This window comes from Streptomyces sp. ATCC 21386, from assembly GCF_018728545.1.
In the GTDB taxonomy this organism is placed as follows: Bacteria; Actinomycetota; Actinomycetes; order Streptomycetales; family Streptomycetaceae; genus Streptomyces.
On the sequence record NZ_JAAVVL010000001.1, the window covers coordinates 1 to 56932 of the forward strand.

Genomic DNA, 56932 nt, shown 5'->3' on the forward strand with positions numbered 1-56932 from the left:
GGGTACGGGCACCGGCCCGGATGCGCTCGCCGGCCCGGATGCGGACGCCGCTTCGGATGCGGGCGCAGACGTCTGCGCGGATCCGGGCGCGCTGTCGAGCCGTCGTGCCCAATGGTGTTCGCGTTGGAAGGGGTACGGGGGCACGGGGACCCGGCGTCGTGTCGTGTCCCGGGCCGGGGACGTCGGGGAGAGCGGGGTTCCCAGGGTCCAGAGTCGACCGACCGTTTCGAGCAGGGCACCCGCTCCCCTCGCCCCCGTCGGCCCTTCGCCGGTCGCCAGGGCGGGCAGGACCGTCACCTCGGCTCTGGCGGCGGCCGGGTGGGCGGCGGTGACCGCCTGGATCGGGGCGGAGAGCGTGGCGCCGGGGCCGAGTTCGACGAACGTGTCGTAGCCCTCGTCGAGGAGCCGGGCGACAGCGGGGCCGAAGCGGACGGGGCGGATCGCGTGGTCGCGCCAGTAGCCGGAGTCGGGGGTCAGGTCGGGGGCCCAGTGACCGGTGACCGTGCTCAGCATCGGAACGGCGGCCGGGTGCACGGTCAGGGCCTTCGCCGCGCTGTGGAGGGGGTCGAGCACGGGACCGAGCAGCGGGGAGTGGAACGCGTGGGAGACGCGGAGCCGCCGGGCGGCCACGCCCCGCGCGGTGAGCGTCGCCACCGCCCGGTCGACGGCCTCGGACGCACCCGACAGCACGATCTGCGTGGGTGAGTTGACGGCGGCCACGGTGAGGGCGCCGTCGGAGTCGGAGACCAGGGCGGCGACGGTCTCCTCGTCCCCCCTGACGGCCGCCATGGCGCCCGGCGTGGTGAGTCCGCCCATCAGGCGGCCGCGTTCGGCGGCGAAACCGACCGCCTCGGCCGGCGGCAGGGCGCCGGCGACACACGCGGCGGTGATCTCGCCGACGCTGTGCCCCACGACGGCGTCCGGCGCCACGCCCCACGCGGCCAGCTGCCCTGCCAGGGCCACCCCGAACGCGACGAGCAGGGGCTGTGCCACCTCCGTCCGGGCCAGGGCCTCGGGATCGGCGTCCTCGTCCAGACACCAGGCGGCCAGGCTGCGCCCCGACACCGGCCCGGTGAGCGAGGACGCCTCCTCCAGAAGGTCCCGGAACACGGGTGCCGAGCGCCACAACTCCCGCCCGAGACCCGGCTGTTGGGACCCCTGCCCGGGCAGGACGAACACGGTCCGCGCCCGTCCCCGGGCGAGCCCCGTCACCGCGCGGCGCGGACGGCCCGCGACGCCCGCCCGACCGGGGCCTCCCGGACCGGCCGGACGACCAGAACCACCCGGACGACCAGGATCTCCCGCTCCACCTACTTCACCCGCGCCACCCGCGTCACCGACACCTGGCCCGTCACCGACACCTGGCCCGTCACCGACACCTGGCCCGTCCCCGGCACCTGGCCCGTCCCCGGCACCTGGCCCGTCCCCGGCACCTGGCCCGTCCCCGGCACCTTCGGGGCCGTGGGCCCACGAGCGCCCGGCCTCTTCGAGTCGTTCCGCGAGGTCGCCCTCCGCCGGCAGGGCCAGTCGGTGCGGTCCCTCGTCGCGCGCGGTGTTGACGGTGGCGCACACGTCGCCCTCGTCCAGTTCGGGGTGGGCCCGCAGATGCGCGGCCAGCTCGGCGGCGCCGGACCGCAGGGCGCCCTCGGTCCGGGCGGACAGGGTCAGCAGGTGCGGGCCTTCGGCGGCCGGGGTGGCCCCGCGCCCGTGCCGGTCCCGGGGCGCCTCCTCCAGGATCGCGTGGGCGTTGGTGCCGCCGAAGCCGAAGCTGTTGACGCCGGCGATCAGGGGACGGCCGTCCGCGCCGGCCCACTCCTCCTGCTCGGTGACGAGGCGGAACCCGGGGGCGGTGTCGGCGAGGAACGGGGCGGGGGCGGTGACATGGAGGGACGGCGGGAGCCGGCGGTGCGCGAGCGCGAGGGCGACCTTGACCAGCGCGGGCATGCCGGCGGCGTTGAGCAGGTGCCCGACGTTCGTCTTCACCGAGCCGAGCCGTCGCGGAACCCCGTCGGCGCGGGGTGGGAACACCTGCCCGAGCGACCGCGCCTCGACCGGGTCACCGATCGGCGTTCCCGTGCCGTGCGCCTCCACGTACGACACGTCGGCCGGATCGACACCGCACTCCTCGTACGCCCGGCGGATGACCTCGCGCTGCCCGCGTGGGGTCGGCGCGAGCAGGCCCAGCGAGCGGCCGTCGTTGTTCACGGCCGTGCCGCGTACGAGCGCGAGGACCGGGTCGTCGGCGGTGCGGGCGTCGTCGAGGCGGGCGAGGACCAGCGCCGCGCCGCCCTCCCCCGGGACGAAGCCGTCCGCGTCGGCGCCGAACGCCCGGCACCGGCCCGTCGGTGACACCGCGCCCGTCGCCGCGAGGAGGCGGTGGCCGGTCGGGGTCAGGCCCAGGTTGACGCCGCCGACCACGGCGAGGTCGCACTCGCCTGACAGCAGGCTGCGCCGGGCCAGGTGCAGGGCGACGAGGGCGGAGGAGCAGGCCGTGTCGACGGCCAGCGCGGGGCCGTCGAGGTCCAGCACCTGGGAGACACGGGCGGCGATCAGGTTGGGCAGGTTGCCGGTGAGGGCGGACGGGTGGCGGGCGAGGTCCCCGTCGGCGGCCTCGGCGAGGATCTCGCGGTACCCGCTGTCGCCGGTCGCCGCGAAGACCCCGACCCTGCGGCCGGCCCGCCGGGGCCCCGCGTACCCGGCACGCTCCAGCGCCTCGTGCGCCAGCTCCAGGAAGATCCGCGCCTGCGGGTCGGTGGCCCGGGCCTCCGCGTCGTCCATCCCGAAGAAACGGGCGTCGAAGGCCCCGGGATCGCTCAGTCGGCCGCCCGCGTCCCCGCCGACGGTGTCCCCGCCGGTGGCGAGCAACTCCCAGAAGTCCTCGGGCGTCCCACCCCCGGGGAACCGACAGGCGACGGAGAGAACGGCGAGGGCACGGCCGTCGCCACCGCCTCGCCCCGAACGGACCGCAGGCCCGTCAGGGGCGAGGGCCTGTGACACATGCGGCTCCGCCGCGTGGGCGCGACCAGCCACGACGTGCCCGCACTCGCCGACGGACAACGCCTCCCGAACTCCCAGGCGCCCTCGGCTCTCACCGCCACCGCCACCGCCACCGGCACCGGCCCCCAACAACCCCAGCACATGCCCGGCCAGCGCCCCCACCGTGTCGTGGTCCCGCAGAGCACCCGGCTCCACCGTCACCGCGAACTCGTCCTCCAACCCGGCGAGCACGGCCATGGCCTTGAGCGAGGAGCCCCCGAGGTCGAAGAACCTTTCCCGCAGCCCGACTTCGGCCACGGGAACGTCCAACACCCGTGCCCACACCGCCCGTACGGCCTCCTGGACCTCGCGCAGTGAACGAGGAGCACCTTCGCCCCCTCCCTCCGCGGGGCTGTCCACCACCGCGGAGCTGTCCACCACCGCGGAGCTGTGCACCGCAGCCGTGTCGACCCACTGCCCCTCGACCGCCGCGTACTCCCCGGCCTCGAACCTCTCCCGCAGGACGCCCCGCCGCAACTTCCCGCTGGTCGTCCGCGCGAACGCCCCCGGCGGCAGCGGCAGCACCCGGACGTCGTCGTGTCCGAGGGCCTCCCGCAGCCGGCCGGCCGCGGCGCGGAGCACCCGGGCGGCAGTGGACCGCTCGGGCCGGGCCCACTGCACGAACGCGACGACCCGCTCACCCCCGCCGTCCGGGTCGGTGGACCCCACGACGGCCACGGCCCCGGACGGCAGTCCGGGCGTCGCGGCGACCGTCTCCTCCAGGTCGGCTGCGTGGAACGTCCGGCCGTTGGCGAACACGACGTCCTTGTGGCGCCCGGTGACGCACAACCGCCCGTCCCGCAGGAACCCGAGGTCGCCGGTGCGCAGCCAGCCGTCGTCCCCGAACGCCGCCGCGCTCGCCTCGGGCGCCCGGTGGTACCCGCGGCCCACCTGCGGGCCCCGCACCTCCACATGCCCGACCCGCTTCTCGCCCGCCGGGGTGCCGCTGTCGTCGGTGATCCGGACCTCGCACGCCGCCACGGGCCGACCGAGGTCCATCAACTCCAGCGCGTGCGGGCCGGGTCCGGTGTCCACGACCCGTCCGGCACTCAGCGCGGCCCGGTCCAGCACCAGCGGCGTCGCGGTCTCGCCCAGCGGCGGTACGGTCACCGCGAGGGTCGCCTCGGCCAGGCCGTACACCGGGAGCGGGGCGCGCGGGTCGAGCCCGGCCGGGACCGTGAGGGCCGTGAACTCCCGCCACACGCGGGGGGCGATGGGTTCGGCGCCGACGAGCAGCAGGCGTACGCAGCTGAGATCGAACCGGGCGAGCGCGGCGGCCGGGACGCGGCGGGCGGCGAGGGCAAGGGCGAAGTTCGCGGCCGACAGGAGGGTCGCGCGGTGGCGGTCGACGGCCTCGAACCACAGGGCGGGTCGCTTCGCGAAGGACAGCGGCTCGATCCGGATCTGCTTCACGCCCGCGGCCATGGGGACCAGGTGGGTGCCGATGAGCCCCATGTCGTGGAAGTACGGCATCCAGGTCGCGATCACGTCGTCCGAGGTGATCGCCATCGCGGCGCGGATCTGGCGGAGGTTGGCGAGGACCCCGGCGTGGGTCAGTTCCACGCCCTTGGGGGTGCCCGTGCTGCCGGAGGAGAACTGGAGGAAGGCGATGTCGTCGGGCGCGGGGCGGGGCAGGCGCCGGGGCGGGTGGCCCTGCCGCAGCTCCTCCAGCCGCAACATCCGTATGGAAGAGCCGAGTTGGCGGACCGTGGCCGTCGACGCGTCGTCCGTCAGCACGGGAGGTCTGTCGAGGAGTTCCCACACCGGGCCGATCCGGCGGGGCTCCGGCGCGAGGGGGACGGGGACGGCCCCCGCCGCCAGCGCACCCCAGAACAGGGGCTGGAAGGTGTGACCCCGGTCGGCGACCAGCGGCAGGGGAGTGCCCGGGGTCACGCCCGCCGCGAGCAGGCCGCCGGCCACACGCAGTGCGTCGTCGCGGAGTTCGGCGAAGGTGACCGTGTGCTCGCCGCCGTCCCCCCGGACGTGCACGACGCTCTGCCCGGGGGTCTCCCGCGCCGCCTGGAGCAACACGTCCAGCAGCGTCGGGTCCACGCCGTCGTTCACACGTTCATTCGATCTCTCCACCGTGCGGACACTACAAGCCGTCCGGGCCGGTGGCGGGCGGCGACGGCCGGTCGGGTCGGCGGTCCCGGCACGCCGGGACCGCCGACCCGAGGTCGTCCTGCGCTCCGCCCCTACGTCCAGCTGTGGGCCACGTCCACCACGAGGCGGTCGGAGAGTTGGAGCACCCGGAACGGCAGCCGGGCGCGGACGCCGACGCCGATCTGGGTCTCGCCCTCGAAGCTGCCGGCGAAGCGGGTGTCACGGAAGGTGCGGTAGCCGGTCAGGTCCACCCCGGGAAGGGGCCCTGCGACCTTGCCCGGGTAGACGACCCCGCCCGTCTCGGGGTCGTAGCTCGGCGCGGCGACCCGTATCTCCAGGATGGCTCCGCCGGTCACCGGGATGGGGTCGCCCGAGCCGACCTGGTGGAGCCGGTCGACGTAGTGGACCCAGTAACCGACGCGGTCACCGCCGTCGGGCACGTCGAACACGATGCGGTCGAAGCAGTCGTGCCGGCCGGTCCTGATGTCCGTCAGCGGCACGGCACCGCTGTCGGGGCTGCCCTTGACGCCACTGCCCCAGCCCGTCGGGCAGGCCGCGGCGGCTCGCGCGGCACCCCCGGGCGCGGCACTCGCGGTGGCCGCCGCCGTCCCGATCGCCGTCCCCGCGAGCGCCAGCGCCAGAACCGCGGCTCCGATTCGTCGCATGTCGTCCCCCCTTGTTCGTACAACGCTGCGGTAGCGCTGTTATCGGATGAGACGACCAGGTATGGCGGAAGGTTGTACTCCGGGTCCTACTTCTGCGCCACGGGCGAACCGCTGCGTTCCGGGTGGCGGCGGCGGGCCGTCGGGCTGGGGGAGGGGACCTTGTGGAGGAGGGGTGCGGCGGTCGGGCGGCCGGGGCCCGGGCCGGACGGGCGGCTCACATACCGGCTGTGCAGACTGTCGTCGATCCGCCAGAGGATGCCGGTGGTGCGGCCGGTGGGGGCAGCCGGGTCGAGTTTCGCGGTGAAGGAGGCCAGCCGGTCGTAGAGGGTCCGGGCGCGCGCTCCGGTCGCGGTCAGCTCCGAGGTGGTGGCGTCGTGGAGCGCGTCGAGGACGTGGACCAGGTTGTGCCCGGACAGCTGGACGTCCTGCATACCGCCGTCCGCCTTGGTGATCCGGCCGGGCGGCAGGTTGGGGTCGGCGGTGAAGTGGGCCGCCCTGGTCGCGGTCGGGCCGACGCGGTCGTAGGGGTCGCGGGTGCTCTGCGTCCAGGCGGGCTCCCAGACACCGAACGCCGTGCGGGCCAGGAACGTCCAGGTGTCCTCGTGGCAGCGCAGGGTGAGGTAGGAGACGCCGGCCGCCCGCCGGAGGGTGTCGTTGTGCCCCTCGAGGGCCACCCGGTTCGCGGCGAGGGCGGCCCGGAGCACCACCCGGTCCTCCTCCCGCCAGCGCCGCTCCTGCTCACCACGCTGAGCCAGCAGATCCCGTTTGAGCTGCTGGTTGCGCGCGTACTGCTCGACGAACGTCTTGATCAACGTCTTCACTGCCTGGAACATCTCGAACATGGCGCCTGCTGGGGTCGGGCCGGACATCCTGGGGTTGCAGCGGCCCAACGACGTTCATCAGATCTTGGTCACGGCACCCACGTCGGCGCCCCTGCCTCGCGCGAAGGCTGAAGGGACGTCAATTGCGTTGCCACTAAACGCTGTTGACCTCCCCGGCCGACGCGCGGGCCGGCATCAGGAGTGAGTGTGGAATTCCTGTGGCGGACTGCCGTACGTGTGAGTAGAACGTTAGGGTCTGCCGTATGAACGCACGGCTGGCCCTGCTCGGCGCGGTGGAGCCCGGTGTCGCGGAGAGCGAGGTCTTCCGGCTGGCGCTCCAGCACGCGGTCGGCGAACTCGGCGCGCTCGGGGCGATGATGCATCTCAGAGGCCCCATGTCGGCCCTGCGTCTGGTGTCGACCAGCGGTCTCCCGCCCGCCCTGACCCGCCCCTGGGAGATCATCGACCAGGAGGGCCCGCTGCCCCCGGCCCGCGCCCTGCACCAGGGCAGCGGGGTGTGGTCCCCGCTCGGCTCCATGGCACTCGCCTGGCCCGGCACCGGGCTCGCCGCGTTACCCGTCTCCGGACGCGACCGCACCGTCGGGGCGCTCACCGTCCTCACCGGCGACCGGGGTGAACCCACCGGCCTGCAGTGGGACTTCCTGCGGTCCGTCGTCGACTGGACCCAGGACCGCATGACGTGCGCCTCCCCGCCGCCCGGCCCCGCACCGGCCGAACCCAACGCCGAGCGGCTGCGGCAGGTGCTGAAGGAAGCCAGCGTCGGCTCCTGGGACTGGGACATCCAGAGCGGCGACCTGATCTGGGACGAGGCCGCCCTCCAGCTCTACGGCACCCGGCCGGCCGAGTTCACCGGCAGGATCGAGAGCTGGATGCGGATCGTCCACCCCGACGACCTCCCGCACACCCTGGCCGCCGCCGAGCGGGCGATCCGCGACCACACCGTGTACGAGGCGGAGTACCGCGTACGGCGCCTCGACGGCACCTGGGGCTGGACCCGGGCCCGCGGCCGGGCCACCTACGACGAGCACGGCGCACCCGACCGGATGATCGGCGTCGGCTGGGAGAGCGACCAGGCGCGCTCCGCCCGGGACGCGGTCGGCCGGGCCCTGCGCCACATGAGCGACGGGTTCCTCGCCGTCGACGACGACTGGCGGATCACCTTCTCCAACCTGGTGGCGGAACGCACCCTCGGCCTCACCGAGGAGGAACTGTTCGGACGGCAGCTGTGGGAGCTGCCCACCGTGCGCGAGTCGCCCTGCCTGGAGACCCGCTGCCGGGATGCCGCCGCCGAGGAGAAGCCCGCCGGGTTCGACGTCCATGTGCCGGGCCACGACCGTGTCTACCACCTGCGGCTGGTCCCCGGCCCCGACGGCCGCACCATCTACTTCACCGACGTCACCGACCGGCGGCGGCACGAGGAGGAGCGCCGTGAGGCCGAGCGCGCCGCCTCCGAACGGGCCCACCGCATCGCCGCGTTGACCGCCGCGCTCGCCAAGGCGACCACCTCGCAGGATGTCGTCGACGCGGTCGCGCTGCGGGTGCTGCCGCCGTTCGCCGCCAGCGGTCTCCTCGTCCAGACCGTCGAGAACGGCAGGCTCCACAACGTCGGCGCCGTCGGCTACTCGCCCGAGTTCATCGACCTCGTCGACCACCGCCCCCGCACGCCCTACGGCCCCGCCTGGGACGCCATCAACACCGGCGTCCCGGTGTTCATCTCCTCGCCGCAGGAGTACGCCGCCTACGTCCCCCAGCACGCCGACCTGCTCGCCCGCGCGGGCAAGGCGTCCTGGGCGTTCCTGCCGCTCACCGCGTCCGACCACACCTTCGGCGTGTGCGTCGTCTCCTTCGAACGGCCGCGCCGCCTCACCGACGAGGAGCGCACCCTGCTGACCGCGATCAGCGCCCTCCTCGCGCAGTCCCTGGAACGCGCCCGGCTCTACGACCTCGAGCACACCCGGTCCCGGGAACTCCAGCGCGCCCTGCTCCCCCAGGACCTGCCGGCCCTCACCGCCTGCGAGTCGGCCGCCCGCTACCTGCCCGCCGGCCAGGGAATGGACGTCGGCGGCGACTGGTACGACGTCATCCCGCTCTCCAGCGGGCAGGTCGCCCTCGTCGTCGGCGACGTCATGGGCCACGGCCTGTCGGAGGCCGCCACCATGGGGCGGCTGCGCACGGCCGTGCACACCCTCGCCGACCTCGAACTGCCCCCCGACGAGATCATGGGCCACCTCAACGACATCGTCGGCTCCATGGGCGAGGACTCGTACGTCACCTGCCTGTACGCCCTGTACGACTCCACCACGGAGGTCTGCTCCCTCGTCCGGGCCGGGCATCCGCCACCGGCCGTGGTCCTCCCCGACGGCACCGTGCGCTTTCCCGAGTGGACCGCCGACCCGCCGCTCGGCGCGGCCGAGCCGCCGTTCGAGACACTGGAGCTGAGCGTGCCCGAGGGCAGTCTGCTGGTGCTCTACACCGACGGGCTGGTCGAGTCGGCGACACGCGGCATCGACGAGGGCATGGCCGGCCTGGCCCGGCTGCTGCGCACCGCCCACGAGGACGGCACCGCCGCCGACCTGGAACGCCTCTGCGACACCCTCACCCACGGTCTGCTGCCCGCCGAGCACGCGGCGGCCGACGACGCGGCCTTCCTCGTCGCCCGGCTGCACGCGCTCACCGGCGACCGGATGGCCTCCTGGCCACTCCTGGACGACCCCAGGGCCGCCGGGCAAGCCCGCCGACACGTCCGCGAACAGCTCGCCGCCTGGGGTCTGGACGCCCTGGTCCCCACCACCGAACTGCTCGCCAGCGAACTCGTCGGCAACGTCGTACGCCACGCCAAGGGCCCCGTCCGGCTGCGGCTGCTGCACGGCTCGGCGCTGGTCTGCGAGGTCTTCGACGGCAGCCTCACCATGCCGCGCATACGGCGGGCCGGCGACACCGACGAGGGCGGCCGCGGCCTACAGCTGATCACCGCGCTCTCCCAGCGCTGGGGCACCCGCTACACCGCCACCGGCAAGTGCATCTGGACCGAACAGTCCCTCACCGACCCCGGCCCCCGGCCCACAGCGCCGTCCGGCCCGCAGGAGCACACGCTTCTGGTCCCGGCCGACTTCGACGGCGACCTGGACGCGCTGCCCTTCGACGACATCGGCATCGCCATCGACGTCGACACCGGCACAGGTGCCGGCACAGGTGTCGGCACCTGTGCCGGCACCGGCGGGGAAAAGCGGCGGGGCGGCAGCCGCCGGTGACTGCCGCCACCGGTTGCCGCCGCCCCGCACCGCAGGGTGCGTTCAGCAGTTGCGGATGGAGTAGACGGGACCCCAGTTGACGGCGTAGACGCCGCCGTCGGCGGGGTAGGAGGCCAGTGCGGTGCCGCTCGAACCGTAGGCCGCGCCTCATCGTCAGCGGCACCGCTCGGCCGGTGCCATGGCTTTCGAGCGTGGTCGAATGCCGCAGGTCGTGCCGCCTCCGAGGAGGTCGATGCCCAGGGTCGTGACGGTGTGCAGCACCGCACCGCCGATCCGCCGGCTGGTCAGCAGCCCCGACTCCCGGAGCACGGCCACATGGTGGCTGACGGTCGCCGGGCTGAGCCCCACCCGGGCCGCCACCTCGCTCGTGGTGCGGCCGTCGGCCACCTCCTCCAGCACGGCGGCCCGGGCCCGGCCGAGCAGCGCGGCGAGCGCCTGGTGCGTGCCGGGCGCGTCGGGCGGCGGGGCCAGCCAGCGGGGGTCGTGGGCCACCGGGTACACGAGCACCGGCGGCAGGGAGCCGTCCTTGAGCACGATCGGGCCGGGCCAGCAGAAGAACGAGGGGATGATGCGCAGGCCCCTGCCCTCCAGGTGCAGGTCGCCCTGGAGGTGGGCGCCCGCGATGTGCAGCACCGGCGCCGACCAGCGCAGGCTGGGGTGCAGCCCGGCAGCCAGACCGGCGAAGCCGGACCGCAGCAGGGCCCTGGCCGCGACCGACCTGGCATCGTCGAAGCGGGCCCGGACATGGGTCCAGTACGGGGCGACGAACCGCTCGTGATGTCTGCGGACCAGACCGCCGAGCCCCCGTAGGGCCTGGGGGTCGCCGTCGGCGAGCGGCCTGGCCCAGCCCGGCAGGGGGCGGGCGAGGGACAGCTCCGTCAGGTCGGTCCGCAGCCTGGCGCGGGGGGTGGTGAGCATCGCGTCGAGGCCCGCCTCGAAGCCGCCGGCCGCCCCGGCCGGGGTCAGGAAGTCCGCCGAGTAGCCGCGCGGCGGCGCGAGATGGCGCAGTCTCGGCAGCTCCGGGTCGAAGAAGCCGCGCGACGCCCGGCGCCAGCGGCCGAAGATCAGGGCGCCGTCCCGGTTCTGCAGCAGGTGCAGGCTGAGCAGCCCCTCCCACAGCGGGTCGGGTTCCTCGGCCAGCACCACCCTGGCCAGGTCGTCGTACGTGAAGTGGATCCGCAGCCCCATCGGCCCGCTCCCCCCAGATCCGTGCGGCGCGACGTGCCGCGGACGTGTCGCAGACATGCGGGACCCCGGGCCGCCCGCCATGGAGTGGAGGGGCGGGCACCCCGGGGTTCACGCTCGATCGGCCGGCCCGGACCGCCGGCTCATGGCCGTCGGCCCGGGGGCCTGGTCGCTCGACCTGACCGGTCGCTCGCCGTGACCGGATCGGCCGAGGCAGCCGGTCAGCCGAGGCAGCCGGTCGGTCGACACGGCCGGTCGGTCGACACGGCCGGTCGACCGACGCGGCTGGTCGACCGACGCGGCTGGTCGACCGACGCGGCTGGTCAACCGATGTGGCCGGTCCGTCGACGGGACCGGCCAGCCGAGATGGCTGGTCGGCCGACGCAGTTGGTCCACCGATGTGGCCGGCCGACCGATGTGGCCGGTCCGTCGACGGAGTCGGTCAGCTGGCGTCGCCGATGCGCTCGACGCGCTCGTTGACGCCGTTGCGCAGCTCGCTCAGGGTCGTGCCGGGCGGCGCCGTCTTCGGCGTCGAGGACGGCGGCTGGGTCTCGTCCGCGCAGGTGGTGCCGGAGGCCGGGACCACCTGGTCGACGAGGTAGTTCACGACCGCGTCCGTCGCACAGGCGCTGCGGCCGAACGCCGTGTGACCCTCGGCGTCGAACGTCAGCAGCGAGGCGTTGTCCAGCTGCCGGGACAGCGCGACCGCGTCCTGGTACGGGGTGTCCGGGTCACCGGTGGTGCCGAGCACCAGGATCGGCGCCGAGCCCTTGGCCCGGAAGGAGCCGTCGTAGCGGCTGGGCGTCTCGGCGGGCCACTGGACGCACGCGGTGGCGTGCTGGTGGTCGTAGGTCGGCGGACCGAACGCCATGGCCGGGCCCAGCAGCGGCGCGTCCTTCGCGTTGGCCGTGACGTTCCGCTGGAGCTTGCGCAGGCTCTTCGGGTACTCCTTGTCGACGCACTCCACGACCACGTTCGGGCCGAGGAAGTCGTAGCTCGCCGGGGACGGCGGCCGCAGCAGGAACGAGGTGTTGTCCCGCGCCTGCGCCTTCTTCAGCGCCGCACCGAGGGAGGGCCAGATGACCTTGCCCTCGTTGATGTTGAACATCAGCCGGTAGACGAGGGTGTAGCCGTTGGCCTTGCCGCCGTTCGCCGTGGTGACCGGGTTGGCGTCGAGGTCCTTCTTCAGCTGCTCGAACGCCCCGCGCGGGTCGCCGTCGCCGAAGCCGCAGGCCGCCTGGTCGGCGGCGCACCAGTCGAGGAAGCGGCTCATCGAACCGTCCAGCGCCAGGTACTGGGCCCGGTCGTAGGCGTAGGGGCGGTAGGCGTACTTGTACGGGTCGTACGCCCCGTCGAGCGTCAGCGCCCGCACCCGCTTGGGGAACATCGACGCGTAGACGGTGCCGATGTACGCGCCGAACGAGCGCCCGTAGTAAGTCAGTTGCTCCTCGCCGAGGGCCTGGCGCAGCAGGTCGATGTCGCGGGCGACGTACTCCGTGCCGACGTACGGCAGCAGGCCGCCCGAGTTGTCGAGGCAGGCCTGGTTGAACTCGGCGGCCTCGCTCAGCGCCGGGCCGAAGGCGTCCGGGCCGGGGACGCCCTTGGCGTCGGTGACGGCCTTGGTGTAGCGGGCGTCGTCGAAGCAGGTGAGCGCCGAACTGCGGCCGACACCGCGGACGTCGTAGCCGAAGACGTCGAAGGACTCGCGCAGGGCGGCCGGGAGGTCGTCGTAGTTGTTGCGGACGAAGTCCACGCCGGAGTTGCCCGGTCCGCCGGGCTGCATGAAGAGGGTGCCCTTGCGCTTGGCCGGGTCGGCGGCCTTCTTGCGGACCACCGCGAGCGTGATCTTGCGGCCCCCCGGCTCCCGGTAGTCCAGCGGGACGTCCGCGTTGGCGCACTCGTACCCGCCCTGGCAGTCGGTCCAGGTGAGCGTCGGCACGGGCGGCGGCGGGGTCTTCGCCGACTGCGGCTGCCGGGTCGTGTCCTGTGCGGCCATCGCCTGGGTCGCCGTCCCCGTCGCGGCGAGGACGAGCGCGGTGACGGCGGCACCGACGAGTCTGAGCCGAGAGGTACGTCTGGGTGCGTACCGATACGTGGTCATGAGTGTGTTCCCCCCTGGGAATACGTGTCCACGGCAACCCACTGGTCAAGGTGGGGCCGGAGCATGTCTAACTGAGGAGAGGGCAGAAACGCCAGAGAGGTGCCGTCGTGGCCGACTTTCCACGCAATCTCTTCACCCTGCTTGCCGGGCAGGACGGGCGGTCGGGGAACGTGGCGGGCGTCACACGCAGCCGTGTCACATCAGCGCGGGCCCGGCCCGTCCATGTGTTGTCACCGCACACGACGGCACAAGGAGCCCGCCATGGAAGCGCGTCTGAACCTGTTCGCCAACCCCCTCACCGGCAAGCTCATCAAGCACCTCGTCGGCGCCGACAAGGTGATCGCCTCGTCCGAACTCCCCAAGTCGACACAGGAGTTGGTGAAGATCCGCGCCAGCCAGATCAACGGCTGCGGGTACTGCCTCGACATGCACACCAAGGAGGCCGAGCACGCAGGGGAGACCGCGCAGCGCCTGCACATGGTGGCGGGCTGGCGGGAGGCCAAGGTCTTCACGGACGCCGAGCGCGCCGCGCTGGAACTCGCCGAGCAGGGCACCCGCATCGCCGACGGGGCCGGTGGCGTCCCGGACGAGGTCTGGGAGAACGCGGCCAAGCACTACGACGAGGACCAACTCCTCGCCCTGGTGGCGCTGATCGCCCTCATCAACACCTTCAACCGGCTGAACGTCATGGTGCGGCAGCCGGCCGGTGACTACCAGGTGGGCATGTTCGGCTGACCCTCTCCCCGCACATGAGCAAGCCCCCGGGCCGTTCGAAGGGTACGGCCCGGGGCTCGACATCACCGCGGATCAGTACCCGCGGCACCTGCCCACGTCGACCGGCACGATCTGCGGGTCGTGGTCGCTCACGAGACCCGAACCTCCCTGCCCCGTTCAGCCCCGGCCGGCCCGGCCCGCGCCCGCCCCTACTCCCCCTCCCGCTGTGCGAACTGCAACGAGAGGGATCGCAGGACGTCCGTGGCCGTCGTGTCGGTCCGGCCCTCGTCGTGTACCTCGGCCAGGTGCACGAAGGCGTACGAGAAGCAGTTGGCCAGGGTCACGATGGCCGGTGCCAGGGCGTCCGTGATGATGTGCGCGGTCTCCTGCGCGGAGGCGTCGGCGGGCAACTCGATCTTGGGCAGGGTCTCCACGAGCAGCGCGGAGACGGCCCCCGTCAACGCCACCTCGACGCCGGGGTTCTCGCGGGTCTGCCGCCGTACCTCGACCGCCTCGGTGAGAATCCCGACGACGCGCTGCATGATCTCGGATCGCTCCATGGGGGGGAGCTTAGGACTCCGTCGGTGCCCCTAAACCTCCGACCGAGCCGCCTCGACCGCGCGTCTCTCCATGCCCGCGCCGCCCGACACGTCCGCGCCGCCCGACACGTCAGCGCCGTCCGTCATGCCCGCGCCGTCCGACACGTCCGCGCCGCCCGACACGTCCGCGCCGTCCGTCATCCCCGAGCCAGGACGCGCGTCGGCGCCCGGAGGCTCCGGATAGAACTGCGCGTACCACCGCCGCAGCGCCCTGATCCCCTTCTCGTGGGGCAGCAGCACCGGCCGGGCCTGATGGATCTTGTGGTCCCAGATCCGCACCTCCTCGCGCACCTCGCCCAGCGCCTCGGCCCGGAAGACGAGCTTGAACAAAGGGGTGAGGAAGGGAAGTCGGCGTGGTCTGCGCAGGTAGTACAGCATCCGCAGCTCGCTCGTGCGGTCGTCGACGGGAGTGCTGAGCGCGATGGCGGTCACCGACAGCACGGGCCCGTGGGCCCGGACGACCATCACACCCGGCCCGTACATGAACGCGTCGAACGTGTTGTGGATGTCCCACCCGAACACGCGCCGGCTGATCGTCCCGCGCGCCTCGGCGAACGGCCCGTCCTCCCGCCACTCCTGGACCGGCGGCTCGCTCTGCCCGTGGATGAAGTGGAAGTGGGACTCGTCGACGATGTTCTCGCGCATCTCCTGGACATGGATCCGCGCCCGGCACGTGTCGTCGATGGGCGAGGCGAACCGCCGAGACCCCGCCTCCTCGATCTCCGGCACCTCCCAGGAGGGTTCGCCCACCCCACCCGGCGTCACTCCCTGCATCACACCCGGCGTCGCACCCGATTCGCCCGGCGCGTCCGGCCCGACGTACACCAGGACGAGCCCACTGTGCTCGCGCACCGGAAACCCGCCGATCGACACCTTGGGCGTCCGCACGGCGAACGGCGCCTCCACGCACCGCCCGTCCGCCCCGAACCGCCACCCGTGGAACGGGCACTGCACCGTCCCGTCCACGACCTTCCCGCCGACGCCCAGATGCGCGCCGTAGTGCGGACAGTGCGCGTCCCGTACGGTGGCCCGCCCGTCCGCCCCACGGAACGCGATCAGCGCCCGCCCGAAGTAGTGCAGGCTGACGACCTTCCCCGCCGGCAACTCCACGCTGCGCAGCACCGCGTACCACCCGTAGGGCACGCTCGGCATCGGATACGCGTCGGCGCGCGGATCACGGTCCGAATCCCGGCCCTGGCCCTGGCCCCGGTCCCGACCCCGGGCCCGACCTCTGTTGTCATGGCTCCGACGCATTCGCATGCCGCCGATGCTAGGGGCCGAAGTGATCCGGCGAGCTCAACTAGCCGAATTTCTAGGTCAGTTGTCCTGATCGCGCCCGCCCGCTACGACGGCGTCCCGTACGCCGCCACCATCACGTTCACGGTCACCTTGTTCATGGCGCTGCCCTTCGCGTCGGTGGAGTTGACGCTGTAGACGAGGGTGCGCGAACCGTCCCGCGTGGAGGCGACGGCGCTGTTGTAGCCCCAGCGGCCACCCGTCTTGCCCCACACCTCACGCCCGCCGAGCACCTTGCGCGCCAGCCCGACGGCGTACTCGGCGGGCCTGCCCGTCGTGTGGTCCGTCACCTTCGGCACCGTGAACATCTCCTCCAGCACCGGCCCGCGCGGCACGACCCGCCCCCGGAACAGCGCATTCGTGAACCGCTCCAGATCGGCCGTGGTCGAGACGATGTCCCCGGCCGCCCACCCGTCCGTCACGCCCCACACGGTCACGTCGCGCAGCCCGGTCGTCCCGTCGTCGAGGGTCATCCGTTGGTACCCGTGGTTGTGCGGGCCGACGATGCGCGGATCGGTCCCCGGGAAGTACGTGTCCCGCAGCCCGAGCGGCCGCAGCACATGCCGCGCGACCTGGTCCTCGTACGAGTCCCCCGTCACCCGCTCGATGATCAGCCCGGCGACCGTGTACCCGATGTTGAGGTAGTGCTGCGCGTCGCCCGGCGCGAACTCCGGCTCCTTCGCCGTCGCCGACCGCACCATCTCCTCGGGGTCGTGGATCCGGAAACGGTTCGCGTACGCCCCCTCGACGGTCGTCCACGGGAAGCCGGGCGCCGGGATGCCGTGCGTGTGGTTGAGCAACTGCCGGACGGTGACACCGCCGTACGACGCCGGGATCAGCTCGGGCAGGTAGGAGCGGGCGCTCCGGTCGAGGTCGACCTTCCCCTCGGCGACCAGCCGCAGCACGACGGCGGCCGTGAACACCTTGGTCACCGACCCGGCCCGGAAGCGGGCGTGCGGATCGGCGGCCCGGCCGGTGGTGAGGTCGTGCACGCCCGAACTGCCGCGCCACACGCCCTCGCTTCCCCCGACCCGCACGAGCGCGGCGGTCGCGTCGGCGGAGGGCAGCCCGGCGATGGCGGCCTCCATGGCGGCGGCGAGGTCGGGGTCCGTCCGTGACTCCGACGTGGTGGGGGCGGTGAGGGAGGCCGCCGCGGTGGCGGGCAGGACCGCGGGCCCAGCGGCCACGCCCAGCAGGAGCGCGGCGGCGATCAGCGTGCGCGTGGCGCCCTCCCTGATCTTCGCGTTCCCCGTGCTCCCCGTGTTCTTCGCGCCCTTTGTGCTCGGCATGGTCAACTCCTCGGATGTGGGACGGTGTTGTCGCTGTCGTGACCCTCATCCTCCTGACCGGCGGCTCCGCGCGGATCGCCCGAGCGAGCGGTCTCAGGGGCGCCGTTTCCTCGCCGACACGGGGGAGGACCAGGCCCGGCCGGCTCCCCCGCGCGGGGTACCGGTGGCCTCCGGAAGCGCCGCGTCGCCCGCCACGATCAGCCCCGTCTCGTACGCGCAGATCACCGCCTGGATACGGTCGCGGAGGCCGAGCTTGGCGAGCACGTTCCCGACATGGGTCTTGACCGTGTGATCGCTGACGACCAGTTCGGCGGCGATCTCGGCGTTCGACAGCCCTCGCGCCAGCAGCAACAGGGTCTCGCGCTCCCGCCCGGTCAGTACGTCGAGCCGGGGGCCGGGCCGCCGGGCGCGGAGGACGGAGGGGGCGGGCCGCGTGTACTGCTCGACCAGCCGCCGGGCCACGGACGGCGCGAGCAACGAGTCGCCCCGCGCCACCACCCGCACGGCGTGCACGAGATCGTCCCGCCGGACGTCCTTGAGCAGGAACCCGCTCGCCCCGGCGTGCAGCGCCTCGTAGACGTACTCGTCGGAGTCGAAGGTCGTCAGCATGACCACCCGGCAACCGCCGCGCTCCTCGTCGGTGCCCCGCTCCCCGTCCGCGCGACGCTCGCCCGGTCCTGCCGGGCCGTCCGCACTGATCGCCCGACACGCCTCGATCCCGTCCATCCGTGGCATCCGGATGTCGAGCAGCGCGACGTCGGCCCCGTACCGCCGGACCGCCTCGACGGCCTCCGCCCCGTCGCCCGCCTCCGCGACGACCTCGATGTCCGGCTGCACGCCGAGGATCAACGCGAACCCGCTCCGCACCAGCTCCTGGTCGTCGGCCACGACCACCCGGATCACCTGACCGGTCAACGCCCCTCCTCCGCCGTCACCGTCGCCGTCGCGTCCGGCACCCCGGCCACCACGGGTATCCGCACCCGCACCTCGAACCCGCGCCCACCGGGCCCGGCCCCGACCTCAGCCGTACCGCCGTGCGCGGCGGCCCGCTCCCGCACCCCGACGAGCCCGTGCCCACCGCCCCCGGATCCCGCGCGGGCCCCGACCCCGTCATCACACACCCGGATGAGCAAGTAGCCCTCTCCATAAGCAAGTTGAACATCGACTGTCCGGGCCCTCGCATGCCTGACCGTGTTCGTCAACGCCTCCTGCACGACCCGGAACACGGTCGCCCCGACATCCGCCGCCAGTCCCCGCTCCGCCCCCACCACCTCGTACCGGACCTCGGGCCCACTGCCCCGCACCCGCTCGAACAGCGCGGGCAGCTCCCCGACCCCGGGCTGAGGCGCGCGGGGAGCGAGCCCGGACGCGCACGCCGTGAGCGCGTCTCCGTCGTCCTCACGACCTCCTCCCTCACTGTCGCGCAGGAGGCCGAGCATCCGCCGCAGCTGGACCATGGCGTCCCGCCCGGTCTCGGAGATCGCGTCGAAGGCGGCCTCGGCCCGCTCCGGCGCCGTACGCACTGCCACGGGCCCGGCCTCCGCCTGCACGATCATCAGGCTGACGGCGTGGGAGAGGATGTCGTGCATCTCCCGTGCGATGCGGGCCCGTTCACGGGCGGCGGCCCGCTCGGCCTCGATCCGATGGGCGCGCTGACGGGCGTCGGTGAGCCGCCCGAAGACGTAGGCGGCCGCGAACACGAAGGCGGAGAAGGTGAGTTCACGCGCCGACCGGGTGTTGAGCCAGACCCCCACGGGCACGGCGATCAGCACCAGCACCCCGCAGACCAGCCGCTTCCAGGGCGGCGACAGGACGGCGATCGTGTAGACGATCACGAGCCCGTTGTACGGCAGCGGCTGCCCGGGCCCGTCAACCGCCAGCTTGTAGACCATGCTGGCCAGCAGAATCGCCAGCAGCACGGCGAGCGGAGCCCGCCGCCGCCACACCAGCGGCACCACGGTGAGCGTGGTCAGCCCGTACGCCGCCCACGTGGCCGGCGCCAGCCCTGCCGCCCGAGGCACCACGAACGGCATCGTCATGGCCCCCTGCACCAACAGCGCGACCCCGACATCAACCACCCACGGATACCGCTCCGCGAGCCCCCGCCCCCGTGCCCACCAACCCCGCGTGTCCCCCATGAAGTCCACGGTCCCCCACCGTAACGGCCGCACCCAACTCCCATGAGAACCACGTGACCTGACCTTGTCTCACCCGCCGCAGGGGTCTGGGCCGGGCCCCTCCCCGTACTGCACACTGTCCTGCACGTGATCGGCACAACAGGGTCGGGGGACGACATGCTGGACGTAACGCTGAGACTGCTCACCGACGACACAACCCCCTCCACCGACGGGGACTCCCTCGCCCTCCTCCGCCGGGGCCTCGTCGCCGAACCCGAACTGCGCGGCCGGGTGACCCTGGTGAGCAGGATTCCGGAAGAGGGCGAGATGGGATCCGGTGTCGAACTGCTGGCGATAGCCATCGGCAGCAGCGGCGCCGTGACCGCCCTCGTACGCTCGCTCCCGGCGCTGCTCAAGGCCAGGCGGGCGGCGGCCACGGTCGAGCTGACCCTCCCCGACGGCCGCAACGTCAAGGTCACCGCCGACTCCGCCGACGACGCCCACACCCTCCTCGACGCGGCGCTGCGCGACCACCGCCAGCCGTGACCACCCGACTGCCGGACCCCCGGGGTTCCCGCGCGGTCCTCATCGGCACCTCCCGGTACGACAGCGACCTGCCGGACCTGCTCGCCGTACGCAACAACCTGGAGGTCCTCCAGGAACTGCTGACGTCCGACGCGTCCGGCGGGTTTCCACGCGAGCGCTGCGAGGTCGTCCAGGACGCCCCGGACCCGCGCGCGGTCTGTGCGACGATCCGGGAGGCGGCCATGACCGCCACCGACACCCTGCTGGTGTACTTCTCCGGCCACGGCGTCCTCAACGACGACCTGACCCTCCACCTGGCGCTGACCGGCACGGACGAGAGCGATCTGCGCTGGACGTCCATCCCGTTCGAGGCGATCCGGGAGATCCTCGAAGCGTCACCGTGCCCCAACAAGATCCTGATCCTCGACTGCTGCAACAGCGGCCGGGTCCTGGACACGCTCATGGGCAACGGCCCCGAGCCGCCCGCCACCCTCACCATCCGCGGCACCTACATCCTCACGTCCTCCGCGAACGCCCCCTCCTACGCCCCCGTCGGCGAGCGCTACACCGCCTTCACCGGCGAGTTCATCCGCCTCCTCCGCGACGGCCTCCCCGGCGGCCCCGACCTCCTCACCCTCAGCGCCCTCTACGACCCCCTCACCAAGTCCCTGACCCGCCGCGGCTACCCACAGCCCCGCCAGCAGAGCTCGGACGGGCATGCGCGGTTGGGGTTGGTGCGGAACCGAAGGGCGGTGGCACCTGCCGAAGCGGAGGGTGATGGGGAGGACGAAGGGGAGAGGGCCCGGGGCGGCGAGGTCCGGTTCGGGGCGAGTCGGGTCTTCCACCGCGTCCGCAACTGGAGCATCGGAATCCCCGTGTCCGTGGCCCTGTTCGCGGTCGCGGCCACACACATGCCCAGCGAGAAAGAGCCCTTGATCCTGACCGACCCGAGACATGTGACCGGTTTGCTGGCGCTGCTGGGGTGGATCGCTCTCCTGGCGGCCCTCGGGAGGTGGAATCCGGCGGACTATTCGCTGGTGCTGAGTTCGGACGGTGTCGAGGTCCAGTACAAGAGCGAGCACTTCTCGTACCCGTGGCATCGGATCGGCCGGTGCTGGATACGACAGCGCCCTGCGACCAGGCTGCGCGGCCCCCGGTACGAGCTGATGGTCCGCCCGATGCCCGGCGTCTTCCCTCAGACGGCGAGTTGGAGGAGCGCTGGTCCGCAACAGGACGACACGGAGGGCACCCTGCGCTTCGTGGACCTGCGCAGGCTCGCGACGACACCGGAGGCCGTCGAGAGCGCGCTCGCCGGTTACGCGGGGGAGGCGTGGACCCCCAGCCCGGACCTGGTCGTACGGCGGCCCCGGGTTCCGAAGGGGGAAGAGGTCTTCGCCGTGGATCGCCGGCTCCTCGTCGCCGTGGCGGTGCTGTGCGCGGTCCTGGGCGGCAGGTGGTTCCCCTACGAGGTGTTCACCAGGCCGGCGGAGATCCTCACGATGCCGGTGTCCTTGGCTTTGAGCGCGCTGTTGTTCGGGACAGCCTGGTTCGCGGTGGCGCGTCTGGTGCGGCCGGTACGGCTGGTGGTGGGCGCGGCCGGGCTCACTCTGACCCGGGGCGCTGCGGAGATCGCGTACGCCTGGACCGAGATCGAGAAGGTCGGGGTGGTGTACTGGCCGCGCGGTGCCCGTCACCTGGGCCTGCTGGCGGTCCGCCCCACCGAGATGCAGGAAAGAGCCGGTCCGGCGCACATGCCGGCACGGAAGCTGACTCAGGGCGCCGTGGCCCTGTGTCTGCTCCAGGAAGTGACACACGATCCGCGGCGCCTGGAAGACGCGCTGGCGCGGTTCGCGGACGAGGAGCAGCTCGCCCTGCCGCAGGAGGCCTGGCTGCGGACACCGGGCGCGACCCCGGCACAGCCAGGCTTCGGCCTCACGCTCCGTGGCCTGCAGCCGGCGCGGGTCTCCGCTCTCGTGTGTGTGGCCTTCCTCGCCCCGTTCGCGATCGGCGTGCAAGTGGAGGACGCCTTTCCTCGGGCATCCGACTGGACGACGCTCTCCCGGGATCTGCTCCTGCGCCCACTCCTCGTTTTCGGCCCCCTTGCCTACTTCCTCACTGGCAGGCACCACGTGTCCCTCCACATCAGCTCGTCGGGACTGACCCTCCGAGCCTTCGGCAGCCACCAACTGCACATCCCATGGGGTGACGTGGACCGCATCGGTGTCGTCGCCCGCTTGGACACCGACGAGCACACCCTCGTGCTATGGCCACGCCATGGGGCGACCATCCCCCGGTCGCTGTGGCTGCCCATGCGAAAAAGTCACGGCGGCTTGCGTCTCCTGACCCTGGAAACCCATCGTGTCGAGATCTCCTCCGAAGCCCTCGACCAAGCGATAGCCCGCTACGCCGGCCGCCGTCACACCCACATGGCGCAACTCCGCCAGTCCGCCCGGAAGAAAAACTGAGCGCGGTTGTGAAGAAACGGGGCCGAGCGTTCGCCGATCCTCGCGCACTCACCACCCCGAAGGCATCATGGCGAGGTGGAGGCCGGGGGGCCGTACATGAGATCGCTTTGACCGCCGGTCCATGGCAGGGGAGGGCACATCATGGCCGAACAGAACGAACCGCACAGCGAGCCCCGCAACGAGCCGTACACAGCCATTCTGTTCAAGTTCGTCGTGCTGGTCGGCCTGTTGTACATGCCGGTCCTCGTCTTCCACCTGGGCACATGGTTCCCGTTCGCCGGCGCCAGCGCTTACCTGCTCTGGGAACTCGGCCGCCTCCACCGGGCGTACGGCAAGGTCACCTGTCACGGGGACGAGCAGCGGCGCGAGGGGCCGACGAGGACCGTCACCTGAGCGCTCAGCGGGCGGACCCCGGCGGCGGTGCCGTACTCCGCCGCCGTACGAGCCGCGTCGGAACGAGCGTCGTGCCGTGCCCTTCCGTCTCGTCCCCCTCTCGCCCGCCCTCCCGCATCTTGCGGAGCACCCCCTCCACGCACAGCCGTCCCACCTCCGCGAAGTCCTGGTGGACGGTGGTCAGGGGCGGCAGGAAGGACGCGGCCTCCGGAATGTCGTCGAACCCGACGACACTCACGTCCTCGGGCACCCGCCGCCCCCGCTCGTTCAGCGCCCGCAGCAACCCCAGCGCCATCTGATCGTTCGCGACGAACACGGCCGTACAGTCCGCCTCCTCGGCGATCCGCAACCCGGCCCGGTACCCGGACTCGGCCGACCAGTCGCCGCGCACGAGCGGCGGCGCCTGCGCCACGCCCGCCTCGGCGAGGGTGGCGCGCCACGCGTTCGCCCGCCGCTGTGCCGCGAACGAGTCCTCGGGCCCCGCCAGGTGCCACACGGTCGCGTGTCCCAGCTCCAGCAGATGGCGTACGGCGTCCCGCGCGCCCCCCGCCTGGTCGGTGTCGACGACGGTGTACCGGTCCCCGGCGTCGGAGTCGGCGACCACGACCTGCACCCCGGGCGGCACGGACACGGTCGCAGCGTCCAGCAGATGCACCTCCATGATCACGATCACGGCGTCCACGGCCAGCTCCCCGAGCCGGGAGAACGCCCCGTTCACCTCGTCCTGCGTCGGCACGGCGACGGGCAGCAGCGTGACGGCGTACCCCTCCCGCGCGGCGGACGTGGCGATGGCGTCGAGCGTGCGGATGTTCCCGAGAGTGGAGAGGGAGAAGGTGATCACCCCGAGGGTCCGGAACTCCCCGCGTCGCAGGGCCCGCGCCGCGCTGTTGGGCCGGTACCCCAGCTCCCGCATGGCGTCGAGCACCTGTCGGCGGGTGTCCTCGTTGACGCCGGCGAACCCGTTGGAGACCCGGGAGACGGTCTGGGCGGAGACCCCGGCGACCCGCGCGACATCACCCATGGAGGGCCCTTGGCGGGGCCTGCCACCGCGTCTCCTCGTGCGTCCGTCGGTTGTGTCCACCTTGTTCCCCCGACTCCTCACACGACTCTTGACGACTCCTTGACCACCGAGATTCGGACAGTGTAGACATCCGCCTCAGTGGATGTTTACGTAAACATCCACTGTGACAAACCATACGAGAGCACCGCGAAACGCAGTAAAAAACACAGCGGACCGCAGAGAAAAGCACGACGAACCGCAGAAATAACTCAGCGAACCGCAGCAAGCAGCACCACCGCACCGCGAGAGACCCTCTCGCCAGGCAACCCCCGCACCGCGCTGAACGTCGGCCCCGATCTCCGTGTATGCACCGCCGGGACGCGGCACACGGAAGAGTTGGAGTACTCGAATGGCACACCGCACCCGTACGAGACGGCTCCTCGGAGCCATCGGCATCACGGCCCTGGCCACCGGCACCGCCATGGCCACGACCTCCCTGCCGATGGCGCACGCCGACACGTCGGCCCCCGCCGCCGCGTCCGTGACGGTCAGCCCCGACCCCTCCTACAAGGGCCAGAGCTTCGAGGGCTGGGGCACCAGCCTGGTCTGGTTCGCCAACGCGACCGGCGACTACCCGCCCGCGATACGCGAGAAGCTCGCCAAGCTCCTCTTCGGCGAGGACGGCCTCAACCTCAACATCGCCCGCTACAACATCGGCGGCGGCAACGCCCCCGACGTCAAGGACTACCTGCGGGCCGGCGGCGCGGTCGAGGGCTGGTGGAAGGCCCCGGCGGGCACCACCCGCGAGGACGTCGACTGGTGGAGCGCCGACGACAAGAAGGACTGGAACAAGAACGCCGACGCCACCCAGCGCTGGTGGGTCGACCGCATCAAGAAGGACATCACGCACTGGGAGACCTTCAGCAACTCCCCGCCGTGGTTCATGACGGAGAGCGGCTACGTCTCCGGCGGCTTCGACGCCTCGAAGGACCAGTTGAAGGAGGAGTCGGTCGAGGACTTCGCCGAGTACCTGGTCGGCGCCACCGAGCGCCTGGAGAAGGCGCACGGCATCAAGGTCGACACCCTCGACCCGTTCAACGAGCCCAACACCAACTACTGGGGCACCAAGCTCGGCGCCGACGGCCAGCCGACCGGCGGCCGCCAGGAGGGCGCCCACATGGGCCCCGAGCTGCAGCAGAAGGTCCTCAGGGCGCTCGGCCCGGTCCTGGACGACTCCCGCAGCCGCGCGAAGATCTCCGCGATGGACGAGACGAACCCCGGCACGTTCGCCACGAACTGGAACTCCTACCCCCAGGAGGTCCGTGACCTGGTCGACCAGATGAACGTCCACACCTACGGCACCAGCCAGCGCACCACGGTCCGCGACCTCGCCAAGGGTGCCGACAAGCCGCTGTGGATGAGCGAGGTCGAGGGCGACTGGGGCGACGGCCAGAGCTTCACCGACATGCGCCCCGGCCTGGGCCTCGCCCAGCGCATCGTCGACGACCTGCGCGAACTGGAGCCCCAGGCCTGGGTCTTCTGGCAGCCGGTCGAGGACTACGACAACATGAAGCCGGGCGGTGAGTCGGAGAAGGGCGGCAACTGGGGCTCGATCCAGCTCTCCTTCGCCTGCGGCAAGTCGGACACTCTGAAGACCTGCCCCATCTACACGAACACCAAGTTCGACACGGCCCGCAACTTCACGCACTACATCAAGCCGGGCGACCGTCTGATCAAGACCAACGACGAGTCGAGCACGGCCGCGGTGGCGAAGAAGGGCGACAAGGCGACGGTCGTCCACGTCAACAGCACCACCGAGTCCCGGGCGGTGACGGTCGACCTCTCGAAGTTCGGCAAGGTCTCCAAGAAGGCGACGATCACTCCGGTGGTCACGGACGCGGCCGGCAAGCTGATCCGCAAGAAGGCGGTCAAGGTCACCGGCAAGCAGGCGACGATCACGGTCCCGGCCCAGTCCGTGACCTCCTTCCTGGTCAACGGTGTCTCGGGGGTGGCGACCGCCAAGGCCGAACTCCAGGACAACCACAGCTACACCCTGACGGGCGTCCAGAGCGGCAAGAACCTGGCCGTGGGCCCCGACGGCAAGAGCCTGGTCATCAAGACGCCGAGCACGGCGGCCGGCAACGCCCAGCAGTGGACCCTGGACCGTATCGGCAAGGGCGCGACCGACAACCGCACGCGCTACGCCCTGACGGAGCCGACCTCGAAGAAGCGACTGGCCATCCGCTTCGACTCCCTGGTGGCGGAGCGCGACACGGCCACGCGTGACGAGGCCGCCCAGTGGATCCTGTCCTCGACGGGCAACGGCACCTGGACCCTGGTGAACGTGGCCACGGGCCAACTCCCGGACGTCCACGGCCAGTCGACGAACGACGGCGCGGGCGTAGGGGTCTGGACCCCGAACTCGGGCCTGAACCAGCGCTGGAAGCTGACGGACGTGACACCGGCCCCGGCTTCATAGCCCCAGCTCCCGCCGAGAAAGCCCCAGGTCACGAAATCGACCTGGGGCTTTCTCATGCCTCGCGCCTTTCGGTGTTCACCGCGTCAACCGGCGAACTCGCGCCACACGAAGGGCTTATGTCGGAACGATGACGCAACCCGAATTGTTCCATTGCCGTCGTATGGGAGAAATCGGCAGATCGGCCCTTTCGGGAGGTGGTGTCTTCGTGCAGATTCTTGACGGTGTTCGCGCAACGTCACGGGTCATGCGCAGGAGCAGGGGACCCGTGATCGGTATCGCGGTGATTCTCCTGCTCGCCCGCATGGAGGACGAGATCGTGGAAGAGCACTATTTCTGGCTCCTTCAGGGTGCGCTCCTCTTCCTGCTGCTGCTCTGCTTCGTCGTGCCCTGGTTGGGCAGGAAGCTCGTGCGCGAGTCCGCCGAGGAGGAGCGAGCGAAATCGCGGGGAACCATCTCTCCGGACATCGAAGAGGAAATCCGTGAGGAAGGACGTCAGGAGGAGCGGGCCAAGGTCCGCGCGGATCTCCCCAAGCAGGTGGCACGGGCGGTCGACGAGGCGCTGCAGCGCAAGGACGACTGACGGGGCCCCCTCGGCAGGGCTGAGCGCATGCCGCTCCAACACCCGCCGCTTGGCCTTGACTTCCCGCAGGACACGTACGGGGTCGTGCAGGGCCACGTGCTGGGCGAGCGCGGGCGGAAGACCATCAAACCCCACCAGACCGACGTCAACTCGTCCCCCACGAGCAACCCACTCCCCACACCCCTCGACCTGCCCGTAACGACGAGCCGAGTCGCCGTCCTCATCCAGCCGGGCGTGCAGGAACACCACCAACTCGTCGCTCATGACTCATCCTCGCCGAGAGCCTCGTTCGTCGAGGCTGGTCGCCAGGGGGACGAACGGCAGCTCGGAAATGCCGAGTTCCCGGCGCATGGCGGCCGCTGTGGCCTGGGTGGCCTTGTAGTAGGTGTGCTGCGCGGTCTGGAAGGCCCCGTCGGTGACGTGCGCGCCGTCGGCGAGGAGGTCACGTAGCGCCCGGACGGTGCGGAACGCGTCGACACCCAACTCCACCACCCGCGGCGGAGCGAGCATCGTCAGCCCGAAGCGCTGCTCGAACAGCCCGGACTCGGAAAACGCCGCGCGAACCGCCCGCCTACGCTCTTCGGGGGAGTCGTAGCGCGCCTCGGCGGCAAAACGCATGCCCTCGGTCGCGCGAGCCAAGTGAGCAAGGTAGGCCACGAAGGCCTCCCGTAACACGGCCTGCGCATCGGCCTGCTGTGCCCGTTTCCAACGATCCCGATCCACGACGAACGTGGCGACAATGCCGGCCAGTGCACCGGCTATGGCACTCAGAGGTGCGGTCCAGTCCATGGGAGGAACTGTATTGAGCTCAGAACGGGCCCAGCCCACAGGAGCGAGGGGCAAGGCAACGGCCCCCTTCTGGCGAGACCTTCTCTGATCCCCGCTGCACGCGAGCAGGACCGGGCTTCCGCCCTTGTCGTGGGGAAACGCCCTCCAGGCTCCCTGCGTCATCGGGATGCCCGGCTGCTAGCGTCCGCATCCATGTGGGCTCAAGAGATCGTGGCAGGCCGACCAGCCTGGCGGCACACCCACTCCGGAGTGGTCTTCCGGGAGGTTCCCGGCGGAACGTTCCGGATGGGCCTGTCCGACGCGGAACTGGACGCGGTGCGTGCCATCGAGCGGACCGGGGGCGCGGAGGACGACCTCGAAGCGTTCTACGCCGAGGCCGGCCAAGCCCGGCCGGTGCGAGAAGTACGGGTCGAGCCGTTCCTGATTGCCCGGCATCCGCTCACGGTGGCGCAAGTACGGCACTGGCTGCCCGAATACGAGGACAGCCTCGCCGACTCGACCTCGACCACGGCCCGGTTGCAGGACGACTTGGACGACCTGCTGGGCAAGTTGCCGTTCCGGCTGCCGAGCGAGGCGGAGTGGGAGTACGCGGCCCGGGCGGGCACGACCACCCTGACCTTCCGCGGGGACGCGAAGCCGGACGAGGACCAGGTACTGGACGACTTCGCCGACGAGGAGCGCACCGCCGCGGCCGAGAACGCCTTCGGCCTGGCGGCGATGGGGTCGGCGAGCGAACTCTGCGCCGACGTGTGGATCCCGCACTTCATGGCCGCGCCGCTGGACGCACGCCCCCGCACGGGCGACGGACTACGAGTGGTCCGAGGAGGAGCCGGCGACCTCTATCCCTGGCAGGGCTGCGACGAATGGCTGCTCCTGCTCTCCGCCACCCGCGACGAACTCCAGGACTTCACCGCGATCCGCCCGGTGGAAGCGGTGCCCACCGGTCGGGAGACGTGATCAGCTCGGATGGGAGACGAGGCGCGTCCCCCGGCCGGGAGCGGAGACGGCGGCCCTGCTGCCAGAGGGGACGGCTGAGTCGCGGGCGATGACCGCCATGCGTCCCGCCCAGTCCGGCTGACCTACAGGTCCACCCGGGTTTCGCTGTCGCCGTGCCTGAGAATGACGTGCGCCGGCCTGAACGGCAGACTGCGCAAAGTCGGCTCCACGATCTCGAACGGCGCACCGGCATCCGGCCCGTAGACGTACACCACGGCCTCGCCCCCTCCGAACTCGTCGCCGTTACGACATGCTCTTCCGCCCCGGCACCTGTAAGGAGGGGCTGCGACCGCGCCCGCCTATTTGCCGCTCTCCGGGCCGTACCACTGGAGGGCCTGGCCGGTCACTGCCGCGATGCAGGCGAAGTCGTGGTCGCGGTGCAAGAGGGTGAGCCCTTGCAGCTCGGCCGTCGCGGCGACGACGAGGTCCACCGGACCTGCGCTCCTGTGCTTTCCCTGTTTGGTGAGAGCTTCCTGGACCTGCCAGGCACGGTCGTAGGCGCGATCGTCGACGGGAACCCAACCGAAGATCAGCCGCATGTCCTCGATGCCGCGTGCCCTGTCGGCAGCCGACCGCGCGCTGTAGAAGAACTCGAGCTCGGTGATCGAACAGGTGGCGATGAGTCCGGCGGCTGCCGCCTGGTCCCAGCCGTACTGCTCGGCGTCCTCACGCATGAACCGAGCGAGTGCGCTGGTGTCGATCAGGAACTGGGCCGCGTTCACCGGCGGTAGTTCCCCTTGTTCTCGAACAGTTCCAGGTCGAATGCGCCGTCCCCGGCCGCCGACCGCAGCCGGGCGAGCGCCAGGGCGCGACGCCGATTCTCCAGCACCTCGCGAAGAGCGGTGTTGACCGTCTCCTTCTTGGTGCTCGTCCCGAGGGCTTTGGCCACGTCCGCGACCAGGTCGTCGTCCAGGTCGATAACCGTTCGGCTCACGAGTGCCTCCCTGATATCAAAGATGGAGGCAAGTATATCTCCTGTGATGCCCATCGCTGCGCGCGCGGGCATTCGTCCTGGCCGCCGAGCCAAGTTGCGGGAGATGACCGCCATGGATCCCCTCGCGCCCGCCCTTGCATCGTTGGCTGTCGACACCCTCTGGTTCCTTGAGAGCTGCGACGACGACGAAGTCGATCTCGATTCCTTGAAGCCGGCGGGTGCCGGCCGTCCGGACCGCTACGCGCCGGGAGCCCGGTACTGGACCTGCCCGGCCTTGCGCAGGGCGTCCATGGTTTCGTCGACGGTCAGGAGAACGGTCGTCTCGAACGAGCTGAGTGCGCCGCCTCCGCTGATCGCCAGGGCGACCGCGGCCATGGAGACGTTGTCGGGGGCCTCCCACAGGTTGTAACCGTCGCGGGTGCCGAACGCGTACCAGAAGCCGTGGAGCTTGCCGCCGACGGACTCGATGTACGACTGAGCGGCCCTCGCGCGGTCCTCGGGGTGGCCGATGAGCCTCGCCCAGGTCTCCGGCGTGTAGCTGAACCTCGATAGATAGAGCGGCATCATGTCTCCCTTTCGTCCCAGGAAGGGATGCCCCCGCAGGACGGGACACGTCTCCGCGGCCGCCCGCGTATCCCCCGAACGGCCGGGATGACGACCGGCATGGCCACTGCCGGTGAGCGACCCACCGCAGCAGGCGTTGTCACGCAGAACACTCAAGGGTTCCCGGGGGTGGGATACAGTCCGCGCCGTGGACATACCCGGCTGGTTCGTCTGGCTCGCTCTCGGTCTGGCCCTCTTGCAGGCCCTCGGCCTCGTTCCCGTCATCCGCCGACTGCGCGGCTCCGACTCGGCGGTGCGTTTCGAGGCGCGCCTCGACCTGCTGGACGTCGTCGCCTCCCTGCTGCTCATCGGCGGCCTGGTGCTGAGTCTCGCGGTGGCTGAATCCTGGTTCTGGCTCACCTGCGCCGGCTTCGTGCTCATGACCGCCGTGTACGCCGTGAAGGGGGTCCGCCGGCTACGCGCTCGCCGACGTCACACTGCCTGACCCAGCGGATCGCTCCTCGTCAGCCTCGACGGACCCGACGCCGTCACCGCCGGCTCGGACCCCATCAGCCCGTCGGCACCGCGGACATCACTTCACGACGACGGTGTCCCCGGACGATGTCGACGTTCCGGTGGCGGTGTTGCCGTAGTACACCCAGCGCCACGTGCCCGTCCTGGCGGCCTTCACGGTCGTCCGAAGACCCCCCGAGCTGTTGGCGCGCACCTTCTTCACCGTGGTGTAGGAGGCGGCGCCGGCGGGCTTGAACTGCAGGGTCACCAGGCGGCCTCCGTAGGAGGCGTACTTCCTGGTCTCCCAGTTGGCCCGCGTCACCTTTCCGGTCACGGTGATGGTTTTGTCCTTGGCCACCGGTTCGGGCGAGGCGTTCACGGTCAGGCGGGAGTCGCGCTTGACGTGGACCGTCAGATTCTTGTCGTCGGTGTCACCACCGCCGCCCTCGAAGTGCACCTCGGCCCCGACCTTCCAGGCCCCGGCCTCGCTGTTACGCATGTCCCACACGCTCGGGTCGAAGTACATCGTCTCGTTGAAGTCGCAGACGCCCGCGCTCACCTTGACGCAGTCGCTCGTCTCGACGGCGTGCCACAGCCGGTCATCCGCACCACTCCGGTACAGGAACACCGCCGGCCACTTCCACTTGCGCGTGGTCGCCATCCGGAAGGAGGCGGGCACCGCCACCTCCTTCGATGCTCCGATCACAATCGGCTTGCCGCCGTTCACCTGGACACGGGTGAACGAGACCCCACCCTCGGCAGCTCCCGCCGGCGCCGCAGCCACGGCCGTGAACACCGCCGCCGCACCAGCGGCCACGACGACTCTCCAGAACTGCTTCCCCACCTGATCCCCCATCTCGTCACGGAAAGGCACCGAAGGTTCATCCTCCCAGCGCCTTACAGACGGTCGGCATCCGCACGGGGTTGTACACCCGAGGATCACAATGAGGCATCGGACAATCCGGGACCGTGCCTCCCGGTCGGGCCCGGCAGGAGGCCGATCGGGAGGGGGTCTCATGAGCCCGGCCGTGCTGCGCGACCTACGCCCGCCCGATGATGTGCGCCGCCCCGGGCGAGGCCTGAACCGACTGGCGGCAGTCGGGCGCGGCCGGAGGCGACGGCTCACCGTCGAGCGCGCGGCACAGTGCGGCGTGCAGATGCTCGGCCTCGGCGAGGGTGAGGACCAGCTCGGTGTCCGTCGCGTGTCCGTCCTTCAGGGAGAGACGAAGGGGTACGGCCAGGCGGTTGACGTCGGTCCGGCGTACGGGGCGGCCGGGTGCGCGTTCGATGGTCCAGCTCATGAGGTCGTGGCCTTTCCGATGCGCGCGAGGCGGTACGTCCCCCACAACCGGCGCCCGTCCTCGCAGCCGTCCTGGGCCTTGGGCGCGCCCTTGCAGTCGGCGGCGCACTTGCGGGTGTGCTCGAACCAGAGGCGGTAGGCGCGGAGCATGGGCAGTTCCGTGCGGGGTGCGGCGGCTGCGTGCTGTTGGTCGGGCATCAGTACGCCTCCGTCAACTGGTACGCGTACCGCCTGCGCTGGCGCATCTCCGGGGGCAGGAGGTAGGCGCCTACGAGGGTGCTGTTGATGTCGTCGGTGGTGATGGGTGGCACTTCTGTGTGAGGTCGTGACCGCGAGCCGCCGTGAGCACGGGCACTTGCCAGAAAGTTGGCCCACATCTCCGGCGCCGGGTGGCGCGTCGACAAGCTCGACTCCGGATCCGAGTCGTGGCGAGGGCACATGGGCAGGCGATTGTCGTCGGATCCAGGTAGCCCAGAGAATGCTGTGCGGACCCGAGCAACCGCGCGTGATACAAGGTGCATTGTCGATCTCCCAGTTGGGTCGGCCATGCCCCGGGGCCGTATCAGCGGTCGCCCGGGTTTTCTTCGGCCTCATGGATGACGAGCGCCCAGAGGCAGTCACTTTCGCCGGTGCGTCGATGCCCATACGCGTCGGCGTCGGCGATAGCGGCCAGGACGGCACTGCGGGAGGCCTCGCTCAGGTTCCGTGGCAGGTTCACTTCCAGTCGGACACCGGCGGGGGCCTTTCCGTGTCGCACCTCGGCTCCTGTGGCCTCGGCCAGTCGTACGGCAATGCTTTCGGCCTTCGAGCACACGGGTCTCCCCAGTAAGTGAGTGGTCACATAGCGTGCTTCTACTTCAGTAGCTTCTACCTGATGCAGTAGCTTGTCAATGTCGTCGTCAACCGCACCACCAGCCCTGCGCGTTCGGGGCAGCACGGAGAGCCGTATGCCGCGAGAGGCCCCGTACCTCGATGTCGCGGACGACCTGCGCCGCCGGGTGAGGGCGGGCGAGTGGGCCGTCGGAGAGCGTCTGCCGTCGCGAGCTCAGCTCGCCGAGGAGTACGGGGTGGGGCGCAATGTCACGCAACGTGCCATGGAGCGCCTGATCATCGAGGGCGTACTTGAGGGGCGGGCCGGGTCAGGGACGTATGTTCGCGCGCCGCGTGAGCGGTTGCGGATGGTTCGATCGCGGCACCGGGAGCATCGGGGCGGTTCGCCGTTTCGCGCCGACATGAACGAGCAGGGGAGGCGCGGGACTTGGGAGTCGCACACTCAAGCCCGCGTACCCGCACCGGAGCACATCGCCGAGCGCCTCGCCGTCGATCCGGGAGACCCGTGCGTCGTCACCCGGTACGAATTCCTGGCTGACGGGCAGTCGGTCCAGCTGTCCGAGTCGTGGGAGCCGATGGCGATCACCGACGGCACACCGGTCGTGCTCCCGGAGATGGGGCCACTCGCCGGCATGGGGGTCGTGGAGCGGATGCGGTCCATCGGGGTCGTCGTCGAGGCCGCCGTGGAAATTCCGCGCCCCGGCCGTGCCACGCAGGAAGAGGCCAATCTGCTCGGCGTCAGTGTCGGTGAGCTGTTGACCCGTATCGAGCGCACCTACTACGACAGCGACGGTCGCCCCGTCGAGACGGCGGACATCACCGTGCCGGACGTGCGCTGGGAGATCGCCTACGAGATCCCGGTCGAGCAGCCCGCTCGGTGACGTGCGTGGGCGGTGCCACGGCGTCCAACCGTGGCTGCCGGCACGACACTTGGTGCGAACCAAGGGCCGTCCGGCGCACCGTGGATCGAAAATCGGGCGGCATCCGGAGACCAGGCGTTCTAACGTGCGCGCATGTCACCCTCACTTGAGCGTCCCCCCTTTCAGGCCGACGAACGCACCGCGCTCGTCGGCTGGTTGGATCTGCAACGGCAGATCCTGAGATGGAAATGCGAGGGCCTGAGCGAGGCCGACGCGCACCGTTCCGTCATCCCGACCTCGCCGGCGATGACGATGGCCGGGCTCATCAGCCATATGCGGTGGGTCGAACACACCTGGCTCGAAGTGCTGTTCCTGGGTGGCGACAAGACGCAGAATCCGTCCCTGGTCGAGATGGGTGCGGACGCGGACTGGCGGACCGACGGCAGCTCGCTGCAGCAGCTGCTCGCGGAGTACGAGGCCCAGGGCGTCCGGAGCAACGAGATCGTGGCCGGGGCATCCCTGGACGACGTCGGCCGCCACCCCGACTTCCGCTCCAGCAGCGCCAACCTCCGCTGGATGCTCATCCATCTCGTCGAGGAGACCGGACGGCACGCGGGCCACGCGGACATCGTGAGAGAGCTGCTCGACGGGGAGAAGGGGTACTACTAGGGGCATGTCGGAACTGCCCACGTAAGACGCCCCGTTGTAGGAGGACCAGCGGCGTCGGGCCGCCCGTCACGCCGCCCGTCACGCCGCCCATCACGCCGGTCGGCCGAAGCCTTGTACCAGAGGGTCGGTGCTGCTTCACTATGGCGACCTACGGGCCTCGTGCGGCAGTTCGCGCAGTCTTCGCTGCCTTCATGCCGTCCTCCAGGAAGCGTGACGCATGAAGGATTCAACACTGATCACGACCGGCTTGCCCGTCGCGCTCGCCATCATCATGTTCGGTCTCGGACTCTCGCTCACCACGGCCGACTTCAAGCGGGTGGCGCGTTCGCCGAAGGCGGTCGTGTTCGCGCTGACCGTGCAGATCGTGGTGCTGCCGCTGGTCGCCTTCGGCCTGGTCAAGGTCTTCGACGTGGACCCGTTGCTCGCGGTGGGCGTGATGCTGCTCGCCGCGTCACCGGGCGGTACCACCGCCAATCTCTTCAGCCATCTGTTCCGCGGGGACGTGGCGTTCAACATCACCCTCACCGCGATCAATTCCGTGCTCGCGGCCGTCACCATTCCCCTCGTCACCAACCTGGCCATCAACCACTTCGACGCCGAGGGCGACCTGGGACTGCAGTTCGGCAAGGTGCTGCAGGTGATCGCCATCGTGCTGATCCCGGTCGGGCTCGGCATGCTCGTCCGGCGGCGGTCCGCCGACTTCGCCGCCCGCGCCGACCGTCCGGTGCGGGTGTTCTCCATCGCCGTCCTGGTCGCGGTGTCCCTCGCGGCGCTGTTGGGAGAGCGGGACAACCTCGCCGACTACCTTCGCCAAGTCGGCCTGGTCACCGGCATCTTCTGCCTCGCCAGCCTCGGCATCGGCTACGGCGGTGCCCGAGCGCTTCGCCTCGGTCAGCCTCAGGCCGTCGCCAGCGCCATGGAGGTGGGGATCCACAACACGACCGTGGCCCTCACCATCGCCCTGAGCATCCTCGACAGCACCGAGGTCGCCATTCCCAGCGCCGTTTACTCGGTTCTGATGTACGTCCTGGCGACGGCCTTCGGGTACGCCATCACCCGGGGTCGTTCAGGAACTCCCTCAGGAACTCCCTCAGGGGCTCCGTCAGGGAGTTCCTCCACGGTGGGCTGAGCCCGCGAGTCCGCTCCCCTGTCGAGTCCCGGGTGCGGTCAAGGACGTATCCCAGGGCATTCCCAGGACCTCGTTCTTCGCAGGTCGACAGGGGTGGGACCGTTCTGCCGTCCGGGATGGGCCGGCAGCCGTTGTGGCGGGTCCCGGCGTCCTCGAAGCTCTGGGTGTCGCCCCGGCCGGGTCACCACGACCGGCCCGGCCGCCGTGTGGCGACGACACCCTCCCGACCCCGCGTACCGGGCATCTCCGTGCCCGAGCGCCGGGTCGACGACCAGAGATGGATGACGCACATGAACACGAAGTTCTCCGCCCGCCGCGGCCACGGTCTCCGCGCGGCCGCCGCCGGTCTCGTCCTCGCCGTAGGGCTCGGTGTGTCGGCGCAGATGCCGGCGCAGGCGTCCGTGGCCTCCGTCCCCGCCTCGGCCCAGGCGTCCACCGCCGCGTCGAAGCCGGCCGCCGCACCAAAGACTGTCGCCGCACCGAAGTCGGTCACCGGTACGCCCGGCACCGTGGTGACCCGCGTCGCCGACTTCTACGGCGCGTACATCGATGCGAAGGGCGACTACGCGGACCCGGACACCACGCTGGCCAAGGCGCTCCGCAAGCACTACCTGACGCCCGACTTCGCCGAGCGGCTCGCCGCCTGGGAGAAGAAGAACGGGGCCGACGGCGTCCTGCGCGCCCAGAACGTTCCGGCGCGGTGGACGGTGTCCGACAACGGCAGCATGGGGCACAGCCACGAGGTCGTGGTCACCCTGACCTTCGGCAGCGGAACGACGACGCAGAAGGTCAAGCTCTTCGTGGTGGTGGAGCGGTACGACCGCATCGCCGACATCGGGACCACGAGCGCCCGCTGACGGCGGTGCCCCGTCCCCGTGCCGTCCGGTACGACAGCGGGCGGCACCGGGGCCGGGCAACGGTGGAACCATCCCCCTGCATCTGACGTGCAGTGATACGTGTACTGATACGCGTAGTGATACGCGTAGTGATGCGCGTACTCATACGTGCGGTGGCGACAGGGCCCGGGATGCGGGATCGCGGGCGGCGGGGACGGCGGGGAAACGATGTCGATTCAGGGCGATGCCGACGAGTTCGCGGCGCTGCTGCGGCGTCTGAAGGACCGTACCGACCGGAGCTACGGCTCCCTCGCCCGCCGTCTCAACATGAACACCTCCACGCTGCACCGGTACTGCGCGGGCGATGCCGTACCCCAGGACTACGCGCCCGTGGAGCGGCTCGCGGCCTTCTGCGGCGCGACACCACAGGAGCGGCTCGAACTGCACCGGCTGTGGCTGTCGGCGGTCGCGGCTCGACAGCGGGTGCGTACGGCCGACGCACCGGAAGCGGTGACCACGGCTCCGGCACCGGATCCGGCACCGGCGGCGCCGACTGCGAGCGAGGAGAAGGACGAGGCCGAGGACGCACACACGCGCGCACACGCCGACACGGACGGGCCCCTCGCCGGACAGGGCGGCCCCGCAGAACACCCCGGGGACCATCCCGACCCGGACGTGCGCTCCCCCTCCTCCGCTCCCCGCCCCCTGCCCTGGTACCGCCGACGGTCGGTCCTGGCCTCCACAGCCGCCGCGTGCGCCCTGCTCGCCCTCACCCTCGTCGGCTTCTCCGCTCTGTCGGACGGCCGCTCCTCCGAGGCCGAGCCGGACCCCTCCGGCACCGGTCCCACGAGCACCGGCACCACCACCCCGGGCGGGGCCGACCGCCCCACGAACGCGTCCGCCGACCCACCCCTCACCTGGAGCGTCGACTCCCTCGTCTGGGACAAGGGGTGCGACCACGACTACGTCATCGACAAGCCGGCCGCCCAAGTGCCCCCGCCGCCGTCGGAGCAGGACGCCGAGGTCTGGGCGGCGACGCAGAACGCGGTGCACGGGCGGCGGACGAAGGTGCGGATCTCGGTGCAGGGGAAATCGTCGGCGGCCGTGGTCCTGGACGCGCTGCACGTCCGCGTCGTCGGCCGGGACACCCCGGACGGCGGCACCGCCTACAACATGGGCCAGGGCTGCGGCAGCGAGCTCACGCCCCGCCGCTTCACCGTGAACCTCGACGCGGACCGCCCCATCGTCCACCCGAAGGACGGCGAGGACGGTGCCGACGGCGGACGAGTTCTCCCTGCCGTGCGCTTCCCGTACCGTGTTTCCGCAGACGACCCCGAGGTGCTGCTGGTCGACGCGACGACACAGACCTACGATGCCCGCTGGTACCTCGAACTCGACTGGTCCTCCCAGGGCCGCACCGGCACGATCCGCATCGACGACGGCGGCCGCCCTTTCCACACCGCCAGTATCAAGGGAATGCCGCGCTACTGGTACGGCACGGACGACGCGGGACAGCGTGCCTGGGTCCCCCTCGACAGCGACTAGCCACTGCCACATCCACTGGGACCATCAGTGATCAACAGGGAGGCGTCTTCGTATGACCGACGCTGAGGACGACCCCGTTCCGCGTCGACAGCAGACCACCATCGCGGTGACCGGGCATCTTGATCTGACCGAACGGGCCATCCCCTTGGTGCGCGCGGCGTTGGACGAGCTGCTCAAGCCGTACGCCGGGGCCGGCGGCCCGCTCGTCGGGGTGTCCTGCATCGCGAAGGGGGCCGACACGGTCTTCGCCGAGGCCGTGCTCGCCGCCGGGGGGCGGCTGGTCGTCGTCGTGCCCTCCCGGGACTACCGGCGCGGCGTCGTCGAGCCCGAGCACGGCGGCTCGTACGACCGGCTGTCGGCGGCCGCCGAGGAGGTCGTCGTGCTGCCGTACGAGACGGCCGACCGGGAGGCGTACGAGGCCGCCAGCGCCGTGCTCGTCCAGCGGGCCGACCGCCTCGTGGCCGTATGGGACGGTGCGCCGCCCACCGGCAAGGGCGGCGGCACCGCCGATGCCGTGCTCGCGGCGCGGGCGGCCGGGATCCCCGTGGACGTCGTCTGGCCGGAGGGGGCCGCCCGCGGCGGCTGAATCTCGGGGTGCGCCTCGGGGTGGACCTCCCGAGGCGACACAGCTCAGACGGTCGTGAGGATCACCAGGCGCTGGGTCGCCCGGGTCATCGCCACGTAGTGGTCCACCGCCCCCTCGATGCCCTCGCCGAAGGATTCCGGGTCGACGAGGACCACGAAGTCGAATTCGAGGCCCTTCGAGAGCTCGGGGGTCAGCACGCGGACCCGGGAGGTCGTCGTACCGACCGGCGTCCCGGAGGCCGGTGCCGAGTTCGGCACGCGGGTCGGTGTGGTGATCACGCACGCCGTTCCGTCGGGGTTGGCGGACAGCCAGGTGTCGAGGGTCGAGGTCAGGGTCGTCGTCAGGTCCGACGTCGGGGTGTGGTCGACGGGGATGCCGTTGCTGCGGATGGACGTCGGGACGTTCGCGTCGGGCAGCGCGGCGCGGATCACCGGTGCCGCCTCCGTCATGATCTCTTCCGGGGTGCGGTAGTTGATGGTGAGGGAGGACTGCGTGACGCGGTCCAGGCCCACCCGGTTCAGCCGGTCCTCCCACGACTCCGCGAAGCCGTGCCGGGCCTGGGCTCGGTCGCCGACGATCGTGAAGCTGCGGGACGGGCAGCGCTGCAGCAGCATCTGCCACTCCGCGTCCGTCAGTTCCTGCGCCTCGTCCACGACGATGTGGGCGAAGGGACCCGCCAGCAAGTCCGGGTCGGCGGTGTGGAGTTCGGAGTCGTCGACCAGACTCACCCGGGCGTCCTCGCCGCGCAGCATCGTCACCAGGCCCTCGCCGTCGTCGCCGTCGGCGCCGGAGTTGGAGACCGCCTCGATCAGGTTGTCCACGACCTGCGTCATGCGCTCGCGCTGCGCGGCGAGGGTGGCCTCGTGGCGGCGTTTGCGGCGGGCCGTCTCCGGGTCGCCCAGGCGCCGGCGGGCGGCGTCGAGGAGGGGGAGGTCGGAGGTCGTCCACGCCTGGGGGTCGTCGCGCTGGAGGAGCCGGACCTCGTCACGGCTCAACCAGGGCGCGCACAGCCGCAGATACGCCGGTACCGACCACAGGTCTCCCACCAGGTCCGCCGCCTCCAGCAGCGGCCAGGCCCGGTTGAAGGTCGTGACCAGGTCCCTGTTCTGGAGCAAGGACCTGCGGAGGAGGGCGGGGGGTACGGCCGTCTTGGATTCCGGGTCCCCGTCGGGGTTTTCGTCGGCGTCGGTCGCGGCCTCGTGCTTGTCCGTCAGGATCGTCAGCAGCTCCTCCCAGACCTGGTGGCGGGCCTCGTTGTGCGGCGTGCCCGGTTCCGCCGCGTCGAAGGCCGCCGTCCAGTCGGCGGGGCTCAGCCGGATGTCGGACCAGGGGGTCGTCACCGTCATGCCCTCGGTGGGCGGTTCCTCGTAGAAGCGGACGGCCTTCTCGATGCCGTCGACCAGCGCCGCGGACGACTTCAGACGGGCCACCTCCGGGTCGGGTTCCAAGCCGGCCGTCGCCCCCTCCTCGACCAGGTCGCGCAGGATGCACGTCTGCACACCCTCCTCGCCGAGGCTGGGCAGGACGTCGGCGACGTAGGAGAGGTACGGGCGGTGGGGGCCGACGAAGAGGACGCCGCCCCGGCGGTGGCCCAGCCGGGGGTCGGAGTGGAGGAGGTACGCGGAACGGTGCAGGGCGACGACCGTCTTGCCGGTGCCGGGCCCGCCGTCCACGACCAGCGCGCCCCGGGAACTCGCGCGGATGATGGCGTCCTGGTCGGCCTGGATGGTGCCGAGGACGTCCCGCATGCGCTCCGACCTGTTGGTGCCGAGGCTGGCGATGAACGCGGACTGGTCGTCGAGGGCGGCGGTGTGCTGGTGGTCGGTGAGGCTGTCGAGCTCGGACGAGGAGAAGACCTCGTCCCAGTAGTCGCTGATACGGCCGTCGGTCCAGCGGTAGCGGCGGCGGCTGGTGAGGCCCATCGGGTTGGCGTGGGTCGCGCCGAAGAAGGGCTCGGCGGCGGGGGAGCGCCAGTCGACCAGCAGACGGCGGCCCGTGGTGCTGTCGGTGAGGCCCAGGCGGCCGATGTAGACGGGGGTCTCGGGATCGTCCTCGGTCACCATGCGGCCGAGGCACAGGTCCAGGCCGAAGCGGCGCAGGGTGCGCAGACGGGCGGTCAGGCGGTGGATCTCCGTGTCACGGTCCATGGCGTGGCGGCCCAGGCCGCCGGGGGCCCGCCGTTCGGCGTCGAGCTGCGCGGAGACCTCGGCGATCGACCGGGCGAGGGAGGTGGCGAGGGTGGCGAAGTGCCGCTCGTCGGTGGAGAGGAGGGCGGGGTCGGCCTTGGCGGAGAGCCGGTCGGGGAGGCGGAACGCGCTGGGGTGGGTGGAGGTGGTCGGGGGGTTCATCTCGTCTGCTCCGAAGGTCATGTCCGCGTGCTCCGGGTGCGGAGTCAGGGGCGGCGGGGTGAGGGACGCGTCACGGGTGGAGGCGTGGGGGGTGGGGGCGAGGGAGTGAGTCGGAGCCGCGCTCAGGCTTACGGGCCCAGCTCGCCGGTCACTGGTCCGGGCTCGCCCGCCGCACCCCGGCTCAAGCTGACGCAGAACGCCGCTCCCCTCCGTACGTGTCCAGCAGCAGCCGCGCCGCCCGCGTCGCCCCGTCCGGCAGGACCGTTCCGGCGACCTCGGCCGCCCGCGTCGCCGTCTCCGGCGCCAGGGCCACCTTCAGCGCCGCCGACAGGGACTCGAACGTCGGGGTCGGACCCTCGTGGGCCACGCCGATGCCCAGCTCGGCCACCCGGCCCGCGAAGTACGGCTGGTCCGCGCCCTGGGGCACCACCACCTGGGGCGCGCCCGCCCAGGTCGCCGTCGTCGTCGTACCCGCGCCGCCGTGGTGGACGACGGCGGCGACGCGGCGGAACAGCGCGTGGTGGTTGGCCTCGCCGACGACGAAGCAGTCGTCCCGGTCGTCGAGGGCGGCCAGTTCCGCCCAGCCCCGGGAGAGGATCACACGGCGGCCGTGGGCGCGGACCGCCTCGACGCAGGCTCGGGCGACGTCCTCGGAGCCGCCGAGGGCGATGCTGCCGAAGCCGACGTGGACCGGCGGCGCGCCCGCGTCCAGGAACGCCGTCAGCTCGGCCGCGAGCGGCCGCTCGTCCGGCACGATCCAGGTGCCGGTCTGCACGACGTCGGGACCGGGGAACGACGCGTCCTGCCGCACCCCCTCCCCGGTCGCCTCCGACGGCCACGACCTCCACGGATCCAGCACCGGGTCCGTCGCCAGCCAGGGCCGGTCGGTGAAGACGTGGTCGCGGACGGCGGCCACGGGTGGCAGGCCGACCGACGCCCGGTGCGTGTTGATCACCTCGCCGAACACCTCGTTCGCGCTTCGGGCGTCGTAGTCCCACAGGGCGCGGTTGTCGGTCGTGTCCGTCGGCAGCGGCCGCCCCGGCCGGGCCATCGGGGGATGGTGGGGCGAGGGCAGCGTGACGGACTGGAAGCTCGCGTACACGTACGGGATGCCCAGCTTGTCGGCCACCGACCGCACACAGGCCGCGGCCGGGAGCAGCCCCGTCGCCACCAGGACGTCGCAGCCCTCGGCCGCCTCGGCGACCGTGTCGAACTCCGCCAGCAGCTCGGCCGCACGGCGCGGCACACCGCCCGCCGTCGGCGGCGCCGCCGCGGTCATCAGCGCGCGGACGGGACGGCCGAACGGCACCAGCGGTACGCCGACACTCGCCAGCCGCCGCGCGAACTCCTCGTCCGGAGGCGCGCACACCCGCGCTTCCGCGCCGAGCTCACGCAGCCGGACCGCGAGTCCGACCAGTGGCTCGACGCCCCCGCGCGAGTCGTAGTTCGCCAACAGCACACGCATCGAAGCGCCCCCGGTGTTCGTCGATTCAGGCTCAGGCCGGAGATTCTGCGGCACCACGGGGGCCTTGCCGCAAGCCCCCCGGTGCGCTATACGTTGAGAGTGGCAAGGAGTGCATGACTCCTTGCCTTTGTCGTGTCCGGCCGGTCTCCGCAAAGAATCTTCGGGAAAATCCCGCGGCGATGTCGAGACCCCGCGTCCGGCTCCGTCCCCGGTATGAACGCGACCACAATGGGTCGCAGGAGCACCGAGGAGTACGACCATGGCCAAGTACCTGCTGCTGAAGCACTACCGAGGCGCCCCGGCCCCGGTCAACAACGTGCCGATGGACCGGTGGAGCCCCGAGGAGATCTCGGCGCACATGCAGTACATGAACGACTTCGCGGCCCGGCTGGAGAAGACCGGCGAGTTCGTCGACGGCCAGGCGCTCGCGCCCGAGGGGGCGTGGGTCCGCTACGACGGTGAGGGGCGCCCGCCCGTCACCGACGGCCCGTTCGCCGAGACCAAGGACCTGATCGCCGGCTGGATGGTCATCGACGTCGACAGCTACGAGCGCGCCGTCGAGCTGGCCGGGGAGTTGTCCGCCGCCCCCGGGGCGGGCGGCAAGCCGATCCACGAGTGGCTGGAGGTGCGCCCGTTCTACGGCGTGCAGCCCACCATCACGGAGTGACGGCACACGTGGGGCACGAAGTGATGGACGAGACCCTGCTCAGGAGCCTCACGCCGAGCGTGCTCACCGTCCTCGTCCGCCGCGGAGCAGACTTCGCGGCGGCCGAGGACGCCGTCCAGGACGCGCTGGTCGAGGCGCTCCGCGTCTGGCCGGCCGACCCGCCGCGTGATCCCAAGGGCTGGCTGGTCACCGTGGCCTGGCGCAAGTTCCTCGACGCGGCCCGCGCCGACGCCGCCCGCCGCAGGCGTGAGGACCGCGTCGAGGAGCAGCCCGCGCCCGGCCCGGCGCCCGCCGTGGACGACACGCTCCAGCTGTACTTCCTGTGCGCTCACCCGTCGCTGACGCCGGCCTCGGCGGTCGCGCTCACCCTGCGGGCCGTCGGTGGCCTCACCACCCGGCAGATCGCCGAGGCCTACCTCGTCCCCGAGGCGACCATGGCGCAGCGGATCAGCCGGGCCAAGCGGACGGTCTCCGGTGTGCGCCTCGACCGGCCGGCCGGTGTCGCCACCGTGCTGCGCGTGCTCTACCTCGTCTTCAACGAGGGCTACTCCGGCGACGTCGACCTCGCGGCCGAGGCCATCCGGCTCACCCGGCAGCTCGCGGCCGCGATCGACCACCCCGAGGTGGCCGGGCTGCTCGCGCTCATGCTGCTCCATCACGCCCGGCGCGCCGCCCGGACCGCGCCCGACGGCAGCCTGGTGCCGCTCGCCGAGCAGGACCGGGGGTGCTGGGACACGCGTCTGATCGCCGAGGGCATCGAGATCCTCCAGGCGGCCCTCGCCCGCGACCGGCTCGGCGAGTTCCAGGCCCAGGCCGCGATCGCCGCCCTGCACGCCGACGCGCCCACGGCCGCCGAGACCGACTGGGTGCAGATCGTCGAGTGGTACGACGAGTTGGCGGCTCTGACCGACAACCCCGTCGTCCGGCTCAACCGCGCGGTCGCCGTGGGCGAGGCCGACGGGCCGCGCGCCGGTCTCGCGGCCCTCGCCGAACTGGACGCCTCCCTGCCCCGGCACACCGCGGTCGCGGCCCACCTCCATGAACGCGACGGCGACCTGACCACGGCCGCACGGCTCTACACCGAGGCCGCCCACAGGGCCCCCAACCTGGCCGAACGCGCCCACCTCACCCGCCAGGCCGCCCGGCTCAACGCCCGCCGCCGTCCTTGACGTGACGTCCTTCGGCGGCGACGGCAAGTCGAAGGTCAGCTTCGGCCGGACACTGGGCACCAGCCGGATGCGCGTGCCGTGCCGGCCGTCTCGACGAAGGCCGTCACGGCACGCGCGTACGCCTCGGGGTGGGGCATGTGGGGGATGTGGCCCGCGCCCTCGAAGGGTGTCGCACCCCTCGGTTGTGCGCGCCGGCTCAGCCCTGCGGCTCGCTGATGTTGACCATCCACGGGACGCCGAAGCGGTCCGTGCACATGCCGAAGACGTCGCCCCACATCTGCTTGTCGAGCGGGACGGAGACGGAGCCGCCCTCGGACAGCTTCTCCCAGTAACCGCGCAGCTCGGTGTCGTCGTCCCCGCTGAGGCTGACGGAGAAGCCGCCGACGGGCTGGTACTCCATGCCGGGCGGGGTGTCGGCGCCCATGAGGGTGATGCCGTTCGGCGCCTCCAGCATGCCGTGCATGATCTTGTCGGACTCGGGGGCGCCCGGCTGACCGAAGTTGCCGAAGGTGTGCAGCGTCAGCTCGCCGCCGAAGACCTCCTTGTAGAACTCCATCGCCTGCCGGGCGTCGCCGTCGAAACTGAGGTAGGGGTTGAGCCGAGAGACCATGAGAACCTCCCTGAAAACGGACAAACGGGCATACGGTCGGTTGTCCGGAGACTAGCCCCCGGCACTGACAACGGCATGCCGGAAGCGGTCGCGAAGGGCCCTCGGGTGTGCTCAGACGTTCGTCGGCTCCAGGTCCGTGCCGGCTATCCGGGAGGCCAGCTTCGGGCGGACGGTGAGCAGGTCGGCGGCGATCGGGTCGTGGAAGTACTTCCGGTAGAGCTTGACGTAGGTGCCGTCGTCGATCATGGCGTCGATCTGGCTGTCGAGGTCCTCGACGAGCTTCGGCTCGCCGTTCTTGCGGAGCGGGAAGGCGCTGCCCTGGAGGCTGTCCAGTTCCACGGCGACCCGTACGGGGTGCTGCTCGGCGTACTCGTCCGCGTCGGCGCCGCCGAGGACGACCGCGTCGATGCCGCCGGAGAGGAGCTGGGTGATCAGGGCGGTCTGGTCCTTGAACTTCACCAGTTCCGCCCTCCCCATCTCACGGTTGACGAAGGTCTCCTGGACCGAGCCGCTGACCGCGCCGACCCGTCGGCCCTCGAAGTCCTGGAGCGCGGTGAACTTGCTCGCCTTCCCCGTCTTCAGGGTGACCACATCGGTGAAGCCCCAGTAGTAGGGGGCCGTGAAGGCGACCTGCTTCTTGCGTTCGGCCGTGGCGCCCACACCGGCCACGCCGATGTCGTACTGGCCGGCGGACAGGCCCGCGAGGATGCCCTGGAGGTTGGTCGTCTTGTACTCGACCTTCACCCCGAGGCGCTTCGCGGCCTCGTTCATCAGGTCCACGGCGAACCCGCTGGGGTTGCCGGAGGCGTCGGTGACCGCGAAGGGCGGCTGTTCGGCCTGGGTGGCGGCGGTGATCACACCGCTGCGGACCGTGTCGTACGAGCCGTCCGCGGAGCCCGCCGCCTCGCTGTCCCCGCCGCACCCGGTGAGGGGGAGCAGCAGGGCGAGGGCGAGGGCGGAGGTGGTGGCGCCGGGCAGCAGTCTTCTGTTCGCGGTCATGGCTGTTCTTCCTTCTGTCTTCTGTGGGTCTTGTGGCTTCTGTGGGTCTGTCTTCTCTGGGTGCGGCAGGGGGCGGCGGTCGGCGGGGAGGGGTGTCACAGGACCTGGGAGAGGAACTGCCGCAGCCTCGGGTGCCGGGCGTCCTTTCTGGGCAGGACGACGGCGGCAGCGGGCGGCCGGTGTCTGTGGGTGCGACGGCGGCGGTGGGGGCGGCCGGTGTCCGTGTGCGGGGCCCTCCGCGCCGTCCACAGCCTGTGGACGGCGCACGCCGCCGCACCCACTCCCGTCCCCACCCCCATCCGAACCCTCCGGCCCGACCCGAACCCTCCGACCCGACCCGAACCCTCCGGCCTGACCCGAACCCTCCGACCCGACCCGGACCCTCCGACCCGACCCGCCCCCCGGCCCGGCCCAAACCCGAACGCTCCGCCGATCCGCCCCCTGCCCCCTGCCCCCGCCCCACCTATAACCCAGGTACGACGCGGACCTCGGTCTCCAGCCGGACTCCGGGTGGGTGGTCTCCGCTCTAGCCTGGGGGCGCCATGATGCGGACAGAGGACGACCGGCTGCTCCCGGTCCTGCTGGTCGTCGCCCAGGCCGTGGTGTGGCCCGGGGCGGCACTGGGTCGTGGGACCGTCCCGGACGGTGCGGCCCTGCTGGTGGCGGCCCTGGTCGCCGGAGTCGTGACGGGCGCGCTGGCGCTGCGCCGCAGCCGCCCGGTGGTCGCGCTCGTCGTGGTCGCCGCCGCGTGCGCGCTGGGCGCGGGGCCGCTGCCCGTCGGAGCGACGGCCCTGCTCGGCACGGCGGGCGTCGCGCTGGCCCTGTACACCGTGGCGACCGAACGCGACACGTTCACCGCCGTGTTGTGCGTGGTGGCGCTCGCCGCCTGGCAGGGACTGATGCAGATCAGCCTGCACGGCCTCAGCGACCCCTCGGGCCTCGACCTCGTCCTCACCGCCCTCCTCTACGCCACCGCCTGCGGCGCCGGTCTCCTCGTACGGCGGGCCCGGCGCGCCCGGTGGGCGGCCGAGCAGCGCCTGAAGCGGGCCGAGTCGGAGCGGCACCGGCTGCCCGCGGTCGAACGGCGTCGTATGGAGCGGGAGTTGCACGATGTCAGCGCCCACCATCTGACGGCCGTCGTCGTCACGGCGGGGGCCGCGTTCGGGCTGCGCGACCGGCGGCCCGAACTGGCCGGGCAGGCACTGGAGTTCGCGGTCGAGACCGGTCGCGAGGTCACCCGGGCGCTCGGCGCGGTACGGGCACCGGCGCCCTCCCGTGAGGACCTGCCGTCACCGGAGGAACGGCTGGCGGACCTGGTCGCCGGGTTCCGCCGTCTCGACCAGCGGATCGATTGCGAGATCGACCCGCTGCCGGACGGGGCCGTCGCGGACGCGGCGTACGGCATCGTGCGCGAGGGCCTGACCAACGTGGCCCGGCACGCGCCGGGCGCGCACACGCGGGTGCGGGTGCGCTACGGCGAGACCCGCACGGACGTCGTGGTCACGAGCGCGGCGCCGCCCGCCGGAACGACGGCGCACGCGGCGGGTCTCGGGGGCGGGCGCGGTCAGGGGTTCCTGCGGTCACGGGCGCGGGAGGCGGGCGGCACGCTGACCAGCGGGCCCATGGGGGAGGGCGGTTGGGAGATACGGGCGGCGCTGCCCGGGCGGACGGCCGCGCCGGTGGAGGCGGCGTTCCCGCGTGGCTACCGGGTGGCGCAGCTGGTGGCGGCCGCGGGCCTCGTCCTACAGCCGCTGCTCCCGGCGCTGGTTGTGCGCCCGGACACGGCGACGGTCACGCAACAGGCCTCTGCGGGCACCCTCTTCGCCCTGCTTGCCGCAGCCCAGGCCCTCACCCTGCTCTGGCTCCCCCGCGCCCCCCGAACCGCCCTCACCACGCTCCTCGTCCTCCCCCTCCTCTGGCCCCTGGCCATGACCGCGACCCACTACACCGGCCCACCCCTCCTCCCCCCGGCCCTGAGCCTTTTCACCACGTGCGCGGCCGTCGCCGCCCGCACGGCCCGCAGCATCGCGAACGCCCCCGGGACGACCACGGATACGCCGGGCGGGACGCAGAAAACACCGTCAGGGACAGCGACGGCCGGGACGAGCCCGACAGCCGGGCTGGGGCGCGGAGTCCTGGGCGGGCCGAGCGAGTTGCTCTTCCTCCCCCTCGCCGCCGTCCTCGTGCACAGCCTTGCCGCCGTCGTCGCCGTGGTCGGGCGGGGCAACGGGGGGCCGGGGTGGGTGATCGGGGCCTGCGGTGGGGTGGTGGTCGTGGTGGGCGGTGCCGTGTGGGGTGGCGTGGTGCGTGGGCGGCGCGTCAGGGGCGATCGGGGGGCGTGGGACGAGCGGGTCGCCCTGTGGACCGAGGAGGCAGTGCGGGACGCCTGGGCCGAGCGGAGGCGGATCGCGGCGGGGCTGGAGACGACCGTGCTGTCCCGGACCGCCGACATGGTCGAGGAAGCCGAGGCGGGCCGCCTCGACGCGGTCGCCGACCGCGCCCGCGAGGCCCTCGCCGCGATGCGCGCCCTGCTCGACGCCGTCCGCTACGGCGACCGCGACGCGGGCCCCGGCCGCAGTCCGCAACCCACCCTCCAGGCCCTCGACCTGCTCGCCCACCAGTCCCGGGCCACCGGCCGCGACGTGCGGATACGCCTGACCGACCGGGTGCCCGAACGCCTCCCCACCGCCGTCGACCTGGCCGCCTACCACGCCGCCGAGACGATCCTCGCGGTCGGCGGTGACCAGCCGGCGATGCTCGAATTCGACGCGGACGGCGGTACGTTGACGCTCACCGCCACCGGGGTGCCGCACGCCGCGCGCACCGCCGTACGGGAGCGGCTGACGGCCCGCGTCGTGCCGCTCGGCGGCACCCTGACCACCGGCGGCCCGGACACGGTCCACCTCCGGCTGCCGCTCGCCGCGGTACCGGTTCCGCAGCAGGGCGACGTGACAGAGGACGAAGAGGGAAGTGACGGATGAGCCTCAGGGTGCTGGTCGTCGACGACCAGGGCATCGTACGGGCGGGGTTCGCCGCCGTGATCGACGCGGAGGAGGACATGACGGTCGTCGGTGAGGCCGCCGACGGCGCCGAAGCGGTGCGGCTCGCGGAGGAGTTGGCACCGGATGTCGTCGTCATGGACGTACGGATGCCCCAACTGGACGGCATCGCCGCGACCCGCATCATCACCGGCCGGGACGACGCGCCCCGCGTCCTCGTCCTGACCACCTTCGACCTCGACGCGTACGTCTTCGACGCCCTGCGCGCCGGCGCCTCCGGCTTCCTCCTCAAGGACGTGCACGCCGCCGAACTGCTGGCCGGCATCCGCGTGGTGGCCGCCGGCGAGAGCGTGCTCGCCCCGTCGGCGACCCGCCGCCTCATCGGCCACTACGCCTCCGGTACGACCCCGGGGACGACGGACGGCGGCGGCCTGCGAGCCCTGGACGCGCTGACCGGCAGTCAGCGCAACGTCCTGTCCCTGGTCGCCACCGGACTCACCAACGCCGAGATCGCCGAGGAACTCGGCATCACCGTCGGCACCGTGAAGTCCCACGTCAACGCGCTGCTCCGCAAACTCGGCCTGCGCGACCGCGTCCAGGCCACGATCCTCGCCTACGACCTGGGCCTGGCTCGCCCGAACCCCCCGGGCACCCACCTCTGAGACCCACCGCCCCGAGACAACCGGCCCCGAGACGACCAGGACCGCCCCATGACCGAGGAACCCACCCCTCCCGCGCCGGGCCGGCCGTCCGCGTCCCGCCGCCCCCGCCCCGGCGATCTCCTCGCCCTCGCCTACCTCGCGCTCTGCGTGGGTCTGCTGGTCTGGGCGATCGCGGCGAGCTCCGGCGACGGCTCGGACGGGTCCATGGCGATGGTCATACCGATCCTGGCGACGGCCCCGGTCGGCTTCGTGTGGCTCGCCCTGCCGGACGGGGCCGCGATGGCCGTCGTCGCCGTGGTGCTGGGCGGCCTGGCCAACGCGGCCGTCATCGCCTGGTGCGGCCGCGCCCTGCGCCGGGGCACCCGCCCGGACCCGGTTCCCTGAGTCACGGGAAGGCGCCCCGCGCCGCGTGGCTCGGCGGCTGGTGTCAGCCACGAAGGTCTGCCGGTGTGTCAGCCGCGCGGACCGGCGGCCGGTGTCAGAGGCCGAATTCCTGCGGGGACAGGCCGAGCGTGGCGCACGCCTCGCGCAGGACCTGCTCCTCCGTCTGCGCGATGTACCCGTCCGCGCCCGCCACCACGAAGCCGGTCTGGACGACCGCCCGCGCCTCGGTCGGCTTCTTCGCGGCCTTGGCGATCTCCGTGAGGGCCTCGGCCTTGCCCTGCTGGAAGTTGCGGGAGAGCTGGTCGACGTGCCGGTTGAAGCGCTGCCGCAGCTGGTCGGCGGGGAAGTTCTGCAGGACGTCGTTGTTGAGGATCAGCGACTCCACGTGCTGCCGCTCGGCCGGGTCCACGTTCCCGTCGGCGGCGGCGACCAGCGCGCACATCGCCATGCTGGCGTCCCGGTAGGCGCCGCTCTTCAGCTCCGTCTTCAGGGAGGTGAGCTGGGACTTGAGCGCGCTCACCAGCTGGGCCTTGGAACCGCCGGAGGACCGCCCGGACCCCGAGGACCTGCCGGCTCCCATGGAACCCAGCGGTCCCGCCCCCGGCTGCCCGTGTCCGTGTCCGCTGCCGCCCCGCGCGCCCTGCGCCTGCTGCTGCAGACCCTTGGCCTGGTCCTTGATCCGATCCCACATCGCCATGCGTGCCACCTCGGCTTCAGCCCGTGTCGTGCCGGTCGTTCCGGTCGTCCGCGTGCGTTCCGCACGTCTCCCTGTGAACGCCCGCCACCCCCGTAGGAGTTCCTCGTACGAGTCGAGCCACACCGCGCCGTGCGCCGAATCGTCCCGACGGGCTCAGCAGGCTGAGCGATCTCAGCGGCCGTTGCCCTTCGCCGGGGCGCGTCGGCGTCCCTGGGCGGACGGGCGGCCACGACGGCCGCGCGACGCCGAGGAGGGGCGGGCGGCCGGCTGCTGGGTGACCGGCGGGGTGAGGACGACCGGGACGCCGGAGGGTGCCTGCGCGCCGGTGATGCGGTTCAGCTCGGCACCGCCCGAGCGGACCGTCGTGGTCGTCGGGGTGATGCCGGCGACCGCCATCAGCCGGGTGACGTCACGGCGCTGGTGCGGCAGGACGAGGGTGACGACCGTGCCGGACTCGCCCGCGCGGGCCGTACGGCCGCCCCGGTGCAGGTAGTCCTTGTGGTCGCCCGGCGGGTCGACGTTGACGACGAGGTCGAGGTCGTCGACGTGGATGCCGCGCGCCGCGACGTTCGTGGCGACCAGGGCGGTGACGTCCCCGTCCTTGAACTGGCTCAGGGCCCGGTTGCGCTGCGACTGCGACTTGCCGCCGTGCAGGGCGGCGGCCCGCACGCCGACCGCCAGCAGCTTCTTCACCAGCCGGTCCGTCGCGTGCTTGCTGTCCAGGAACATGATCACGCGTCCGTCGCGGGCGGCGATCTCGGTCGTGGTGGCGTGCTTGTCGTCGTCCTCGATGTGCAGCACGTGGTGGTCCATCGTCGTGACGGCGCCCGCGGACGGGTCGACGGAGTGGACGACGGGGTCGTGCAGGTAGTCGCGGACCAGCCGGTCGACGTTGCGGTCGAGCGTGGCGGAGAACAGCAGCCGCTGGCCGTCGGGGCGCACCTGGTCGAGCAGCGCGGTGACCTGCGGCATGAAGCCCATGTCGGCCATCTGGTCGGCCTCGTCGAGGACGGTGATGGCGACCTGGTCGAGTCGGCAGTCGCCGCGGTCTATGAGGTCCTTGAGCCGGCCGGGGGTCGCCACGACCACCTCGGCGCCGCCGCGCAGCACGCTCGCCTGCCGGCCGAGGGACATACCGCCCACCACGGTGGCGAGCCGCAGCCGCAGCGCGCGGGCGTAGGGGGTGAGGGCGTCGGTGACCTGCTGGGCCAGTTCGCGGGTGGGGACGAGGACGAGGGCCAGCGGCTGCCGGGGCTCGGCGCGCTGTCCGGCCGTACGGGCCAGCAGGGCGAGACCGAAGGCGAGCGTCTTGCCGGAGCCGGTGCGTCCACGGCCGAGGACGTCACGGCCGGCCAGCGAGTTCGGCAGCGTCGCGCCCTGGATGGGGAACGGCTCGGTCACCCCTTCGGTCCGCAGCGTCTCCAGCACCCGTGCGGGCAGCTCCAGTTCGGCGAACGTCCCGACCGCCGGCAACGCGGGTGTGACGGTGACCGGCAGCGCGAACTCGCCACCGGTGGGAGCGGCTACGGTCCGCCCGCCGCCGCCCCGGCGACCACGGCCGGCCTTGGCCGCACCGCCGCGGGCCGAGCCGTTCTTGACGGCGCCGCCCTTGCCCTGGGCGCCCCTGGGGGTGTCCGCGCGGCCGCCGTTCTTGGCGGTCCCGGCGGCGCCCCCGCGACCCGAGGTGTTCCTGGAGGTGTCGCCCCGGCCGCCGGTGTTCTTCGCGGCGTCGCCGCGGCGCGGGGCGGTGCCGCCCGTCGCCGATCCGGCTCCGGCCGCACGGGAAGAAGCCCCTTGGTCACCCGCCCCCGCGCCGCGTGAGCGTGCGCGGTCGCCCCGGGCCGTGCCGGTGCGGGCGGAGCCCTCCGTACGGGACCGGGAGGAGCTGCTGCTGTTCGTACGAGCCGTGCGGTTCATGGGGACCTTCCTCGATGCGGCGGCGCCTGTCGCACACGAGCCGGGGCCCGCACCTTTCGGGCGCGGACCCCGGCTCATGCGTTACGCGTCAGCGTCAGGCGGGAACGATGTTCTCGGCCTGGGGGCCCTTCTGGCCCTGCGTGACGTCGAAGGTCACCTTCTGGCCTTCCTGAAGCTCACGGAAGCCGGAGGTGGCGATGTTCGAGTAGTGGGCGAAGACGTCGGGGCCGCCACCCTCCTGCTCGATGAAGCCGAAGCCCTTTTCCGAGTTGAACCACTTCACGGTGCCGGATGCCATGCTGAAACTCCCTTGATGCAGTGCCCGGAGCCCACACTGTGCGGACCCGGTGTCGCAGCAACGGTTCGACCCGACGGGAAGTTGAGAAAGTCCCGGAAAGCCCCGGAAACAACAAAGAGTGCTCGTCGACGGAAGGTCGAAGAGCACTCAGAAGCCTCTGGTAACCAAAACTGCCACTTCATGGCAAGGTAGCACAGGAGAGGGGTGCCCGCCGGGTGACACGACACACTCCTGCGGACACCGCTCGGTGAGAAGCCGGGATCGGCGACGGCTCAGCCCTGCGTCGGGGGAGCCGGGGGCTGGGCCGGCGGGAACGGTGGGGCCGGCTGAGCGGCGGCCTGTGCATCCGGCACTCCGCCGGGCGCGGACTGCCAGGGCTGTGGCGGCTGCGCGGGTCCGGGGAGGGCCGTGGCGGGGCGGCGGGTGCCGAGGACGGCGGTCACGGTCGCGCCGAGGGTCAGCAGGAACGCGACGGCCAGCAGATAGAAACCGGCGCCGAAGGTGGTGGTCCGGCCTTCCCCGTCCCACTGGGTGTCGTTGAACGCCTCCGTCAGCACCGACAGCGTCGTGCCGAGCAGCAGGACCGAACCCCCGACGGCGAGCGCGGGGCCCAGCGGGAGCCGGCGGCTGCGGCCTGTCAGCAGGAGCACGGCGGCCGCGACGGCGACCAGGGTGCCGAACAGCAGCAGAAGGCCGGAGAACTGCATGACCGACTCGGTCTCCCCGCCGATGTCCCCGCTGGAGTAGGACCACGGCTTCGCGACGGTCTCGTAGATCGGCTCCTCCCCCTCGCCGAGGTGCTGGACCGACTTGTCCAGCGTGGCGAACGAGGAGCCGAAGGCGAGGAGGGCGCCGAGGAGCAGCAGCGCGCCGGACGTACGGTCGGAGGCCGCCGCCGGGTCGCCCGGCGGGGAGGCGGGTCTGCCGTGGCCGACGGGCGGCGTGGCCGCGTACGGATAGGGGGCCCCTTGCTGCGGGGGCGGGGCCCAGCCGGGCACGGAGGCCATCGGCTGGTGCGGAGGCACGGGCTGACCCGTGTACGGGCCGGACTGCGTCGGTTCCGTCATCTTCCGATGATAGGGAGAGAAGATCGTGCGCATAAGGTGAAGTGCCCCTCGCGATAAGCGAGTTGGGGATACGATGCACGCCCTCGTCTGCCGGTCGGTATATCGGATCGACCTACGTCCATCTCGAATCATCACTGTGCGACCAAAATTCGTTACTCTCCGGCCATGGCACTCCTCGGTCGCCGACGCGGCACGACCAGACTCGCCCCCGAACTCGACGACGCGGATCTCGGGAAGGTCCGCAAACGTCTTGTGGAGAGGCGGAGTTCCGGCGGTCGCAGTCTCGCGGTGGCCATGGTCGAGCAGCTGCTGCGCGACAGCGGGCGTGACTGGGACCGCAGGGCCCACCGGCTGAGCGTCCTCGCGGAGTCGACCTCCCCCGCCCTCCAGCGTTCCTGGGCGGAGGAGCAGGGACAGGACCCGGACGCGCAGCTGCTGTTCGCGTGGGGTGTCCTGCTGCGGGCGGGGTACGAGGAGCAGCCGGTACCGGGGGAGACCCGGGAGGCGCTCGACGCCTGTGAGCGCGCCGCCGCGCTGCGGCCGGAGGATCCCACGCCGTGGGTGGTGCGGCTCGGTCTGCTGCGGCTGTGGCGCCGGCCGAGCCAGGAGGTCTTTCCGCTCTGGGACGAGATCGTCCGGCGTGACCCGTGGCACCGCGAGGCGCACTTCCAGATGCTCGGCTATCTCTCGCCGCGGGAGTGCGGCTCGCACGCGCAGACCGTCGACTTCCTGGACCAGGTGCGCGCGGGGACGGCGCCTACGGCACCGACGGCGGGGCTGGAGATCGCCGCGCTCATCGACCTCTACCAGGGCACGCTGGACCAGGGCGGTGTGGAGGCGCTCACCGCGGTCCACCTGTGGAGCCGGCCGAACGCGGTGGCGGCGCTGGACCGGGCGACGGCGGACTGGCCGCGTGCCGGGTATCTGACCCATGCGGCGGCCGTCGCCGACCTCAACCTGCTGGCGTACGCGTTGGTGCAGGCGAAGCGGGTCGGGGAGGCGGGGGAGGTGTTCCGGGCGATCGGGGGGCTGGTCACGGCGTATCCCTGGGCGCTGGAGAGTGGGGAGCCGCTGGAGACGTTCGGGGCGTGGCAGCGGCGCGCGGTGGGGTGACCGGGCACGGGGTGGGGTGACCGGGCGCGCATCGGGGTGGGGGTGCGGGTGCGTCGGCGGCCGCGGCCCGGTGGGGCTTCTCGCGCCGTTCCCCGCGCCCCTGAAAAGCAGGGGCTGCCCCCCATGTTTTTCAGCCACGCAGGGCCGTATCTTCCAGGCCCGCAGGGCCTGGTCTTTCAGGGGCGCGGGGAACGGCGCGAGAAGCCCCACCAGGCCCGCACCTGACCACGCACCCTCCCCGTCGCCCCACTCACCCGCACCCCGTCGGCCCCTACCTCCGGCTCGGTGGGTGCGAAAGCATCGGCATGGCCATCCCCGCCAGCAGCGCCGCCGGCACCGCCAACGCCAGCCACACCGCCGTTGTCGTGTCACCGCCGATGAGCGTGGTGAAGTTGGCGATGATCAGCCAGATCGCCCCGGCGATGCCGCCCGCGCCCAGCGCGGGGGCGATCAGTGTGTTCCACAGCCGCGTGTCGCCGGACCGCTCGTTGCGGAAGTACACGATGACCGACACCGAGGTCAGCAGGTACAGCAGCATGATCGCCAGGACGGCGAGACCGCTGAGCCAGGAGAAGAGCGTGAGGACGGGGTCCTTGCCGGCCAGCGCGAAGGGGAACACCAGCAGCGCGGCCACCCCGGTCTGCACGACACCCGCGAGCCACGGCGACCGGCGGCCGTTGAGCGAACTCAGCGAGCGGGGCAGCAGCCCCTCCCGGCCACGACATCCCTCGCCGCGCTCCTCGACCCGTTCCTGCGCCCCCGCTGACCGTCCGACGCGGAGCTGATGCCCACCGGGCAGGCGGGAAATAGTGTGAAAAGGATGTAGGCGGACATATCGAAGGTAGGGGTGTGGCCTCGGTGGGGTGCGGCCTCGCCGCGACCGGAGCCCGGTGAGAGCGAGGTGAGCGGACATGGAGCGGCGTGTCGTCGACGCATCGGGCGCGGGCTTGGGCCCGGACCCCGCCGGTGAGGCGTTCACCGCGCGGGCCACCGTCGACGAACAGGGCGCCGTCACCGGCTGGAGCGCCGGCGCCGAACGTCTCCTCGGGTACACCCCGACGCAGATCCTGGGCCTGCCGGCTGCCTCCCTGCTCGCGGAGCAGCCCCCGGCGGACGCACTCCCGGCCTTCTCCGACCTGCCGCGCTGGCACGGCACCCTGGTCCTCAGGCACCGCGACGGGCGCCGTCTGGAGGTCAGGGTGCTGGCGCACCACCGCACGTCGTACGGAGGGGTCCGCGACTGGTTCGTGGTCTCCGCCCTGACGGGGACGCTGTCCCGCCCCGGCGACGACGCGCTCGCGCTGCACGGCTTCCTCGACTCCCCCTTCTGCGCGACCGCGGTGCACGACACGGACCTGCGGCTCCGCGCCTCCAACCGCGGCTCGGAAGCGGCGCTGGGCCTGAGCGACGACGACCTGCGCGGGCTGCGCGTCTCGGAGGCCGTGGACGATCCCGCCATGCGGGAGATCGAGCGGCTGATGCGGCTGGTCCTGGAGACCGGCGAAGCGCAGTACCTGGAGAACCACTCGCGGGCCCCCGGGGAGACCCGCGAGCACGCCTGGTCGGTGGACATCTACCGGCTCCACGGCGAGGACGGCCGCGTCCTCGGGGTGGCCACCACGGGGCACGACGTGACCGAGCAGTACTGGGCCCGCAAACGCCTGCAGCTGATCGCCGAGGCGGGCCGGCGCATCGGCAGCACCCTCGACGTGCAGCGGACGGCGCAGGAACTGGCGGACATCGCCGTGCCGGACCTCGCCGACTTCATCAGCGTCGACCTGCTGGCCTCCCTCGACGAGGGCTTCACCCCGGTCCTCGGCGCGGCGGAGGAGTACGGCCGGACCCCGCGGCTGCCCGCGGCGGGCCACGCCCTCGCCCTGCGGCGGATCGCCCACCGGTCCGTCCGTCAGGGGACGCCCGAGGCGATCGTCGCGCCCGGCGAGGTCGACGAGTACCCGGACGGCTCGCCGCCGGTGCGGAGTCTGCGGTCGGGGCGTGCCGTGCTGTTCCAGCTGACCGAGTCCGCGATCGCCGACTGGGTGGCCGAGGACCCGCTGCGGGCCGACCGCATCCGCGAGTACGGGTTCCACTCGGCGATGACCGTGCCGCTCTCCGCGCGCGGCACCACCCTGGGCGTCGCCGTCTTCGCCCGCCACCGGCACCCCGACCCCTTCGAGCAGGACGACCTCGTCCTCGCCGAGGAGTTGGCGGCCCGCGCGGCGGTCAGCATCGACAACGCCCTGCGCTACACGCGCGAACGCGGCACCGCCGTCACCCTCCAGCGCAGCCTGCTGCCGCAGAGCCTGCCCGAGCAGGCCGGAGTGGAGGTGGCTTCCCGCTATCTGCCCGCCGGCGCCCGCGCCGGG

Annotated in this window: 50 protein-coding genes and 2 pseudogenes (1 of these 52 cut by a window edge); 22 read left to right on the top strand and 30 right to left on the bottom strand. The window is 72.0% G+C overall.

Annotated features, from left to right (window positions below):
- The 3 genes from GWK25_RS00010 to GWK25_RS00020 form a co-directional block, all read right to left on the bottom strand.
- Positions 1-5100: polyketide synthase (locus tag GWK25_RS00010; RefSeq protein ID WP_308404130.1), on the bottom strand; the 5100-nt coding region annotated here is incomplete at its 3' end.
- A 131-nt stretch (positions 5101-5231) separates the two neighbouring features.
- A complete protein-coding gene (locus GWK25_RS00015; protein ID WP_215447695.1) occupies positions 5232-5804 on the bottom strand; it encodes a hypothetical protein in 573 nt (190 codons plus the stop codon).
- Between the two features lie 86 nt (positions 5805-5890).
- Entirely contained in the window at positions 5891-6637 is a 747-nt protein-coding gene (locus GWK25_RS00020) for a hypothetical protein (RefSeq protein WP_215447697.1), read from the bottom strand.
- Between the two features lie 251 nt (positions 6638-6888).
- Here GWK25_RS00020 and GWK25_RS00025 point away from each other — a divergent pair, with 251 nt between their 5' ends.
- Positions 6889-9897: a SpoIIE family protein phosphatase gene (locus GWK25_RS00025; protein ID WP_215447699.1), complete on the top strand. Its 3009-nt coding sequence runs from the start codon at positions 6889-6891 to the stop codon at positions 9895-9897.
- Positions 9898-10050: 153 nt separating this feature from the next.
- Here the strand turns inward: GWK25_RS00025 and GWK25_RS00030 are convergent, their stop codons facing one another.
- On the bottom strand, positions 10051-11085 hold the full coding sequence (locus tag GWK25_RS00030) for a DUF5937 family protein (protein ID WP_215447701.1): 1035 nt from the start codon (positions 11083-11085) through the stop codon (positions 10051-10053).
- Positions 11086-11524: 439 nt separating this feature from the next.
- A complete protein-coding gene (locus tag GWK25_RS00035) occupies positions 11525-13183 on the bottom strand; it encodes an alpha/beta hydrolase (protein ID WP_215447703.1) in 1659 nt (552 codons plus the stop codon).
- Between the two features lie 261 nt (positions 13184-13444).
- Here GWK25_RS00035 and GWK25_RS00040 point away from each other — a divergent pair, with 261 nt between their 5' ends.
- Positions 13445-13918: a carboxymuconolactone decarboxylase family protein gene (locus tag GWK25_RS00040; RefSeq protein WP_215447704.1), complete on the top strand. Its 474-nt coding sequence runs from the start codon at positions 13445-13447 to the stop codon at positions 13916-13918.
- 188 nt (positions 13919-14106) lie between these two features.
- On the opposite strand, the gene GWK25_RS00045 is transcribed toward GWK25_RS00040, so the two are convergent.
- From GWK25_RS00045 to GWK25_RS00065, 5 genes are all read right to left on the bottom strand, one after another.
- The gene (locus tag GWK25_RS00045) at positions 14107-14457 is read right to left on the bottom strand and encodes a hypothetical protein (protein WP_215447705.1); all 351 of its coding nucleotides are present in this window, start codon (positions 14455-14457) and stop codon (positions 14107-14109) included.
- Positions 14458-14487: 30 nt separating this feature from the next.
- On the bottom strand, positions 14488-15648 hold the full coding sequence (locus GWK25_RS00050) for a Rieske 2Fe-2S domain-containing protein (RefSeq protein WP_251828622.1): 1161 nt from the start codon (positions 15646-15648) through the stop codon (positions 14488-14490).
- Between the two features lie 191 nt (positions 15649-15839).
- Complete coding sequence (locus GWK25_RS00055; protein ID WP_215447706.1) at positions 15840-17081, bottom strand: serine hydrolase; 1242 nt, start codon at positions 17079-17081, stop codon at positions 15840-15842.
- A gap of 93 nt (positions 17082-17174) precedes the next feature.
- On the bottom strand, positions 17175-17996 hold the full coding sequence (locus GWK25_RS00060; protein WP_251828623.1) for a response regulator transcription factor: 822 nt from the start codon (positions 17994-17996) through the stop codon (positions 17175-17177).
- Positions 17993-19219, bottom strand: a complete 1227-nt coding sequence (locus GWK25_RS00065) for a sensor histidine kinase (RefSeq protein ID WP_215447707.1) — start codon at positions 19217-19219, stop codon at positions 17993-17995. Before GWK25_RS00065 ends, GWK25_RS00060 begins: the two co-directional genes overlap by 4 nt.
- A 126-nt stretch (positions 19220-19345) precedes the next feature.
- Between GWK25_RS00065 and GWK25_RS00070 the strand changes: the two genes are divergently transcribed.
- The 3 genes from GWK25_RS00070 to GWK25_RS00080 all read left to right on the top strand — a co-directional run bounded on the left by GWK25_RS00070 (position 19346) and on the right by GWK25_RS00080 (position 22581).
- Positions 19346-19744 (top strand): hypothetical protein, encoded by a 399-nt coding sequence (locus GWK25_RS00070; protein WP_215447708.1) that lies wholly within the window; start codon positions 19346-19348, stop codon positions 19742-19744.
- The gene (locus GWK25_RS00075; protein ID WP_215447709.1) at positions 19741-22188 is read left to right on the top strand and encodes a caspase family protein; all 2448 of its coding nucleotides are present in this window, start codon (positions 19741-19743) and stop codon (positions 22186-22188) included. The genes GWK25_RS00070 and GWK25_RS00075 overlap by 4 nt, the downstream gene beginning before the upstream one ends.
- Before the next feature lie 141 nt (positions 22189-22329).
- Positions 22330-22581 carry a hypothetical protein gene (locus tag GWK25_RS00080; RefSeq protein WP_215447710.1) on the top strand — a complete coding sequence of 84 codons (252 nt, stop codon included), beginning with the start codon at positions 22330-22332 and terminating at the stop codon, positions 22579-22581.
- A gap of 4 nt (positions 22582-22585) precedes the next feature.
- Here GWK25_RS00080 and GWK25_RS00085 read toward each other — a convergent pair whose 3' ends face one another.
- Complete coding sequence (locus tag GWK25_RS00085) at positions 22586-23602, bottom strand: LacI family DNA-binding transcriptional regulator (RefSeq protein WP_215447711.1); 1017 nt, start codon at positions 23600-23602, stop codon at positions 22586-22588.
- 388 nt (positions 23603-23990) lie between these two features.
- Here GWK25_RS00085 and GWK25_RS00090 point away from each other — a divergent pair, with 388 nt between their 5' ends.
- Entirely contained in the window at positions 23991-26060 is a 2070-nt protein-coding gene (locus tag GWK25_RS00090; protein WP_215447713.1) for a glycoside hydrolase, read from the top strand.
- A gap of 265 nt (positions 26061-26325) precedes the next feature.
- Complete coding sequence (locus GWK25_RS44430) at positions 26326-26640, top strand: hypothetical protein (RefSeq protein WP_215447714.1); 315 nt, start codon at positions 26326-26328, stop codon at positions 26638-26640.
- A 54-nt stretch (positions 26641-26694) separates the two neighbouring features.
- On the opposite strand, the pseudogene GWK25_RS44435 reads toward GWK25_RS44430, so the two are convergent.
- Together GWK25_RS44435 and GWK25_RS00100 are read right to left on the bottom strand one after the other, a co-directional pair.
- A pseudogene (locus GWK25_RS44435) lies at positions 26695-26904 on the bottom strand (DUF6221 family protein); the annotation flags it as partial.
- 3 nt (positions 26905-26907) lie between these two features.
- Positions 26908-27429, bottom strand: coding sequence for a hypothetical protein (locus GWK25_RS00100; protein ID WP_215447715.1), 522 nt, complete (start codon positions 27427-27429; stop codon positions 26908-26910).
- 192 nt (positions 27430-27621) lie between these two features.
- Here GWK25_RS00100 and GWK25_RS00105 point away from each other — a divergent pair, with 192 nt between their 5' ends.
- Entirely contained in the window at positions 27622-28386 is a 765-nt protein-coding gene (locus GWK25_RS00105; protein ID WP_251828625.1) for an SUMF1/EgtB/PvdO family nonheme iron enzyme, read from the top strand.
- 122 nt (positions 28387-28508) lie between these two features.
- Here GWK25_RS00105 and GWK25_RS44175 read toward each other — a convergent pair whose 3' ends face one another.
- The 4 genes from GWK25_RS44175 to GWK25_RS00120 all read right to left on the bottom strand — a co-directional run bounded on the left by GWK25_RS44175 (position 28509) and on the right by GWK25_RS00120 (position 29923).
- On the bottom strand, positions 28509-28640 hold the full coding sequence (locus GWK25_RS44175; protein WP_286014507.1) for a hypothetical protein: 132 nt from the start codon (positions 28638-28640) through the stop codon (positions 28509-28511).
- Between the two features lie 84 nt (positions 28641-28724).
- Positions 28725-29147 carry a PIN domain nuclease gene (locus GWK25_RS00110; RefSeq protein WP_184906058.1) on the bottom strand — a complete coding sequence of 141 codons (423 nt, stop codon included), beginning with the start codon at positions 29145-29147 and terminating at the stop codon, positions 28725-28727.
- Positions 29144-29359, bottom strand: coding sequence for a type II toxin-antitoxin system VapB family antitoxin (locus tag GWK25_RS00115; RefSeq protein WP_184906056.1), 216 nt, complete (start codon positions 29357-29359; stop codon positions 29144-29146). Before GWK25_RS00115 ends, GWK25_RS00110 begins: the two co-directional genes overlap by 4 nt.
- A gap of 237 nt (positions 29360-29596) precedes the next feature.
- The gene (locus GWK25_RS00120) at positions 29597-29923 is read right to left on the bottom strand and encodes a GYD domain-containing protein (protein ID WP_215447716.1); all 327 of its coding nucleotides are present in this window, start codon (positions 29921-29923) and stop codon (positions 29597-29599) included.
- 187 nt (positions 29924-30110) lie between these two features.
- Between GWK25_RS00120 and GWK25_RS00125 the strand changes: the two genes are divergently transcribed.
- Entirely contained in the window at positions 30111-30407 is a 297-nt protein-coding gene (locus GWK25_RS00125) for a hypothetical protein (protein WP_215447717.1), read from the top strand.
- An 87-nt stretch (positions 30408-30494) separates the two neighbouring features.
- Here the strand turns inward: GWK25_RS00125 and GWK25_RS00130 are convergent, their stop codons facing one another.
- From GWK25_RS00130 to GWK25_RS00145, 4 genes are all read right to left on the bottom strand, one after another.
- Positions 30495-31259 (bottom strand): hypothetical protein, encoded by a 765-nt coding sequence (locus GWK25_RS00130; RefSeq protein WP_215457096.1) that lies wholly within the window; start codon positions 31257-31259, stop codon positions 30495-30497.
- Between the two features lie 196 nt (positions 31260-31455).
- Positions 31456-31716: a hypothetical protein gene (locus GWK25_RS00135; protein ID WP_215447718.1), complete on the bottom strand. Its 261-nt coding sequence runs from the start codon at positions 31714-31716 to the stop codon at positions 31456-31458.
- Entirely contained in the window at positions 31713-31913 is a 201-nt protein-coding gene (locus tag GWK25_RS00140) for a hypothetical protein (protein ID WP_215447719.1), read from the bottom strand. Before GWK25_RS00140 ends, GWK25_RS00135 begins: the two co-directional genes overlap by 4 nt.
- Positions 31914-32277: 364 nt before the next feature.
- On the bottom strand, positions 32278-32529 hold the full coding sequence (locus GWK25_RS00145) for a hypothetical protein (RefSeq protein ID WP_215447720.1): 252 nt from the start codon (positions 32527-32529) through the stop codon (positions 32278-32280).
- 133 nt (positions 32530-32662) lie between these two features.
- Here GWK25_RS00145 and GWK25_RS00150 point away from each other — a divergent pair, with 133 nt between their 5' ends.
- The 6 genes from GWK25_RS00150 to GWK25_RS00175 all read left to right on the top strand — a co-directional run bounded on the left by GWK25_RS00150 (position 32663) and on the right by GWK25_RS00175 (position 38171).
- Positions 32663-33427, top strand: coding sequence for a GntR family transcriptional regulator (locus GWK25_RS00150; RefSeq protein ID WP_215447721.1), 765 nt, complete (start codon positions 32663-32665; stop codon positions 33425-33427).
- Positions 33428-33559: 132 nt separating this feature from the next.
- On the top strand, positions 33560-34075 hold the full coding sequence (locus GWK25_RS00155) for a DinB family protein (RefSeq protein ID WP_215447723.1): 516 nt from the start codon (positions 33560-33562) through the stop codon (positions 34073-34075).
- A 217-nt stretch (positions 34076-34292) separates the two neighbouring features.
- Complete coding sequence (locus GWK25_RS00160) at positions 34293-35204, top strand: bile acid:sodium symporter family protein (protein ID WP_215447725.1); 912 nt, start codon at positions 34293-34295, stop codon at positions 35202-35204.
- Positions 35205-35494: 290 nt separating this feature from the next.
- Positions 35495-36061: a hypothetical protein gene (locus GWK25_RS00165; protein ID WP_215447727.1), complete on the top strand. Its 567-nt coding sequence runs from the start codon at positions 35495-35497 to the stop codon at positions 36059-36061.
- Positions 36062-36268: 207 nt separating this feature from the next.
- Entirely contained in the window at positions 36269-37585 is a 1317-nt protein-coding gene (locus GWK25_RS00170) for a helix-turn-helix transcriptional regulator (RefSeq protein WP_215447729.1), read from the top strand.
- Between the two features lie 52 nt (positions 37586-37637).
- Complete coding sequence (locus tag GWK25_RS00175; RefSeq protein ID WP_215447731.1) at positions 37638-38171, top strand: hypothetical protein; 534 nt, start codon at positions 37638-37640, stop codon at positions 38169-38171.
- 44 nt (positions 38172-38215) lie between these two features.
- Here the strand turns inward: GWK25_RS00175 and helR are convergent, their stop codons facing one another.
- Both helR and GWK25_RS00185 read right to left on the bottom strand, forming a co-directional pair.
- Positions 38216-40519 (bottom strand): RNA polymerase recycling motor ATPase HelR, encoded by a 2304-nt coding sequence (gene helR, locus GWK25_RS00180; protein ID WP_215457097.1) that lies wholly within the window; start codon positions 40517-40519, stop codon positions 38216-38218.
- A 181-nt stretch (positions 40520-40700) separates the two neighbouring features.
- Positions 40701-41984, bottom strand: coding sequence for a glycosyltransferase (locus GWK25_RS00185; protein WP_215447733.1), 1284 nt, complete (start codon positions 41982-41984; stop codon positions 40701-40703).
- Between the two features lie 259 nt (positions 41985-42243).
- Between GWK25_RS00185 and GWK25_RS00190 the strand changes: the two genes are divergently transcribed.
- Together GWK25_RS00190 and GWK25_RS00195 are read left to right on the top strand one after the other, a co-directional pair.
- On the top strand, positions 42244-42651 hold the full coding sequence (locus GWK25_RS00190) for a YciI family protein (protein ID WP_184906038.1): 408 nt from the start codon (positions 42244-42246) through the stop codon (positions 42649-42651).
- 23 nt (positions 42652-42674) lie between these two features.
- Positions 42675-43820, top strand: coding sequence for an RNA polymerase sigma factor (locus GWK25_RS00195; protein WP_215457098.1), 1146 nt, complete (start codon positions 42675-42677; stop codon positions 43818-43820).
- A 196-nt stretch (positions 43821-44016) separates the two neighbouring features.
- On the opposite strand, the gene GWK25_RS00200 is transcribed toward GWK25_RS00195, so the two are convergent.
- Positions 44017-44430, bottom strand: a complete 414-nt coding sequence (locus GWK25_RS00200; protein WP_215447735.1) for a VOC family protein — start codon at positions 44428-44430, stop codon at positions 44017-44019.
- 111 nt (positions 44431-44541) lie between these two features.
- Positions 44542-45429 (bottom strand): ABC transporter substrate-binding protein, encoded by an 888-nt coding sequence (locus GWK25_RS00205; protein ID WP_215447737.1) that lies wholly within the window; start codon positions 45427-45429, stop codon positions 44542-44544.
- A 545-nt stretch (positions 45430-45974) separates the two neighbouring features.
- Here GWK25_RS00205 and GWK25_RS00210 point away from each other — a divergent pair.
- From GWK25_RS00210 to GWK25_RS00220, 3 genes are read left to right on the top strand one after another with little or no spacing between them, the layout of a single operon-like run.
- Complete coding sequence (locus tag GWK25_RS00210; RefSeq protein ID WP_215457099.1) at positions 45975-48410, top strand: histidine kinase; 2436 nt, start codon at positions 45975-45977, stop codon at positions 48408-48410.
- Complete coding sequence (locus GWK25_RS00215; RefSeq protein ID WP_215447739.1) at positions 48407-49090, top strand: response regulator transcription factor; 684 nt, start codon at positions 48407-48409, stop codon at positions 49088-49090. Before GWK25_RS00210 ends, GWK25_RS00215 begins: the two co-directional genes overlap by 4 nt.
- Before the next feature lie 48 nt (positions 49091-49138).
- A complete protein-coding gene (locus tag GWK25_RS00220; protein ID WP_215447741.1) occupies positions 49139-49474 on the top strand; it encodes an SCO4225 family membrane protein in 336 nt (111 codons plus the stop codon).
- Positions 49475-49568: 94 nt separating this feature from the next.
- Here GWK25_RS00220 and GWK25_RS00225 read toward each other — a convergent pair whose 3' ends face one another.
- From GWK25_RS00225 to GWK25_RS00240, 4 genes are all read right to left on the bottom strand, one after another.
- Positions 49569-50171 carry a tellurite resistance TerB family protein gene (locus tag GWK25_RS00225; RefSeq protein ID WP_184906030.1) on the bottom strand — a complete coding sequence of 201 codons (603 nt, stop codon included), beginning with the start codon at positions 50169-50171 and terminating at the stop codon, positions 49569-49571.
- Positions 50172-50342: 171 nt separating this feature from the next.
- Complete coding sequence (locus GWK25_RS00230; protein WP_215447742.1) at positions 50343-52088, bottom strand: DEAD/DEAH box helicase; 1746 nt, start codon at positions 52086-52088, stop codon at positions 50343-50345.
- 94 nt (positions 52089-52182) lie between these two features.
- Positions 52183-52386, bottom strand: coding sequence for a cold-shock protein (locus GWK25_RS00235; RefSeq protein WP_005483357.1), 204 nt, complete (start codon positions 52384-52386; stop codon positions 52183-52185).
- Between the two features lie 272 nt (positions 52387-52658).
- Positions 52659-53453, bottom strand: coding sequence for a hypothetical protein (locus GWK25_RS00240; protein WP_215447744.1), 795 nt, complete (start codon positions 53451-53453; stop codon positions 52659-52661).
- Positions 53454-53618: 165 nt separating this feature from the next.
- Between GWK25_RS00240 and GWK25_RS00245 the strand changes: the two genes are divergently transcribed.
- Positions 53619-54566: a hypothetical protein gene (locus GWK25_RS00245; protein WP_215447746.1), complete on the top strand. Its 948-nt coding sequence runs from the start codon at positions 53619-53621 to the stop codon at positions 54564-54566.
- A 271-nt stretch (positions 54567-54837) separates the two neighbouring features.
- Here GWK25_RS00245 and GWK25_RS00250 read toward each other — a convergent pair.
- Positions 54838-55284 (bottom strand): annotated as a pseudogene (locus GWK25_RS00250) (amino acid permease); the annotation flags it as partial.
- A 193-nt stretch (positions 55285-55477) separates the two neighbouring features.
- On the opposite strand from GWK25_RS00250, the gene GWK25_RS00255 reads away from it, so the two are divergent.
- Positions 55478-56932, top strand: the 5' portion of a protein-coding gene (locus GWK25_RS00255; protein WP_215447748.1) for a SpoIIE family protein phosphatase. Its footprint extends 1089 nt past the window's final position; the window shows 1455 of its 2544 coding nt (coding positions 1-1455); the start codon lies at positions 55478-55480; its stop codon lies off the right edge, out of view.

Bases quoted from the DNA above. Each gene is read 5' to 3' on its own strand.
- GWK25_RS00225 (WP_184906030.1), bottom strand. From the start codon at position 50,171: ATGGCGATGTGGGATCGGATCAAGGACCAGGCCAAGGGTCTGCAGCAG.
- GWK25_RS00035 (WP_215447703.1), bottom strand. From the start codon at position 13,183: ATGACCACGTATCGGTACGCACCCAGACGTACCTCTCGGCTCAGACTC.
- GWK25_RS00200 (WP_215447735.1), bottom strand. From the start codon at position 44,430: ATGGTCTCTCGGCTCAACCCCTACCTCAGTTTCGACGGCGACGCCCGG.
- GWK25_RS00150 (WP_215447721.1), top strand. From the start codon at position 32,663: ATGCCGCGAGAGGCCCCGTACCTCGATGTCGCGGACGACCTGCGCCGC.
- GWK25_RS00220 (WP_215447741.1), top strand. From the start codon at position 49,139: ATGACCGAGGAACCCACCCCTCCCGCGCCGGGCCGGCCGTCCGCGTCC.
- GWK25_RS00085 (WP_215447711.1), bottom strand. From the start codon at position 23,602: ATGGGTGATGTCGCGCGGGTCGCCGGGGTCTCCGCCCAGACCGTCTCC.
- GWK25_RS00155 (WP_215447723.1), top strand. From the start codon at position 33,560: ATGTCACCCTCACTTGAGCGTCCCCCCTTTCAGGCCGACGAACGCACC.
- GWK25_RS00230 (WP_215447742.1), bottom strand. From the start codon at position 52,088: ATGAACCGCACGGCTCGTACGAACAGCAGCAGCTCCTCCCGGTCCCGT.
- GWK25_RS00235 (WP_005483357.1), bottom strand. From the start codon at position 52,386: ATGGCATCCGGCACCGTGAAGTGGTTCAACTCGGAAAAGGGCTTCGGC.
- GWK25_RS00120 (WP_215447716.1), bottom strand. From the start codon at position 29,923: ATGCCGCTCTATCTATCGAGGTTCAGCTACACGCCGGAGACCTGGGCG.
- GWK25_RS00165 (WP_215447727.1), top strand. From the start codon at position 35,495: ATGAACACGAAGTTCTCCGCCCGCCGCGGCCACGGTCTCCGCGCGGCC.
- GWK25_RS00050 (WP_251828622.1), bottom strand. From the start codon at position 15,648: ATGCCGAGCGTGCCCTACGGGTGGTACGCGGTGCTGCGCAGCGTGGAG.
- GWK25_RS00020 (WP_215447697.1), bottom strand. From the start codon at position 6,637: ATGTTCCAGGCAGTGAAGACGTTGATCAAGACGTTCGTCGAGCAGTAC.
- GWK25_RS00175 (WP_215447731.1), top strand. From the start codon at position 37,638: ATGACCGACGCTGAGGACGACCCCGTTCCGCGTCGACAGCAGACCACC.
- GWK25_RS00040 (WP_215447704.1), top strand. From the start codon at position 13,445: ATGGAAGCGCGTCTGAACCTGTTCGCCAACCCCCTCACCGGCAAGCTC.
- GWK25_RS00065 (WP_215447707.1), bottom strand. From the start codon at position 19,219: ATGGGGGACACGCGGGGTTGGTGGGCACGGGGGCGGGGGCTCGCGGAG.
- GWK25_RS00190 (WP_184906038.1), top strand. From the start codon at position 42,244: ATGGCCAAGTACCTGCTGCTGAAGCACTACCGAGGCGCCCCGGCCCCG.
- GWK25_RS00140 (WP_215447719.1), bottom strand. From the start codon at position 31,913: ATGCCCGACCAACAGCACGCAGCCGCCGCACCCCGCACGGAACTGCCC.
- GWK25_RS00245 (WP_215447746.1), top strand. From the start codon at position 53,619: ATGGCACTCCTCGGTCGCCGACGCGGCACGACCAGACTCGCCCCCGAA.
- GWK25_RS00170 (WP_215447729.1), top strand. From the start codon at position 36,269: ATGTCGATTCAGGGCGATGCCGACGAGTTCGCGGCGCTGCTGCGGCGT.
- GWK25_RS00195 (WP_215457098.1), top strand. From the start codon at position 42,675: ATGGACGAGACCCTGCTCAGGAGCCTCACGCCGAGCGTGCTCACCGTC.
- GWK25_RS00205 (WP_215447737.1), bottom strand. From the start codon at position 45,429: ATGACCGCGAACAGAAGACTGCTGCCCGGCGCCACCACCTCCGCCCTC.
- GWK25_RS00105 (WP_251828625.1), top strand. From the start codon at position 27,622: ATGTGGGCTCAAGAGATCGTGGCAGGCCGACCAGCCTGGCGGCACACC.
- GWK25_RS00185 (WP_215447733.1), bottom strand. From the start codon at position 41,984: ATGCGTGTGCTGTTGGCGAACTACGACTCGCGCGGGGGCGTCGAGCCA.
- GWK25_RS00240 (WP_215447744.1), bottom strand. From the start codon at position 53,453: ATGACGGAACCGACGCAGTCCGGCCCGTACACGGGTCAGCCCGTGCCT.
- GWK25_RS00215 (WP_215447739.1), top strand. From the start codon at position 48,407: ATGAGCCTCAGGGTGCTGGTCGTCGACGACCAGGGCATCGTACGGGCG.
- GWK25_RS00045 (WP_215447705.1), bottom strand. From the start codon at position 14,457: ATGGAGCGATCCGAGATCATGCAGCGCGTCGTCGGGATTCTCACCGAG.
- GWK25_RS00025 (WP_215447699.1), top strand. From the start codon at position 6,889: ATGAACGCACGGCTGGCCCTGCTCGGCGCGGTGGAGCCCGGTGTCGCG.
- GWK25_RS00100 (WP_215447715.1), bottom strand. From the start codon at position 27,429: ATGGACTGGACCGCACCTCTGAGTGCCATAGCCGGTGCACTGGCCGGC.
- GWK25_RS00135 (WP_215447718.1), bottom strand. From the start codon at position 31,716: ATGAGCTGGACCATCGAACGCGCACCCGGCCGCCCCGTACGCCGGACC.
- GWK25_RS00080 (WP_215447710.1), top strand. From the start codon at position 22,330: ATGGCCGAACAGAACGAACCGCACAGCGAGCCCCGCAACGAGCCGTAC.
- GWK25_RS00030 (WP_215447701.1), bottom strand. From the start codon at position 11,085: ATGGGGCTGCGGATCCACTTCACGTACGACGACCTGGCCAGGGTGGTG.
- helR (WP_215457097.1), bottom strand. From the start codon at position 40,519: ATGAACCCCCCGACCACCTCCACCCACCCCAGCGCGTTCCGCCTCCCC.
- GWK25_RS00055 (WP_215447706.1), bottom strand. From the start codon at position 17,081: ATGCCGAGCACAAAGGGCGCGAAGAACACGGGGAGCACGGGGAACGCG.
- GWK25_RS00160 (WP_215447725.1), top strand. From the start codon at position 34,293: ATGAAGGATTCAACACTGATCACGACCGGCTTGCCCGTCGCGCTCGCC.
- GWK25_RS00015 (WP_215447695.1), bottom strand. From the start codon at position 5,804: ATGCGACGAATCGGAGCCGCGGTTCTGGCGCTGGCGCTCGCGGGGACG.
- GWK25_RS00090 (WP_215447713.1), top strand. From the start codon at position 23,991: ATGGCACACCGCACCCGTACGAGACGGCTCCTCGGAGCCATCGGCATC.
- GWK25_RS00210 (WP_215457099.1), top strand. From the start codon at position 45,975: ATGCGGACAGAGGACGACCGGCTGCTCCCGGTCCTGCTGGTCGTCGCC.